Source organism: Congregibacter sp. (assembly GCF_965660375.1).
In the GTDB taxonomy this organism is placed as follows: domain Bacteria; phylum Pseudomonadota; class Gammaproteobacteria; order Pseudomonadales; family Halieaceae; genus Congregibacter.
Genome location: NZ_CBFHZO010000117.1, coordinates 1 through 45,720 on the forward strand (window position 1 = coordinate 1; position 45,720 = coordinate 45,720).

The following is a 45,720-nucleotide window of genomic DNA, read 5'->3' on the forward strand; positions in this document are numbered from 1 at the left end:
ATCAAGAAAGGCGACAAAGTCGTCATGTGGTATGTCTCGGGGAACCGTGACGAACGCTTCTTTGATAACCCCGACGCCTATGACATCCACCGCGAAAACCTGCGCAAGCATCTGTCCTTTGGCTTTGGCATCCACCGCTGCATGGGTAACAAACTTGCCGAGATGCAGTTACACACGCTCTGGGAAGAGATTCTTGAGCGCTTCGATCGCGTAGAAGTTGTTGGTGAAGCTGAGCGCACACTGTCAGTGTTTGTTAAAGGCTATAAGTCTCTCAACGTCATTCTGCATCCTAAAGGTTCCTAAAGGTTCCTAAAGCCTGACTGTAGGAATAGGAGACCGCGGGCCCTGAGGGCTCGCGGTTTTTTTTGCCCCCAATTCACAGGCAAAAAAAAGGGCGGCCCAAAGGCCGCCCAGTTACTCACTTCAGAGTTGCGTTAGAGAGAACCGTCCACGGTCCAGCCAGCCCACCAGGGGTCAGAGCCGTCAGGGTTCACCGCACCGCTGTAGTCCGTGGGATCAAAGAAGTCCGCATCAAAGTCCTGAGGGTCACCACCGGACACGCTGGGCAGCGCGTAGGAACCGCCAATGGCGTCCCAGTCGATGGGCGTCAGGCCAGATGCTGCTGTCGCCTGGGAGGACAGAATGTCATCCAATGCAGCTGCTTCGATCACTACAGAGCTGTTACCAACGCTTGGCTCGTTAGACAGTGTTCCACCGGCACCGGACTCATTTGCACAGTCCTGTACCCAGTTATTGAACACCAACGCGGTGTTGATATTGGTCTCTGCACCGTCTTCGATCTGTGCACAGGTATCGAAGGCGCCCGTTGCATCACTTGCGACAGTGATCACCATGTTGTGGAAAAAGCCACCGGTGCTGTCTTTGAACCGCATGATGAAGGGAGAATCGTCCGCTTGCTTGTCCGCAATCACCGTCGTGTTTACAACCGTGGGCTTGGACAGCCAGGCGAGAGAGCCCTCGGTATCCATCTCAAAGGCTTCGCCACTTCCGTCACCGTGCTGCTTAACAAGGACATACTGCAGGTTGCCCTGGAAACCTTCGTCCCAGTCAACAGAGTCATCGTTCGCGTTAGATACCACGAGGTGCTTCATGTTGGCGGTGCCGCCGTAGAACTCAACACCATCATCCGTCGTCTCGTGGATCTGGATGAAGTCAAACTCGGTAGCAGAACCCACTGCATTCAAGCTCAATGCGTTGATCTCGTCACCGTCAGAGTTAATGGCAACGCCATTTTCTGCAAGGATCACGTAGCGCATAGCGCCACTGTCGTCTGCTGCGTCATCACCACCAATAAAGCCCGCTTCGCCCTCACCGTCAACATTACAGGGGGTAGAATCACAGGCGTTGTGAGGTGCAAATCCGCTGATCTGTACGCCGCCCCATTCGCCAGGACCATCGATACCCTCATCAACCGAAGAGAACACGATGGGCGCCATTGCGGTACCTACAGCGTTGATCTTGCTGCCGCGGGTAATGTGCAGTACGGAAGCCGCCAGGGGATCATCAGAGGGCAGACCCACTACTGATACGCCCGGGGCAATGGTCAACGTCGCATTCACGAGAGAAGCACCGCCCTGACAGGTGGTTGCATCGGTCAGCAGGCAGTTACCGTTACCGATATTCACGCGTCCATCCAGCTGATAAACATTACCCGCCGTCAGGGTCAGGTCATTCAGGTAAGTGCCATTGAGGCGACATACCCCTGATTCCACTTCGTCCGTGCCCTCGGGGCAACCTTCTACCACCGGAGGAATGGCATTACCCGCACCGAAGTCCAGGGTCCAGCCGGCCCACCAGGGATCGGAGCCGTCAGGGTTAACCGCACCCATATACGTAGTCGCTTCAAAGAAGCTGGCATCAAAGTCCTGGGGGTCCCCGTCGGCAACACTCGGCAGATCAAAGGCCGAACCAATGGCATCCCAATCGATGGCAGTGATACCAGACGCAGCAGATGCCTGTGACGCCAGTATGTCATCCAGAGCGGCAGCAGCAATCACCACCGTACCGTTGTCTACGGAAGGCTCGTTGGAGAGCGTGCCGCCGGCACCGGAGACGTTGGAGCAATCCTGAATCCAGTTATTGAACACCAGCGCAGTATTAATATTGGCTTCTGCACCGTCTTCAATTTGCGCGCAGGTATCAAAGGCGCCCGTCGCGTCCCCGGCAACAGTCATCACCATGTTGTGGAAGAAACCACCGGTGCTGTCCTTGAAGCGGGTGATGAAGGGAGCATCATCAGCCTGCTTGTCAGCAATTACCGTTGTGTTTACCACCGTCGGCTTGGACAGCCACGCGAGGGAGCCCTCGGTATCCATCTCAAAGGCCTCACCGCTGCCGTCGCCATGCTGCTTAACAAGGACGTACTGCAGGTTGCCCTGGAAACCTTCGTCCCAGTCCACTGAGTCATCGTTGGCATTGGAGACAACGAGGTGCTTCATGTTGGCGGTGCCGCCGTAAAACTCAACACCATCATCTGAAGTCTCATGGATCTGGATGAAATCAAACTCAGTGCCAGAACCAACGGCATTGAGGCTCAGACCATTGATCTCGTCACCGTCAGAGTTGATGGCAACGCCATTCTCGGCGAGAACGACATAGTGCATCACACCGCTGTTGTCGGCAGGATCATCACCACCAATAAAGCCCGCTTCGCCCTCACCGTCCACATTACAGGGATCCGTGTCACAAGCGTTGTGCGGTGCGAAACCAGAGATCTGCACACCCCCCCACTCACCGGGTGTAGAGAAGTCCGGATCAACGGAGGAGAATATAATCGGAGCAGCTGCTGTACCAACAGCATTAATGCTGCTACCGCGGGTAATGTGCAGCACCGCCGCGTTGAGAGGATCGTCAGAAGGCAAACCGCGTACGCTAACACCGGGCTCGATGGTCAGTGTCGCGTTGACCAGGGCATCGCCGTTGTCGCAGGTTGTGGCGTCGGACAACAGGCAATTACCGTTACCGATATTCACCCGTCCATCCAGCTGATAGACGTTGCCCGCGGCCAGCGTAAGGTCACTGGTATAAGTTCCACTGAGTAAACAGGTTCCCGAAGCAACCTCTTCAGTCCCCGTGGGACAGGCTGTGGGATCTGTGGGATCCGTGGGATCCGTGGGATCCGTGGGACTGCTGCCGCCGTCGCTGCAACTGGCGTCGCCGTTGCAGACGTTACCACCGCCGGTATCGGTCGTTGGCGCATCGATGATAATCGATGCCTCATCGCCCTCAGAGCATCCGGACAGGCCCACCAGGGCCCCGGAGGCTACGAGAGCTAATACAAACTGCTTGTTCATCACTATACTCCCTAGTGGATTTTATTGACCCGAGTGGGTCTTCTGGTACTGCTTAGAATTCCCAGTCGAACCCGAGCTGGAACGTCGTGCCCTTTTCATACAGTTGGAAGATGTCACCGTCCTGGGTGTACTCAACCTCTGCGTCAAAAATATTTTCAACCCGCGCCTTGATGCTTGTTGTCTCCGACATATCCCAGCGATACACCAGGTTCAGCTCGCCACGGGACTCCAACAGCACATTGGGCCGCCCGAGGATGCCCACGTCTGCGATGGACTCGCCGTTGTGGTTGTACAGCAAGGTGAGCTGATGGCCGCCAGGCAGATTGTCGTAGCCGATGACGAAGTTGGCGGTGAATTCCGGCTGGCCCTGCAGTGCTCGCTCTTCACCGCTCAGCAGAGTGACTTCGGACTCTATATAGGATGCGTTAAACGACACAAACAGCGTGTTGTTGTAATCACTGGTGAGGAGGAATTCCTTACGGCCTTCCACCTCGAGGCCATAGAGCTCTGCGGCTTCGGAGTTCTGGAAAGTTCGCGAGTTGCTCGCCGTGCCGGACGCAGCCTGAACCACACGCTCGATGGGGTCGGTCATGTCTTTGTAGAACACGGCAGCGGACACATTGTCGGTCTCGTTATCGCCGAAGTACCACTCCCAGCGCAGATCGGCGTTAAAAATGTCCGAAATCTGGAGGTTCGGGTTACCACGAACACGCACGTTAAACTCGTTATCGAAGAACACCGCATTGGACGCTTCTTTAAAGTCTGGCCGCGCGACGGTCTGACTGATCGCAAGTCGCAGCTGCTGGCTGTCCGAATAGAACCAGTTAACGCCCAGAGCGGGAAGCAAACTGCCCTCGTCTACGATGCCCTGCACGGGGTTGCCTGTGGTCAGATCAAAGGTGTCCGTAACCTGCTCGTACTGTTCGTAACGTGCGCCGGCGATAACTTCCCATACGCCATCGAAAGTATGGTCGTACATGGCGTATACGCTGTTGTAATCAAGTTCCGCTTCGTACTCGTCGGAGACCTGGGTCCGTACCTGAAACAGGAAGCCTGTGGTCGGGCTGTCCTGCACCCCACCCTGAGTGTTGTCATCGCAGCTAACGGTGCCGGGGCCTTCACCACAGACAAAAATGTTGTCGGTGACCAAAACATTGGGCGAAGCATTGAGCGTCGCGTCAGCACCGTTGTTGAAGTAGCCATAGGTTGCACTGTCTGCATCACGCTCCCGATAGATGGCCTGAGCACCAAAGCGAAGCTGTCCGAAGCTTGCGCCATCGTCATAGAGATCCCAGGTGATGTCGAAGGAGCCATCAAAGTTATTGTCGGTCAGATCGTCATAGCGCTTGGAGGAGCTACCCGAGGAGAAAAAGAAGCCATTGAGCAGGTCGCCTTGCTCGTCGTTCGGACTTTCAAAATCGTAGCCCGCACGCAGATCCGCTGGTTCCGTAAGATTTGCCTCAGCGTTAAAACGTACATCGGTTCGTCCGGGTACATACCGCCGGGCCTGACTTCCCGTGAACTGCCACTCACCAAAAATTGATCCATCGTCATTGAGGAAATGGGACCCGACAATCTGGGAGGAGAAAAACTGTCGCTCTTCCCACTGACTGGTGGACTGATACACCGATCGAAACTCGTCTCCCTCCCGACCAACGGATCGCTCTACGAAGCTCTCCGTGGAGCGGGACACAACGTTATTCCACTCGAAGGTGTTGTTACCAATGTTGTAACCGAGGGAGACAAGTCCCGAAATATCGATATTATTGGAATAGGATTCGTAGTTCTGGTCATCAGCAACAATGCCGCTGGCGCTATAGGTTCTGCGAATACCGTTGCCGCGCTGCGTCCAGTCATTGGAATAGTTGACCGCCGCATAAAAACCCAGCTCGCCCTCACCGAGATAAAAGAGATCGCCGTAGTTGAACCCGAGACCTCCGTTGGGCGTGGTCTGTGAGAAATCCAGATCCCAATCTTCAGCAAGGAATATACCGGCTGTCCGCTGCAACTCGCGCAGCACGCTCTGCTGCAGCGTAAAACTGTTGCCTTCGTCGTCTGTGAAGGTGCCGCCGTCCTGAACAATGTCGCCGATGGTCGATACAACAATATTTTCTTTGCGCGCGCCGTCGTCCCAGCCCAGAAAATCAAAGGTACCGCTGGCTGGATCAACAGCCACGGTGTTGCCGGTTAAATCTGTTACGTAGCCCAGGGAGGCTGTGACACTGCCCGCACGCTCGTCAGGGAACGTCTTGGTATTAATAACCAGGTTACCACCGGTGGACTCGCCGGGCATAAATGGGAGAAAGGTCTTCTTGATGTCCAGCTGGTTTACAAAATTGGACGGGAACAGATCAAGGGGAACCGTCCGCTTGGTGGGGTTCGTGGAGGGCATGGTGGCGTTGTTCAAGGTGGAGGTAACGTAGCGACCACCCAGCCCGCGGATAAACACGTATTTGTCGTCCTGCACCGCAACGCCAGGCACACGAATCACGGATGCCGCCACGTCTGAATCGCCAAAGCGAGCCAGCTCCTCCACCCCGAGGGTATCTACAATAAGATTGGTGTCGCGCTCCGACAGCTCAAAACCACTGGCGTCAAAGGTGCCCAGTACAAAGACTTCCTCGATTTGCGGTGCGGCGATGGAAAATCCCGCCTCAGCTTCCGGCAGATTGATTTGCACACCGCGGGTAACACCGCCCACAACGCGGACTTCCCGAGAAACGCCGTCGGAGGAGACACGGTAAATGCCGCGAGGGATCGTCTTGGTAGCCACGCCCTGGGCGTTGGTTGACACACCACCTTGCCCATTGGATATCACCACCAACTGACTGGCGGCTGCCTCGGAGCCTTTGCGCACCGTGATTTGCAACTCGCCCGAGGGGACTTCCCGACGGTCCGCGGTGGACTCCGTGCGGGAATAAATATCCAGAATTGATGCATTGTCCCCGCTGCCAAGATTGACAATGGCATCAACCAGTTGGCCAGAGGCAGAAGAAAAACGATCCCGCAGCTCCACTCCGTCAGAGCCCGTGACTGTCAGCACCCGCTGGCCGCTGCCCGGAAGGTCGACGAACAACGACCCGTCCCGCCGCGTGACACCGGCAGGTTCGCCATTTATGGCTACCGCAGCGCCTGCGACGGCGACGCCCTCATCAAAAACGTAAACGAGAAGCTCGTCCGCAGCCCTGATTGACTGGGTAAAGCAAAGGGTGAAGCACAGAAGGGACTGCAAAACTGGCAGAAAACGCCGGGTGCCAAACACTTGTGTCATTACGACCTCTAAGTCAGGAATTTTGACGTGGCGACACGCAAGTGCGCGCCAGCACTACAGCAATTCGCGCATCCTAGGGATGTAATGTGACGGTAATGTTATCGAGTTATGACATATTTATGACAACGAACGGCCGCCGCGCACATCGACGAGCGGTCACAAAAACTTCAAGAAATTATCTTTTTTCAGCAATCAATGACTTAGACGATACATCGAGATCGTTTTGAGATTGTCTTGAGATGGACTTGGAGATTGCCCCATGGACAAGCAAACGGGAATCAACATCGCCGAAAAACAGCGTCTTCGGGAAAACATTGCGGAACAGGTGCGCAAGTTCCTGGATGCGGGCGGAAACATCGATGTCGTCGACAACACGCCCAGCAGCAACACACCGTATCGTGGCAGCATTTGGGATACCGGCAACCGCACACCGCTGCTGCCGGACTAAGACAGACGACACTCCCTACCCGGCAAGGTGACGATTATTTGCCGGGCAAACTTACATCCCCTCGGGCTACGCGATAGAGCAAAATCGCAGCGCGCTGGGTTTGTCGGGGCAAGGTGCTCAGGTCAGCGACTTCATCTACCGTGTGCCCCCCGTCTCCCATGAGACCCAGGCCATCGAGGGCGGCGTCGACGCGACCTGCCACAAAAGAGATATCCGCCGCGCCTGCGCGCCGGGGATCCACAGCGACCACGGGACCATAGCCCAGCTCTTCGCTGATGGCGCTGTAATGCTTGAGTAACTCGTCATTGCCCTCTGCCGGAGCCATAGGTGGATAGCCGTGGTTGAAACTCAACGTCGCGCTGGTTTGCGCGAGGTTGTCGTCAACGATTCCGCCCATGAGACGTTCAGCGCGCGCGATTTGTTCGGGACTGATGGCACGCAACCCCCCGGTGATAACCGCCGACTGTGCGATGACGTTGTTCTTCCCGAACACACTGCCCCGGGTATTACTTTCATCGTGATCAATATCCGTGCCCGCCATGACCAATCCCGGATTAAAGGTCAGGTTGGGGATCGCCGACAAAGCAACGCGCCAGCCATCCAGTATGCGGGCGGCTTCCAGGGCAGCGCCGAAGCCAATGTCCTCACGAAAGATCTGCGAGGAATGCGCCGGCTTCCCGGTCACCGTCAGCTGCCACTCACTGGAGCTCCTTCGGGCCGTGACCGCAGTGGCGGGGTCTCCATCACCATCCTCAAAGCCCAGAGCAATATCCGCCCAGTCCGCGGCAGCGATAAGCTCGGCGTTTGCCAAATCCAGCGGACGCCCCCGGGACTCCTCATCACCCGTGAGGATCACGCGTAATTGCAGCTCATCCAGGACGCCGGCAGCATCGAGGGCTTTCGCTGCCTGCAGAATGATCACATTCCCGCCTTTCATATCAGTGATACCCGGGCCTGCGGCATGGGTTTCATCAACACGCTCAAAGCGTTGAAAACTGCTGTCTTTGGCAAACACCGTGTCGAGGTGTCCGATAAGCAGAACCTTTGGCCCGCGGGACCCATGCTCTGCAACGAGGTGCCCACCCCGACCAAAAGGCGTTCCATCCACCCAACGGGTCTGAAAGCCCGCGTCGGCAAACGCTGCGGCAAACACTTTGCCCACCTCCCGCACGCCGTCGGTATTCATGGTCCCGCTATTGATGTTCACCGCCCGCTCCAACAAAGCCAGTGCATCCTTTTTCCCGTCATTCACGGCCTCTCGGATTACAGACTCGGTTTCATCAAGGGCAAAGGCACTGGACAGCAGGCTGATGGATAAAACGATGCCGCATAATCCTCGTAAGGGCATGGGTGGGATCCTTGTTGTGAGTGGGTGAAGCGCTTGTCTATGACCGGGGCATGGTGCCCGGAGTTCAAACTGATCACAAATCCGCATCGGGTGCCGTGCAGCGCTCACCCAGCGAATTGTGAATTCTTTATATCATTGCGGCATACGTACGCTTGTATCCGTAACAAAAAAATAGTAGCGAAAACGATTTATCTCTGCTTATATACAGCTAAGCCCCTGTGTAAAACATGAGAGGAATAGCGATGCGCCGACAGAAACGCGATATGACTGCTCGAGCTTACGAGCGTGGTTATCAGGCAGGAGTATCTGGTCGGAGCAGCGAAAGTTGTCCGCACACCACGGAACAACAACGGATCAACTGGATCACAGGCTGGCGCGAAGGCCACGCCGATCAACTAGACGGACTCATCGGTGTCTCGGGAGTACACCGCCTGCGCATGCAATGACCTTGACTCCATAAGTCGTGTCACCGGCGGCGTGGTAACGCTGGCGCGTAGTCCTGCCTGCTGAGTTCGCAAGAAAGTGCCCAGTCAACTTGGTCAGGGCTACACCCTTCGGCTGCTCTGCGCCAGGTCCAGAAGCTCGCGGTTTGCGACGGCAAACATAGCAAAGTCCGGCGACGAGGTCGTATGCAGCTCGCTGAGCATGTCTCTCCAGCGCTTGAGTAACGCACTCTCCTGCTCCTCCCAGGCGGTGATGCAGGCAACAACATCACGATCGTCACGACCATCAGGACGGTCACGACGCAAACGAAGCACCCCCTGAGCCAGCGTACACTGCTGCCACTGGAGATCCTCCATGTAGGCCTCCCGAGCCATAGCCTGCCACTCATTCTCGACCTTGCTGCCGAGTACCTGGGCACCAAACCAGTCCAGCTCCAGGCGCTCTCCCAGATGATAGTAGAGCGTCGCTACCTCTATGAGGTCATTTTCCGTCTGCGCCGAAACATCGACGATGGCAAGGGCTGTAGCCGCATGCATGCAGCCAGCCACACGGGCAGCGGTCTCCTCGCCGACCCCTGCATCCATGTAATGTTGCAGACGGGCCTCGTATTGCTCAGCCGCCCGGCCGCGAAGAAGGTCCGGAAGCGCCACCTGCATTTGAGACACGCCCTGAACAAACTCATCGATCATGCTCGAAGGCGTTACCTGATGGCGCCGATTACGCAGCACCCAGCGCGTTGCGCGCTTCACCAGACGGATGACATCGAGCATCATCTCTATCTGAACATCGGAACCCACCGCAAAATCCAGTGCTTCAATGCCTTCCCACAAAACGGATATGCCAAAAATATCCATCACCGCCGTATAGGCACGGGCCACATCAGCCACCGGCGCGCCAGTGGCCTTTTGCTGTCGCAATACAAAGTTCAGTCCCATGCGATTCACGATGTCATTGGCAATCTGAGTACACATGATTTCCCGGCGAAGGCGGTGCTCAGCCATGTCTTCAGGATAGATTTCCTGCAATTTGGCGGGAAACGCGGTGGCAACCGCCCGGAACAAATGGGTGTCACTGCCCAGATCAGAGGCAATGAGCTCCTCCTTCAAAATCGCCTTGCTGTAGGAAATAAGAACCGAGAGCTCCGGACGGGTCAGACCAATATCCTGAGCGCGCCGGTCAACGAGTGCTTCATCTGTGGGCAAAAACTCCAGCCCCCGGTCCAGGCGACCCGCGTTTTCCAGGGTAGATATCAACCGTCGATACTCGCCGCTGCGCACCCGCGCCTCGCGCTCGGCAATACTGATGGCCTGCACCTGCCGGTAATTATTGGCGAGCACCAGTTCAGACACAGACTCCGTCATGTCTTCCAACAGCTGGTTTCGGTGCTTCTCGGTGAGATCTCCTCTCGCCACAATGGCATCCAGCAAAATTTTGATGTTGACCTCGTGGTCCGAGCAATCGACCCCCCCCGCGTTATCGATAAAGTCCGTGTTGGAGCGACCACCACCAAGGGCAAACTCGGTACGGGCAAGCTGAGTGATGCCAAGATTGCCCCCTTCGCCTACGACCTTGCAGCGCAGATCCCTGGCGTCCACGCGCAAAGCGTCGTTAGCCTTGTCCCCCACGTCCGTATGGCTCTCGAGGCTGGATTTCACGTAGGTGCCGATGCCACCGTTCCAAAGTAGGTCAACCTGGGACCGCAAAATGGCGCTGATAAGCTCCGTGGGGGTCATCTGGTTTACCGTAATGTCAAAGCGCGCCTTCATCGGCCCAGAAATCGGCACGGACTTGGCGTTGCGGCTGAATATGCCACCGCCCTTGGAAATCAGGGATGTATCGTAATCCGACCAACCGGAACGGGGCATTGCGAAAAGACGCTCCCGCTCGAGATAGCTTTGCTGTGCATCGGGATTCGGGTCTACAAAAATGTGCATGTGGTTAAACGCGGCGACCAGACAAATATGCTGAGACAGGAGCATACCGTTGCCGAACACGTCCCCGGACATGTCGCCGATACCGACAACGGTGAAATCGGTAGTGGCAACGTTGACGTCCATCTCCCGGAAGTGACGCTCTACCGACACCCAGGCGCCCCGAGCGGTTATACCCATTTTCTTGTGGTCATAGCCCACGCTGCCACCAGAAGCGAAGGCGTCCCCCAGCCAGAACCCGTACTCCTCGGAGAGCGAGTTGGCAATATCTGAAAAGGTCGCCGTGCCCTTGTCCGCGGCCACAACGAGATAGGGGTCCTCATCATCCTTACACACCGTCAGCGGTGGACGCACGATGCGGTCCTCTTCCCGATTATCGGTAATATCCAGGAGGCCACGGATAAAGGTTTTGTAGCAGGCCACGCCCTCTTCCTGAGCCTCGTCGCGGCTCATCTCGGGACGCAGGCGCTTGGCCACAAACCCTCCTTTGGCACCGACCGGTACGATCACCGCGTTTTTCACCTGCTGGGCTTTCACCAATCCAAGGACTTCGGTTCGGAAGTCCTCCAGACGGTCGGACCAGCGTAAACCACCCCGCGCTACCTTGCCGCCGCGCAGATGCACGCCCTCGACCTGCGGGGAGTACACAAATATTTCGTAGAGCGGCACCGGCCGGGGGATGTCGGGAACGTCCCCCGGACGCAGCTTGAAGGAAAAATAAGATTTACTGTCGCCCAGCTCGCCCTGCTGAAAAAAGTTGGTGCGCACGGTTGCGCTAATCAGCTCCACGTACTGGCGGATAATTCGATCCTGGCCGAGATTCTCTACCTCATCCAGCGCCGAGAGTATGCGTTCGCGGACCGCCGCCTCCCGTTGGTCACGCCATTCGTCATCACCGTCAAAGACCGGCGAAAAGCGGGTAAGGAATAGCTCCACGATACTCGCGGAGATGGACAGATGGGCCGCCATGGTCTCTGCTATATAACTGCGTGAATAGGGGAAATTGATCTGCCCGAAGTAACAGGCGTAGGCGCGCAGCAGCGCAATCTCCCGCCAGCTCAAACGGCTGCCGAGCAAAAGGCGGTTAAAAGAATCACTCTCGGCCTGTCCGTACCAGATCCGGGAAAACGCGTCCTCAAACTCCTCCTTTACCTGTTCCAGATCAATATTTTTAGCCAGGGAGTAGATCAGGCTGAACTCCTGGATCCAATAGCGGCCCTCCGATGCCGAGTGAACGGGATAGGCGCGTTCTGCAACCACACGCAGGCCAAGGTTTTCCAGAATCGGGAGCACATCTGACAGGGGCAGCGGCGACCCCATGCGATATAGACGCAGCTTGAGATGGTCATCTTTTTCTTCCAGCAGGCGGTACAGGTTCATACCCAGACGATCGCTGCCGTTCAGCCCGAGAATATGCTGTATATCCAGCACCGCCACCCGGGGATCAAAGTCATCGCGGTAACCCGGCGCAAAGCCTTCACCCAGCTCTCTCATCAGCTGTTCGCCGCGCTCTTCCCCGAATTCTTCCAGCAACCGGAGCCGCAGTCGATCCTTCCACGCTAACGTTGCCTGCACGATCTGCTCCTCGATTTCGTTGACGTCATACTCATGATTCTGCGACGGATCTACCCGCAATACGAAATAAACCCTGACCAGGACGGACTCGGTGAACTGCGTATTGAACTCGGACTCCTCTGCGGAGAACGCCCGGGAGAGAATACGCTGGATATTGATTCGCCGTTGCGTGGTGTAGCGGTCGCGAGGCATGTAAAGCAGACAGTTCACAAACTTGCCGTGAGCATCCTTACGCACAAACAGTCGCGTGTGGCGACGCTCCTGGATGCGATTCACTGCCGATGTTGTGGCATACAAAACGGCACTTGAAGACTGAAAAAGTTCGTCCCGGGGCATCAGTTCCAGAACACGTTTGAGCTCCCGCCCATCGTGTTCTTCCTCCGCGAGCCCCGAGAGCTCCAGAACCTGGCTTACCTTGCGGCGGAGGATGGGTATTTCCGCAGGGTCCGTGTTGTACACCGCGGCCGTGTAATGCCCCAGGAAGCGATGCTGCCCCGTGACCGCCCCGGCCTCGTCATAGGTTTTCACTTCCACGTAATCAGGATAGGCCTGACGATGCACCCTCGCTCTGCGTCGCGATTTGCCAAAACTTAGCTGGCGACGATGAAACTCCTCGGGCGCCATCCACGCCAAATCGTGCTTGAGGTCCACCGCACCCCGGGTTTCCAAACCGCGAAGGACGCCGAGATTGCAACTGCTGTCGACGTGAACATCGCCATCCTCAACACGGAGATACTCGTAGCCCAGGAACGTCATATGGTCATCGCGCAGCCACTCGATAAATGCTGTGGCCTCATCGCGAAAATCCTCGCTGACGCAAGCGGCATCATTGATGCGCTGGCGGGCCTCTTCCAGGCGCTCGCGCATTGCTTCAAAGTCGTTCACCACCATGGCGACTTCTTCAAGAATCTGCTGAAGACTATCGCGAAGCTCATCCAGGTCACCGAGGTCGCTGTGCCGCGTGATCTCAAAATACAGCAGGCTCTCGGCGGAGCTCCCCGCGCTCTCTTCACCGGACTTCAGAAGCCTCTGCAGCTCGCCGGTTCCGTCCCGCTCCACGAGCAAATTGCAACTCGCCAGGCAGTGAATACCCAGGTTCCGCTGATTGATTTCGCCTCGGACCGAAGCAGTACAAAACGGCATATCGCGGCACAGTATCGCCACGATCGTAGAGGTGCTTTCCCAACCATGACTGCTGATCTGCGGGTTGAGCAGACGCACCTTCGGTGACTCACCGGACCAGCTCTGCATAAATCGCAGAAGACCGTAGAGCAGGCCGTAGAGGTTGTCGGGAGAACGGTCACGCATGTCCTCCGCAGAGAAGCGACTGAAAAACGTGTCGGAAAGACAACTGAGATCATCTTCGTGGTCCGCGTCTGCCCGTCTGGCAACGATCCCCGAAATATCGTCAAGCAAAGCCTGCTTGAGTGTCTCCCACGCCATGGCTCATCTTCCCCTGTATTTACGTGCTCGTTATTGGCGTGAGTGTATCGCAAAGGCAGCAGTCGTGAGCGAGGTAGTCTGGGGAACTTTCCCACATTCCCCCAGTCGATTAGGGTGTCATCGGGTGCCCCCGGAGCACTTACTCGGCTAGAATCGCTCCCTTCGCATACATGGCGTGCCAAGCGGCCCCATGACATTCTTCACGCTGACAGACAAATAACGGGAGAGACCGTGACCTCGAGCGATCTGAGACAACTGGAACAGTGGCTGGACCAACAAATTATTGGGCAGAGCCATCTGGTGGAACGGCTGCTCATCGCCCTCATCGCAGATGGCCACCTCCTCGTCGAGGGCGCACCGGGACTGGCAAAAACCCGGGCCATCAAATCTCTCGGCGATGCCCTCGAAGGGACCTTTCATCGGATTCAGTTTACGCCGGATCTGCTTCCCGGTGACGTCACGGGCACCGAGATCTACCGGCCGCAGCAAAGCAGCTTTCATTTTCAGCAGGGCCCCGTGTTCAGCAACCTGGTGCTTGCCGATGAAATCAACCGTGCGCCGGCGAAGGTGCAGTCGGCACTGCTTGAAGCAATGGCGGAACGTCAGGTCAGCGTAGGAAGCGAGAGCTATCCGCTTCCGCGGCTGTTTTTAGTAATGGCGACGCAGAACCCCATCGAACAGGAGGGAACCTACCCACTGCCGGAGGCCCAGTTGGACCGTTTTCTGTTACACGTGAAGGTCGATTATCCTGACGCAGAAGCGGAGCGGGAAATTCTGCGTCTCACACGCTCCGAAGCCGCCAAGGGCGCCGCCGTCGACGCCCCGCAGCTTGCCCAGGACAATGTGTTTCAGGCACGGGAAGAAGCATTGGCCTTACACATGGCCCCCGCGGTGGAGGAATACATCGTGCAGCTGGTGATGGCCACCCGTGACCCGGCGCCCTACAGCGAAGAGCTGGCCCAATGGCTCGACTACGGTGGCAGCCCCCGGGCAACCATCGCCCTTGACCGCTGCGCCCGGGCACACGCCTGGCTCCACGGCCGGGATTTTGTGTCTCCCGATGACGTGCAGGCCGTCGCAGCCGACGTTTTCCGGCATCGGCTGTTGCTCAGCTTCGAGGCAGAGGCTGCGGGCGTGCGCAGTGACCAGGTCATCGACGAAATCCTTCGTCTGGTACCGGTGGCCTGATAATCCCGTGCTGACACTCGACCCCTCCCAACCCGCCAGTGGCGCTACGGTCGATATTGCCCGTTTACTGGCACTGCGCTTCCCTGCGCGCCAGCTGGATATTCGCCGTCGGCGTCGAGCGCTGGCCCAACTGTCCGGCGGGCAACGTTCAAACTTTCGCGGGCGGGGCATCGAGTTTGAGGAGGTGCGGGGCTATCAGCCGGGCGACGATATCCGGGCCATCGACTGGCGTGTCACGGCGCGCACCGGTGAGGCCCACACGAAGATGTTTCATGAAGAGCGGGAGCGTCCGGTGCTACTGGTCGTGGATCAGCGCTCTTCCATGCAGTTTGGTACGCAGCACTGCTTCAAAATTGTTCTGGCTGCAGAGCTGGCTGCGCTCCTAGCCTGGAGCGCCCTGGGCAGCAATGAGCGCGTGGGCGGTTTTCTTATGCGCGACAGCGACCACTGGGAAATGCGTCCCCGCAACAGTCGGCGCACGGTGCTTGCACTGTTGTCAGCGCTGGCCGAAGCGCCGAAACCGCCAGACGCCGCTGGCGGTGACAATCGCTTCAGCACCCTCCTTCGCAGTGTTCGCCGCGTTGCCCGCCCGGGCTCCAGCGTGTTTCTTGTGAGCGATTTCGACGGCGCTGAGCAGGACGAAGCTCGCCAAGAGTTGTTCCAGCTGGCTCGCCATGTAGAAATCACTGCTATCCACTGCAGTGACCCCCTGGAATCACAACTGCCTCCCGCGGGCCGCTACAGCGTCACAGACGGTCAGGCGCGTGCCGAGCTGGATACGGGCATGACAGGACTATCTCAGCGCTTTTCCCAGCTCTACAGCCAGCGGGTTGATAGCTACCAGGAGCAGCTTCAGCGCCTGGGCATTCCCATGCTTCGCGCCAGCACCACCGAAGCACCGCTGACGCTGTTGAGGAACATCTACGGCAGCACGCAGGCATCAATGGGGCCGGCATGGACCTCCCCGGGAGCAACACCGGTAAACCATGGAGCCTGATGCCATCATCAAAATGCTCGAGCCCCTGCGCGAGCCCGAGGCGGTCTCCTGGTGGCCGCCGGCGCCGGGCTGGTGGGTACTCGCTCTGTTGGCACTTGCGTTAATTGTCTACGGCCTTGTCCGCCTCTGGCGATTTCATCAAAGGGCCGCTCCCCTGCGAGCAGCGCGCCAGGAGTTTCTGGTATTGGAAAAAACACCCTTATCTGATGCAGAACGCGCAGCGGCACTGGGAGTACTGCAACGACGTTTGGCCATCAGTGTCGCGGGGCGCAAAGCCTGTGCGGGCCTGACGGGTCAGGCCTGGGCAGATTTTTTGAATTCTCTGGCAAAAGGTACGGAGCCCTATTTCGACGCCACGCTTGCTGATATTGCCTACCGGCCTCGGGTAAGCAGTCAGGATTGTGAGGGCGCACAGCAGGCGACCCGGCGCTGGCTCCAGGAATTGGAGAGGCCCCGATGATTACCCTCCTTTGGCCCTGGATGTTGCTGCTAATGCCGCTGCCATGGTTAGTGCGCCGCTTTGTGTCGCCGCGAACCGTGGAACGGCCAGCGCTGCGGGCGCCGTTTTTTCGTCATTGGCAGAGTCTCGCCAATGATGATCAGCAGGCGATAGTCAGCAGCACGCGCAGGGTCCCGGCAATCGCTCTGTGGCTAATCTGGCTGGCGCTGCTTTTGGCCGCGGCGCGTCCGCTCTGGGTGGGGGATGCCATCGAACTGCCCAACAGCGGACGAGATCTTATGCTCGCTGTCGATATTTCGGGCAGCATGCGGGTCGAAGACATGCAGGTGGGTAATCGCATGGCCCGCCGTATCGATGCGGTCAAACAACTGGGCAGCGACTTCATGTCCCGGCGCAGCGGCGACCGCCTGGGTCTTATCCTGTTCGGCAGTCGCGCGTATCTGCAATCGCCTCTGAGCTTTGATATTCAGACCGTACAGCGTTTTCTTCTGGAGGCGCAGATAGGCTTTGCGGGCCAGGAAACCGCCATCGGTGATGCCATTGGTCTTGCGGTAAAACGACTGCAGGAGCGACCCGCCACCAGCCGCGTGCTCATACTCCTTACCGACGGCCAGGACACCGCGAGCACCGTGGATCCTTTGGAGGCAGCTAATCTGGCAGCGGACCTGGGTGTACGCATCTACACCATCGGCATCGGCGCCGACTCCCTCACGCTACCGGGCTTACTGGGCTCTCCTCTCGGGGCGCGCACGGTAAACCCTTCGGCGGACCTTGATGAGAGCAGTCTTATTGAAATTGCCCGGAGTACCGGTGGTCAGTATTTCCGTGCTCGGGATCCGGAAGAGCTCGCGACGGTCTACCGGCTTCTAGAGCAGCTCGAACCCCTCGAGGTAGACAAGGCGCTTTATCGGCCGCAACAGTCTCTCAGCGCGGTACCGCTACTGGTCGCTATTGCCCTGAGCTTCGCGTTGGTGATTCGCTACCTCTGGCGCCATGGCGCAGCCCGGTTGCCGCAGGGCGCTGCGGGAAGGGCTGCCCATGACTGAACTCCTGCAAAACTTTCATTTTCTGCGCCCCCACTGGCTGTTGCTGCTGATCCCCTGTTTGTTGCTGGGTGCTCTCCTGTGGCGCAAGCGGGGACAGGAAGCGAGCTGGTCACGCATTGTCGCGCCGGAGCTGCTAGAACACCTCATCAGCCGGGAGACGCTTCGCAAAGGGCGTAGCGGTCTCCCCGCCCTGCTGTTCGCCTGGGCCATCGCCGTACTGGCGGCAGCGGGTCCGAGCTGGCAACAGCTTCCTCAGCCGGTGCTGCAAAAACAGGATGCCCTGGTGCTGGTGCTGGATTTGAGTTACTCCATGCTTGCCACCGATTTACAGCCATCGCGCCAGGATCGTGTGCGCCGCAAACTCCTGGACTTACTGCGGGAGCGCAGAGAGGGCCGCACCGCGCTCATCGCCTATGCGGGTGATGCACACATTGTTGCGCCCCTGACCGACGACAACCCCACCATCGCCAATCTGCTCCCGGCGCTCACCCCGGAAATGATGCCCCTCCCCGGCTCAAACCCTGTGGACGCCGTAGAGCGTGCCATTGCGCTACTGGACTCCGCCGGCGTGCGCCGGGGCCGCATCCTGCTGGTCACCGACGGTATCCGCATCGGCGACCTTACCAGCCTGCAAAACCTCCTTGCGGGCCAAGCCCGGGACCTGGCGGTGTTGGGTGTGGGAACAACGGTGGGCGCCCCCATTGCCCTGCCAGGCGGTGGGTTCCTGAAAGATCAGAGCGGAGAAATCGTGGTGCCGGCGCTCAACGAAGAACTTCTCGAAGAGCTCGCTAAGGAAACTGGTGGCAGCTATCGCACCATGACGGTAGACGACAGTGATCTTCAGACGCTGCTAAGTCAGCCAGACCGGGTCGACGATGACGACACCATCTCTCTGGATCGACGTGCCGATCGCTGGCAGGACATGGCGCATTGGCTGGTGCTGCCGCTGCTACTCATCGCTCTGGGTAGTTTCCGCAAAGGCTGGGTCTATCTGTTTCCTCTTCTGGTGACCGTTTTCCCTGCGCAGAAAAGTGAAGCCTTTGAATGGCAGGATATTTGGTTGCGGGCGGATCAACAGGCTCAGCGCGCGCTGAGCGACGGGGATGCTGAACGGGCAGCAGCACTGTTTGAAGACCCCGCCTGGCGCGGCACCGCGGCCTTCAGCGACGAGGATTACGCCACGGCGGCTGCGGCATTTAGCGCGGAAGATAACGCAGATGCCTGGTATAACCGCGGCAATGCCCTGGCCGCGCAGGGCGAGCTCGAAGGGGCGATCAACGCTTACAAGCAGTCCCTGGAGCGCGACCCCGACCGGGAGGATGCGCAAAAGAACCTGGCGACGCTGGAGCAACTCCTTGAACAACAGCAACAGCAGGAGCAGGAAAGTCAGCAGGGCGACTCCCAGCAACAGCCCCAGGATTCCGACGGCAGCCAGGAACAGCAAAGCGGTGATGGCAGCCAGGAAGACCAGCAGTCTCAACAATCCCAGGACAACTCGGGTGAGCAAAACAGCCAGCAGGAAGGATCCAGTGATCAGTCCCAAAGTGAAAGCGGCGACAGACAAAGCAACGAGGAGTCCGACAGTGAACAGGGTTCCCAGGGCAATAGTGAGCAGTCCGAGGAGGCCACCCGGCGGCCCATGCCCCAACCCGAAATAGACAACAGCGCAATGCAGGAAGATCTCGAAAAGGATCAGGCAATGCAGCAATGGCTGCGCCGAGTCCCTGATGATCCCTCGGGACTGTTGCGGGAGAAGTTCCGCTTTGAAAGCCGCCAGCGACAGCAGCAAGGAAAGAGACGTGACACGAAAGAGATCTGGTAAACACATGGTGTGGCTAGTGCTCAGCCTCCTGGCAGCACTGGCTATGCCAGCACAGGCGGCGCTCAACGCGTCCCTGGATCGCTACAACATCGCCATGGGAGACAGCGTCCGTCTATCGCTGCGAAGCGATGACGGCAGCGATCCCGGCGACGCTGATCTCACGGCGCTGCGGGAGCACTTTGAAATCCTACAAAGCTCCTCCAACATCAGCACCCGCATTATCAATGGAGAACGCAGCCAGACTCGCGAACTGACTCTGGAACTGACGCCCCTTCGGGAGGGCTCTCTGGTCATACCCCCCTTCGAAGTGGACGGCAAACGCAGTGAAGCACTGTCCGTGACCGTCGGACCGGAACCCACGGTGCAGGCCACGGACGAGGCCGTCATTTTTGAAGCAGAGGTGGATCGCTCCGAAGTCTATGTGCAGGGTCAGTTACTGCTGACCCTGCGCGTACAGCAGGCCGTTAACCTGGATTCCCGCAGCATCAGCGAACTTGATATTCCCAACGCCTATGTGGAAACCCTGGGCCAGAACTCCTTTCAGCGCACGATTAATGGCCGGCCCTGGCTGGTGCACGAAATCCGCTACGCGATTTTTCCCGAGTCCAGCGGCGAGCTGGTGATACCCGCGCAGACCTTTTCAGGACGTATTGCTTCGGGACGACGCACACTCTTTGATACGCGTCCGTCCGGAAGACTACTTCGACGGCGGAGCGAAGAGCTGGTTATACCGGTGCTTCCCCGCCCGGACAATTATCCGGCGGCGACCTGGCTCCCCTCTTCCAATCTGCGCATCGAGGAGCAGTGGTCCGGCCCCCTGGATCAGCTGCGTATCGGTGACTCCATCACCCGGACCATTACCATTACCGGCGAGGGTCTCCAGGGCGCCCAGCTGCCCCCCATCGACGGTAACAGTGCGAATGGGCTCCGCGCCTATCCGGATCAACCACTGATCAATAACGTTAACTCTGACAAGGGCGTTACAGGTATTCGCAGTGACAGTCTCGCACTGGTCGCCGTTGAGGATGGAGTCTATGAGTTGCCCGCGCTGGAAATTCCCTGGTGGGATACCGAAACTGACAGCCTGAAAATTGCCAGACTGCCCGCTCAGCGACTCACGGTTCTCCCCGGTCCCGGTGCGACGCCCACTCTTCGCGACAACCCTCGCGAAAACCCCGGCAATAATCCCCTCACAACACCCGATGATGCGTCTACCGTGGCAGCTGCATCAGGCTCCTTAACGCCCGGCAACAATCTCTGGCCCTGGGTCACGGCGTTTTGCGCCGGAGGCTGGCTCATAACCACACTGCTTTGGTGGCGCCGAGGACAAAGACCCGCGCAGGTCAGCGTCAAGACATCCACCATGGAGCCTGATCCACCCAAATTATTAGACGCCTGCAAACGGAACGACGCGCCCCTCGCACGGGAGGCCCTGAGAATCTGGCTGCGAAATCAGGGTCATAGGGGGTCCATGGAGACCTGGCTCCGGGAGCAGGATTCGGCGCCCCTGCGGGCCGCGGTTCAGGAGCTGGAGCGCTGCCTCTATCGCGACACGGCAAAGTCCGGGGGCGAAACTGCGCAGGACGGCGCGGCTTCCCAGTGGAATGGCAGCGACCTGGCGACCGCTATTGGCAGCCTGCCCAAGGAGTCAAAGAGGCGCCGCAACGAGAGCGCCCTTCCCCAGCTCTACTTAAGCCAGTGACTTGCTGACCACCTCATAGACATCGGGCGACAGCGAAGGAAGCTCCGACAACCTTTGCAACTCCGCGCGCATCAGCTCACCGCCCTCTGCGTAGTTTTTCCAGCGCGTCAGAGGGGTGAGAAGCCGGGAGGCAATTTGCGGATTTTGCGCATTTAAGGATTCGACCACTTCGCCCAGCAACCGGTATCCCGCACCGTTGGCGCGATGAAAGTTCACCGAATTGGCGTTAGCGAAACCCCCGATCAGAGCGCGAATCTTGTTGGGATTGCGACTGTCGTAGGCTGGATGTTCCATGAGACCCCGTACCCGGGAAACGGCGTCGCCATGGCTGATCTCGGCCTGCACCATGAGCCAGTGATTCATGGCCAGCGCTTCATGGGAAAAACGCGTATAAAAGTCCTGCAGAAGCTCCGTGCCGAGAGACTCATCGCCCTCCCGGAGCACCGCCCGCAACGCCACAAGACGATTGGTCAGATTGTCCGCGGCGTAGTAATAATCGGCCGCCGCCTTAACACCCTGCTCATCCGCTGTCGCCAGATAATCCAGAGCGACGTTTGCCAGAGCCCGGGCCCCAATCTGCTCTCCCGTCGCGGCATAGGTTTCTGTTACCCGCGACTCCTGAAACAGTGCTGACCAGGTGTCATGGAACGTTCGGGCAAGGGAGCGCCGCAGGCTCTCCCGGGCACGAAAAATGCCGTGCACATCTGCCTTGCCACCGTGACTCGCAAGCTCCGCAAGATAAGTTTCCGAGGGCAAACGCAGCATATCTGCCTGTACGGCAGGATCCAGAGACTGGCTGCCGATGGCGTTCACCGCGGCCTCCAGGAGTGGATCGAGGGATTCATTGTCAGTATCAGCCTGAAGTGCGTTGAGAGCCGACACCATCAGTTGCTGCATGGCGTCCCAGCGCACGAAGTCATCGGCATCGCGGCTCACGAGTTCAAGCAATTGTTCACGGGTGTAAGGATAGTCCACCCGCACCGGCGCAGAGAATCCCCGCAACAACGATGGTGTGGGCCGCTCGGGCAGTCCGGTAAAACGATAGACCTGGGAGGGCTGATCGACGATGAGCACGCGGTGGGTGTTGTCGTCCGTCTCGGGGTTGTCAGGCTCGCCCTCCAGGGAGAGCCGTAAATTACCCGCGTCCCCCAAAAGACCCATCGCCAGGGGTATCACCAGCGGCTCTTTCTTTTCCTGCCCCGGCGTGGGGGGCGTCTCCTGGGAAACATCCAGGGTGTAAACGCCCTGTGCCTCATCCCAGTGGTCACGGATCGTGAGCTCTGGTGTACCCGCCTGGGAATACCAGCGTTTAAAATCAGTAAGATCGGTGCCCGAGGCTTCCTCCATGGCGGCCACGAAGTCGTCGCAGGTGACGGCCTGCCCGTCGTGTCTTTGGAAGTAGAGATCGCTGCCACGACGGAAGCTCTCTTCACCCACGAGCGTTTGAATCATGCGCACCACTTCGGCGCCCTTTTCGTACACCGTGAGCGTGTAGAAGTTGGAGATTTCAATAAACGACGCCGGCCGCACGGGATGCGCCATGGGTCCGGCGTCTTCCGCAAACTGCAGCGTGCGCAGGGTCATGGCGTCTTCCACACGCTTGAGTGATCGGGAGCCCATATCCGCAGAGAACTCCGCATCCCGAAACACCGTAAAGCCCTCCTTCAGACTCAGCTGGAACCAGTCCCTGCAGGTGACACGGTTACCCGACCAGTTATGAAAATACTCGTGGGCAACGATGCTCTCTATGCGCTGATATCCAAGGTCCGTGGTGGTGTCGGGGGCTGCCAGCACGCAGGAAGTGTTAAAGATATTGAGGCTTTTATTTTCCATAGCCCCCATATTGAAGTCGTCCACGGCCACCACGTGAAAAACATCCAGGTCGTACTCCCGACCAAAGCGCTCCTCATCCCAGCGCATGGAGCGTTTCAGCGAATCCATGGCGTGATCGCATTTATCCAGATCCTTCTCTTCCACCAGAATGATCAAGCGCACATCGCGGCCACCCTTTGTGCGAAAGCGGTCCTCAACCCGCGCCAGGTCCCCAGCAACCAGTGCAAAGAGGTAACTGGGTTTGGGATGGGGGTCTTCCCAGACTGCACGATGACGACCATCGGCAAGGGTTTCGCTGTGAACGCGGTTGCCATTGCTCAGGAGCTCAGGGCACGCGTGGGCATCGGCATCGATGGTGACCACATAGGTAGACATCACGTCCGGTCGATCGGGAAACCAGGTAATCTTGCGAAAACCCTCTGCTTCGCACTGGGTGCAAAACAGCCCGCGGGAGCGGTAGAGACCCTCCAGAGAGGTGTTTGACTGGGGGTAGATCCGCGCGGTGGTTTCGAGAATCCCCGAGGCGGGGAGTTCATCGACAAGTAAAAAGTCATCGGTCAATTCGTAACGCCCGGTCTCAAGACCGTTTTCATTAACCGCTAGAAGGCTCTCGCCATTAACCGCTAGAAGGCTCTCGCCATCAACCGCCAGCGAGACCAGTTCCAACTCCTGGCCGTTTAAAGCCAGCTGCGTATCCTCAGGCACATCGGGGGAGCGCTGAAAATGCAGCCGGGCGTGCACAAGGCTGTAGTCGTCGAAAAGCTCAAAGTGCAGCTCTGTGTGACTGATGGTGTATGCCGGCGCCTGGTACTCGCTGAGTAAAATTGTCTTTGGCTGTGCATCACGCATATCAGTTCTCCGTCGATTGAGACAGCGCGACCTCATAGCCCGCATGCCGTCGCATATTTATGACACCGGTATCCAGAATCAGATATTGCCCCTTGATACCCATGAGAGTCCCGGCCACTTCGGGCATCTTGTCAAAAGTCATGGACTTCACCTTGCTGGGATATTCAAGCACCGGATACTCAATGCTAGTTACGGCCTCACTCTCAAGCGCGGTGATCGCATCGATACCCCGCTCTGCGCGGAGCTCTTCGATGGTGGCCGCACAGGCCTGGGACAAACGCGCGGCCTCCGCAGGCAGATCCAGAGGATCATTGGCGCCCTTGAGCATGCGCTGCCAGGCGGTCTTGTCCGCCACGTGAGCGGCAAAGGCCACTTCCACAAGGCCGGAATCCAGACGACTCGCCACGCGGTAGACCGGCATAGCCTGACTGGCACCCTGATCGATCCAACGGGTAGGCACCTGCGTCCCCCGGGTTATGCCCACTTTCAGACCCGAGGTGTTAGCAAGATAAACGAAGTGATCCACCATGCAGTTTGCGTCACCCCATTCCGGCTCCCGGCAGGTGCCCGCGGCATAGTGGCATTTCTGTGGACTCATAATGCAGCTGTCGCACTGGGCCAGGCGTTGAAAACAGGGATAGCAATAACCCTGGTTAAAACTCTTTTTGGTTTTGCGACCGCAGTGCACGCAGTGAATGGCACCCAGAAAACTCAGACTAATGGATTGCCCGAGAAGACCATTGATAGCCACAGTGCAGTCTCCCATGGGGAGCGTATAGTCCACGGAGTTCTCCTTGAGGGCAGTCTTCATTTTTCGAATACCGCCCTCGCCCAGCAGTGTGCTCATTCCTCAGTGTCCTTGCTCTGATCAGCCCATCGCAGCTGTTGTGTGTCTCCATCACCGCTGGCAGCAGCTCCGGCCTTTGCGGCTTTCTTGCCTTTATCGATAAAGCCAACCCGCTGGTCTTCCGGCAAATGCTGCTGCTCCCAGGCGATGACCGCCTGCAGACTGTGCTCTCGCTGCTCCGGGGTAACGGGCTGTCCGTCGGGCCAACGACCGGTTTCAATACCTTGACGCAGGCGCGCAATGATATCGGGGCTCAGCGTATCAATTAGTTTCTGGTAATCCATGCGGCCTCCGGTAGAAAAAAGGCGAGATTATACGCAATATCAGGAGCGGTTCCTGTGGAGCACGGCAAAGGCCCCACCGATGGTCGCACCGCTCAAAAGCCCACCGACATGGGCAGCATTAGCGACGGAAAACCCCAGCACGTCCACAAGGCCGACGAGGCAGAACACCAGCCATCCCACCATGAACAGCATGATGGGCGTCGCCGGTGCCAGATACCGCCAACCGGGGTTTATCTGCCCTGCCACCCAGGAGAATCCCAGAAACGCATAGACCACGCCGGACAGCCCACCAAAGAGCACCGATCCCGAGACTGTGTGCTGTGCAAAGTTGGACAGGGCCGCCGTGGCAAGGAAAAGTCCCAGAAGATTGAGGCTCCCCAAAGCGCCCTCAATGCGTCGACCCAACTCCCAGCACCAGAGACTGTTGAACACGATATGCATGAGCCCAAAGTGCAGAAAAACGGGCGTAATAAGTCGCCAGAGCTGACCGCCGGCCGCCGTAAATACCGGACGTCCACCCTGTAGCGTGAAGGGCTCATAGGTGAGCGTCGCCACCCAACTCACCGGCGCATTGAGATACACCAACAGGAAACCGGCCATGCTCAGGGCAATTAGCCCGAGGGTGACCGGTGCACTCTTTACAAGTGCTGGTAAATTCGTCGCTTTTGCCTGATGAGCGGGGGCGGCCCGCAGCGTCACGCGCACTTCACCATCCTGCCAGCGCTGGAGCAGACCAGCGGCACGCTGCCGCTCTTGGGGTACAGCCAGCATTATCACCTGCTCGCCGTCCTCCTCGACGATACGGTGGACGATCTTCTGCTGCCAAAGCAACGCACTGAGAGGACGCAGATCTTCATCGAGAGCGCCGCGATAGAGAATATCAGACATCTAGTCGACCAGCGCACCGCTCCAGCGCAGCTTGTCGCGACAGCTGGCATAGAAACTGTGGCCCGGGGGATGCAGCAGGGTCAGCACCGCGGGGTTACGGCGCAGGAGTACCGAGTCACCAGGCCGCGCAGTCATGTTCACCTGGCCATCGCAGGTGACCGGCGGGTGGATACGATTGCGCGCCAGGACGTCGATGCGTATCTCACTGTCACCGCGGATAACAATAGGCCGACTGGACAGGGCATGAGGAAACATGGGCAGCACAAGCAGCGCATCAAGCGCGGGATGCATAATTGGCCCACCGCCGGAGAGAGAATAAGCGGTAGATCCGGTCGGCGTGGAAACGATAAGCCCATCGGCCCGCTGCCGGTTCACAAACTCGTCATCGATGTACAGCTCAACTTCTATCATCTGGGCCGAAGTGCCCGAGTTGACCACCACGTCATTGAGGGCATCGCCCTCGGCTACCGTCTCGCCGTTGCGCACCACGCTCACATCGAGAAGAAACCGCTCTTCGCTACTGAAATCACCCCGCATGACCGCGGCGATCTGCTCGGGCACGCGATCAGGGCTGATATCGGTGAGAAAGCCCAGGCGCCCGCGGTTTACCCCCAGCATAGGCTTGCCGTACTGAAGCATTTCCCGGGCCGCACTGAGCATGGAGCCATCGCCACCCAGGACGATGATCAGGTCGGCGTTGGCCCCGATGGCATCCCGGGTGTGAGTCTCTCCCCCGTTGGCCGTGAGTTCGCCAAATCGGTTCTCGAGGAGCAGCTCAGCGCCGGCATCACGCAAGGCCGCTATCAGCTCCTCCAGCACCGTTTCGATGCCTTCCTGGCGACTTCGGCCCACCACCCCAACCTGGGAAAATACTCCGGCCATGCAATACACTCGCGACAAAAACCCAGTATACCCAGCCAGACCTGTGCGGGGTATGGCTGTTCACTACTTGCGCTGGGACCTGACGGTGGCAAACTGGCTTTCCGTTTTTGCCCGCCCGTCGCTGTCCAAAGAAATAGGAACTCGCTCATGTACAACATTAAAAAAATCACCAGGGCAGTCACCCTCGCTATCGCCCCCCTCGCACTGCTGACGGCCTGTGCCGAGCAGCCCACCATCCAGCAGGGTGAAAATGCGGAGACCATCATGGGAGGTCTTGCCAAGGTCGATAACTCCCGCGCCGATCTCGCCTATGTGGACCCCGGTGCAGACTACGGGAGATACACCAAGGTGTTTGTCGCGCCCCTGGATCTGGATAACGTCGAAATTGTGCAGCCAAATGCTACCCGCAGCATGGTTAACCGCTATAACCGCGAGTGGGAACTCACCGATGACGACAAAGCAAAACTCCAGAGCGCCTTCAACGATGCCATGGAGAAAGCATTAAAAGCCGGCGGCGCTTTTGAAATCGCGAACCAGGGCGGCGATGATGTGATCCGCCTGGAGGCCATGGTGACCCGCATCGCACCCTCCGCGCCCAAAGATGATATGCAAACCCGAACGACCACGCGGTCCACGGTTATTAGCCAGGGGGGCGGTAGCATGTCAATCGCCATTATGCTGGCAGACGGCGATAGCGGAGAACCCCTCGCCATCATCAAGGACTCACGCAGCAGCATGAATAGCACCATGTGGTCAGTGAACAACAGCGTGACTAACATGGCCGAAGTGCGGCGCAACTTCAGCAGCTGGGCCAAGCAGATTCATGACGGCCTGCTGGCGATGCGGGCCCGAGCTCAGGCTGCAGGGTAGACCGCAGCGTAGAAGGCAGAACCGGCGTGCTAGGCGGAGCTTAAACCCACATTATTCTTCTCAAGCACCTGCTCTGCCCGGTAGCTTGAGCGCACCAGCACGCCCGAAACCACCTCCAGAAACCCCAGATTGAGACCCCATTCACGGTAGGTCTCGAACTCCTCGGGCGTGACGTAACGCTCGATGGGATAGTGATGGGCCGTGGGTTGGAGGTACTGGCCAAAGGTCACAATATCCACCCTGGCGCGGCGCAAATCCTCCAGCGCTTCACGAATCTCCTCATCCGTTTCTCCCAGGCCTAACATCAGCGAAGTTTTGGTCAGCACGTCGGGACGGTGTTCTTTTGCATGGGCCAACACGTCCAGCGTCTGCTCATACCCTGCGCGGGGGTCGCGTACCGGGTGCGTGAGGCGACGCACGGTTTCCACGTTCTGCGCGAACACCTCGACGCCGCTGTCAACGACCGTTTCAACATCCGCGAGGCTCCCGAGAAAATCCGGGGTCAGTGCCTCCACCGCTGTGCCGGCATTGACTTCCTTCACCCGTCGAACGCAGGCCGCATAGTGCCCCGCCCCGCCATCGGGCAGGTCATCGCGATTCACCGAGGTGAGCACCACGTACTTGAGCCCCATGAGTTGAACCGAGCGTGCCGTGTTATCCGGCTCCTCGCTATCCAGCCAGCCCCTGGGGTTGCCCGTATTCACCGCGCAGAACCGACAGGCCCGGGTGCAAACGTCGCCCATAAGCATGATGGTCGCCGTACCGGCACTCCAGCACTCGCTCATATTCGGGCATTTGGCCTCCTCACACACGGTGGCCAGGCGATGCTCGTGGACAATGCTTTTGACCTGCTCGTAGGTCTCGCCTCCGTGAATTCGAGCCCGGAGCCACTTGGGCTTGGGCAACCTTGCACCGCCACCGGCGCTCGCCTTGATGCCATCCTTGATGACCGACATTCCCCGGTCATTGACGTACTTCTCACCGCTGGACACATCCACTACGGGAATTCTCGAACTACCGCTCATGGTTTCCCTGTTAATTAAAATAAGAAGTGATTATAACGCTATGGTGCCTGTGGCACCGACTGCTTGCCGCCCGGACACCACACCGTAGCGCACAGATATTGACAGCCCTACCCCCTGCGCATCAACTGCGCATCAACTGCGCATCAACTGCGCATCAACTGCGAGGACCGTCACCAAAATAGTAATATTTGACATTATAAATCACCTTCAAGTCATTATAATCAATATATTTTTTAATCAAAACTCCCACTCAAAATAAAGCATATTGGCATTGGAGCCGCCGTAAACATTCTTGTAGTAGTCGGCGTGCGAAAATATGCCTGAGCGGTGGTGAACATAAAAACCCGCAAAGAGGTTTCGCAGGCTATCCACACCCAAAAGATCACCCACGGAAACATCAAGGCTGAACTCCAGGTAGTGCAGCAGATGACTTTCCCGGCGGTTCTTACGGGCCGCTTTCACCTGTTCCAGCGCGGGCACCCTGCCCGCGTAGGAGACACCATTGGAAAAACCCAGGCGGGTCTCCACGGTGTCTGACCAGGGAAATTGCCGAAACAGCGCTTTAAAAGCAAAGACGCCCTCCCAAAAATCATCCTGTAGATTGTTTTGAAAGCGCCGTCCCAGCCCTAGCTGCAACCACCCCTCGATGGGTAGCGTAGCCATGCGCTCCGTCAGCTGTCGGCTGACAAAAACGCTGCCAAGGCCTGTATCCAGGTCAGCACAGTTGATATCTCCCTGTAGGATTTTCACGAACTTGGCCTCCGTGGTGCAACCATAGGCGAGGCGAACCGCTGTCGGTCGCGCATTGTTGGTGACAAAATCGAACTCTCCGTCGCCAGCGGGGCGTTTTTCACCACCGAACTCGTAGCGGTAAGCAAACTGCACACTGGTGCCCGTATCGCGGGCGACAATGGGGCTGGCAGCGATATCACCGCCATAAGCGCGGTACGCCAGATTCACGTTAAATTGATGGTTCTCCCATAGGGAATAGCGGCCCGCGATGCCGATCCCCCAGATGCTGCCTTCATCGAGGGTATAAGTGGGTCTGGTGTCCGTGGACTCATCGTCCCTGACGCCATAGTAATAATCCGCTTTCTCCCCCGATAAAACGTTGTACTCCGCCCAGGGCTCGACCTGCCATTGATTACCCCGAAAGACTTTTGCCCAGCGTGCGCGGGCTTCACTGCCATCGTGAACACCATGGGCATCCTGACGAAGCTGCAGGGAAAACCGTCCGAAGTCTGTCTTACGCGTAAGCTCCACACCGGCCTCCACGGTGTTTTTGCGCACCATGCCTTTGAGTGCATCATCCGGGGGGCGAACCGCACCCGTTTCATAGAAAAAAGAATGGTCGTTGTAGCCCTGAATAAAGTAGCTGGCGAAGAGGTCAAGCTGCCAGTCGGAAGTATCCACCGCGTGCCAACCAAAATCGGTGCTATCCAAAAATAGATGTTTACCACTGTAGGTAAACAACGGGACCAGATCCGTGCCGCTGCGCTCTTCACCCGCGTAAATGACGTCTTCAAGGATATAGGCAAATCCGAAAGACCATTCCTGGCTGCGGTCCTCCGGGTCAAGGCTGCGAAGATCACCCAGCGCCCAGGCTGAGCCCGATACCATCAGGGATATAAAAGCAAACAACACGCTGATTGATGGTTGCCGGGTGCGCTTTGGTGCGGTGTTTTTCAAAAAATAAACTCGAAAGCTAAGAGCCGGGTGATGATGACTACGGTTGTTAACACATACTCGTTAAGGGAATAATCGCAGCCGACTACGCTCCTGTGCCTCGCCCTCGTCGCCGCTAGCGCCACCTCAGGCTGTGCGATTATAGAGGGAAAGCGGAGTAATTAGCGGTATCCTTGACGCACAAATTTGCAGGAGTTCCTTTGTGGCCTACCGTCCGGTTTTTGCGTTTCCTTTGTTTTTCATTGGCCTCCTCGCAGCCCTCACCGCGGCCTGCTCGACGAACTCCACTATCACCCACTCCTACGTCGACCCCCTCCTCAGCAAACTCGAACTCAAGGGAGTGCTGGTGATTGGCGTTGCGCAAAACCGCGAGAACCAGATTGTCTTTGAGAACATGTTTGTCAAAGCCCTGGCCCCCCATGGTGTCAATGCGGTGGCTGCGCACAGCCTGCTGCCCAACGCTGAGCTCACCGCTGACGACGTCATCGAAGCCGCCAAAAACAACGCACTGGATACCGTACTCGTCACCCGCTACATCGGGGCGAGCACCGAAGAGGTCTATCATCCAGGCACTATCTACTACGGCGTCACACCCATGTATGGTGCAGGGTACTACGGCGGATTCCCGGGCTACTACGGACACGCCTACGAAGTCGCCTACCAGCAACCGGTATGGACCTCCAACACCACTCACGAGGTGATCGCCGACCTCTATATTGCCGACACCCATGAGCACATGTGGCAGGCTGTATCTGACACCATCAAAGCGGGCTCCACCGACAAACTTCGCCACGATATCATCGCGTCATTGATCGGAGACCTGAAAGATCAAGACCTTCTGCAGTAAGCGCGATAGCGAGAGGCGCCAGGGAATCCAACTCGGCGTAAAACAAAAAAAGCCCGGGCGTTTAAGCACCCGGGCTCTTTACAGGCTGATCGTGATCAGTTCTGAATCGAGAGATCCATCAACCGCTGAAGACTGCCCATCGCTTTCTGCCTTTCGATGGTGCCATAGCCGATGTTACTCGCGCTAAGTGACCCGCCCGGCTGAAAAGGGAAATCCTCGATGGTGGCAAAGAAGCGCTGTACGAAGCCCTGGGCCGGCACCATGAGCCACATATTGTCGGCGTACCACCTTATGTACATTGCAGACTCTGTGTAAGCGCTCTCAAAGGGGTCTGCACGAAGGTTTGTGATCACGGGCCATGCTGGCGTCTCGCGATAAGCCTCGTTAATAGCGCCACGCTCAATCGCAAAGGCGACCTTCCAGTCGTCTACACGGATAGCATTGAGCATACCGCTGGCCGCGAAATACATGATTTCGCGTCGCGGCCCCTTCTCCGCTTCACCTTCAAAGTACGGCTTGAAATTATAGCCGTCCAGGTGGACGCGGAACTTCTTGCCGTTGGCACGCATGCCACCTTTGGAGGCAAGCTGCTCTTTTACGTCGGGCACGCCGGCCGCAGCCAGCAGCGTCGGCATCCAGTCTTCGTGACTCATGATATCGTTGTAGATAGTTCCCGGCTTAATGGTGCCCGGCCATTTGACCATCTGAGGTACGCGCATGCCCCCTTCCCATGTGGTGCCTTTTTCACCGCGATAGGGTGAGGCGCCGCCATCAGGCCAGGTGAATTTCTCTGCGCCGTTGTCTGTGGAGAAGATGACGATGGTATTGTCGTCAACACCCAGGTTTTCCAGCTCTTCAAGAAAGCTGCCAACCATGTCATCCAATTCAGCCATACCATCGGCGTAAAGGCTGATGCCCGTCTTGCCACGGTATTTTTCCTGCAAATGCGTCCACACATGCATGCGGGTAAAGTTCATCCACACGAAAAAGGGCTTGTCCTCATTGACTGCCGCCGCCATAAATTTCTTGGCAGCCCCGCCGAACTCCTGATCTACCGTTTCCATGCGCTTGCGGGTTAGCGGGCCCGTATCTTCAATCTTGCCGTCCGCATAGGCATGGAGCACACCGCGGGGGCCGAATTTCTCATGGAAGGCGGGATCCTTGGGGTAGTAGTACGTCTCGGGCTCCTCCTCGGCATTGAGGTGATAGAGGTTGCCAAAGAACTCATCAAAACCGTGGTTGGTAGGCAGGTGCTTGTCCTGGTCCCCCAGGTGATTCTTTCCGAACTGTCCTGTCTTGTAGCCCTGGTCTTTCAGCAGATCGGCGATGGTGGGCGCCCAGTCGGGGATTCCCTGGTCGCTGCCGGGCATGCCAATGGTCAGCAAACCCGTGCGGAACGGCTGCTGCCCCAGAATAAAGGATGCGCGACCAGCAGTGCAGGACTGCTGTGCGTACATATCGGTAAACAGCGCTCCCTCATTGGCGATGGAGTCGATATTCGGCGTTTGATACCCCATACCGCCGCGGTTGTAAGCGCTGGTATTCCAGACCCCTACATCATCACCCCACAACACCAGAATATTGGGCTTATCAGCGGCAAGCGATGCCCCACTGACCACCCAGGTCGCCGCGGCAAGAAATGCCATGGCCACACTTTTGAGCTTGAACATAATCGTAATCTCTTCTTGTTTGAATGGATTGGGTCTTGATGAGCAGCGAGCCCTTTTGATGCTCCGGTCGCGGCGCGGTGACAGCCTCCCTGCGATCACCTGTTGAGTATATCGGCGCCCCGGGCAATAACAATGTCAGTCCGCAATGAGCGATCGACCGATAATCAGCTTCATGACCTCACTGGTACCCCCGTAGATGCGCTGCACCCGGGAGTCCGCAAACGCCCGAGCGACCGGGTACTCCCACATATACCCGTAGCCGCCATGGAGCTGAACACATTCATCAACGATGCGGCACTGCAGCTCCGACCCCAGCAACTTTGCTTTTGAGGCAGTCACCGTGTCCAGCTGCCCCGCCACGAGAAGTTCCAGACAGCGATCCATAAATACCTGAGCGCTGGTGAGCTCGGTGTCGAGTTCCGCCAGTTTGAATTGCGTGTTCTGGAGCGCGGCAATGGGCTTGCCGAAGGCATTCCGTTCCTTGACGTAGTCGATGGTCTGGCGCAGGCAAACCTCGGAGGCTGCCATGGCCATAATGCCAATGGACAATCGCTCCTGGGGCAACTCCTGCATAAGATAAACAAAGCCCTTACCCTCCTCGCCCAGCAGGTTTTCTTTGGGCACACGGACATCACTGAAGAACAGCTCCGAAGTGTCCTGCGCTTTCATACCGACCTTGTCGAGATTGCGACCCTTCTCAAAACCCGCCCGGTCCGCTTCCACCAATATCAGGCTGGTGCCGGCCGCTCCTGCGCCGGGATCGGTTTTACACACCACTACGACCAGATCGGCATGCTGACCATTGGTGATAAAAGTTTTGGAACCGTTAATGACATAGTCGTCACCGTCGACAACCGCGCTCGTGCGGATGCCCTGGAGATCGGAGCCCGTGCCCGGTTCCGTCATAGCGATAGCCGTCACGATGTCGCCGCGCACGCAGGCGGCGATGTATTTTTCTTTTTGCGCAACGCTCCCGTAGCGCATGAGATAAGGAACAACGATATCGCTGTGTACCCCCCACCCCAAACCGGTACAGCCTGAGCGGGACACCTCCTCGTCGATTATGGCGTTGTAGCGAAAATCCGCTTCCGCACCGCCGTAGATCTCCGGCGCCTGAGGAACCAGGTAACCCTGTGCCCCGGCTTTACGCCAAAGCTCCCGGTCCACTTGCCCCTCCTTTTCCCACTGCCCGTGAAAGGGCATAACTTCCGTCTCCAAAAATCGCCGAACACTGCTGCGGAACAGCTCGTGCTCTTCATCAAAAACCGTTCTGGGGATCATGCTTTGACACTCCGAATCAAAAATTTTAGAGCTCGCCAACCTGGACCAGCTCTGCCGACGATGCTTCGGGGGGTGATGTTACTGCTGCCGGCTGCGTCAGGGCATTGACCCGAACTCACAGCCACACTGACCGTAGATGACAGGCAGGCGCTAAACCCCTATTGATCCAATGGTCTTTCATGATCGTAATCTTTCGGTAGACAGAATGTGGGCACTTTAGACTTCAGAGCGCTGCCAACATTGAATAACCAAAAAAATAATATCGGTGATTAAGGGGGCAGCGTGCACCAAGACTCAAGCCAATGGGGGCGCCTGGCGTCTGCGTCAGACGAAGGGGCGCAGCGAAAACTGGCTGTGGAGGATCCCGGTCACTACCACGGTAATATCGCCTCGCGAGAACTCCATTGGTACGACGGTAAGGACTGGTTAAGCCGCAGCGAGGAAGGCCATTGGCAGGGGCTGGGCATCACCACCGGTGAAACCGTCGACAACGCCCGATCCGATGACTGGTTTCCCTGGAACAAAGCCTTTGACGACAGCCGCGCACCCTTTTACCGCTGGTACAGCGGAGCGCTCACAAACGCCTGCTTTAATGAAGTTGATCGTCATGTGGTCGCCGGACGCGGCGACGCCACCGCCATTGTCTTCGAAGGTGACCGCTGGGATCCGTCGCGCAATGACGGCAAGGGCGGCCCGGTTCAGGAAATTACCGTCACCTTTCGGCAGCTCCTGGCAGAGACCGTGTTGCGCGCAGACGTATTGTCGTCTCTGGGGCTGAAACGCGGCGATCGAATTGCCTTTAACCTTCCCAACATCCTGGAACAGATTTATTACACCCAGGCTGCCAAACGCCTGGGCATCATCTACACCCCGGTGTTTGGAGGCTTCTCCGCAAAGACCCTGTCGGACCGAATCTATGACGCTGGCGCCACCGTTGTTGTTACCGCCGACGGCGGCTACCGAAACGCGGAGGTAGTCCCCTACAAAGAGACCTACACCGACCAGGCGCTGGACAACTTTGTGCCCCTGCGTTCGGCGCTGGCCTGCCTCGATCGGATCATTGCTGACTTCGATCTCGGCGATGCCTCAGCCCGCATTGTAGACACTGTTAAGGAGGGTCTCCGCGGGGAAATCACCATTGAGCGCAGCGACCTCATGCGTGAGCTGGGTGCAGCACTCGCCGCCGAAGCAGACATCGCCGCCGAGCACTCTGCGGAGCTGCGCACCACCGTGGCCCGGGAACTGGCCGGTGTTGAACATACGGTGAAGCAGGTAGTAGTGGTGCGTTACACGGGCCAGGACATTGTCCGCCAGAGCCGAGACCGCTGGTCCCATGAGTTAGTCAGTGACGCTACGGACCGCGTGCTGGCAAAGGCCGCCGAGGAGGGCTTTATCGCCGCCGGCATCGCGGAGTTGCTCAAGCTCGCAGACCGCGATGTTCACCGGGCACTTTGTGCCTCCCACGCCCCGGCACCCGTTGATGCCGACTGGCCGCTGTTTATCATTTACACCTCAGGCTCCACGGGGAAACCCAAGGGGGTTGTGCATACCCACGGCGGATGGCTCGCCGGTATCGCGCATACCATGCGCATGGTGTTCAACGCCGATGGTGATGATCGCATCTACGTGGTGGGCGACCCGGGATGGATTACCGGTCAGGCCTATCTCATCGCGGCGCCACTGTGCCTGGGTATCGGCACGATCATCGCTGAGGGTTCTCCGCTCTTTCCGCATGCGGGGCGCTTCTCTTCCATTATCGAGCGGCACAAAGTCAGTATCTTTAAGGCGGGGTCCACCTTTTTGAAAGCGGTCATGACGGACCCGGCAAGCGTGGAAGACATGTCGACCTACGACATGAGCGGCGTCAAGATCGCTACCTTCTGTGCCGAGCCCGTCTCACCTTCGGTGCAACAGTTCGGCATGGACCGCATCTGTGACCACTACATCAATTCCTACTGGGCCACGGAACATGGCGGTATGGTCTTCTCCTGCCCCTGGGGTGGTTTTAACAACCTGCAGGCAGATGCTAAAACCTGGCCTCTTCCCTGGATACAGGCGGAAGTGCGCATTGCTGAAGAGGTCGACCCAGACGGCTCTGCATCCAACTGGCGTCCCGCAAAGCCCGGCGAGAAAGGCGAACTGGTTATTACCCAGCCCTACCCCTATCTCGCACGCACTATCTGGGGCGACGCTGACAAACTGGGCACCGACGATTGGCAGGGTGACATCGAACGCTTCGGCGAAGTTTACTTTAATCGTTGGTCCGATGGCCTGGCCTACACCCAGGGCGATTACGCCCGGAGTCACGACGACGGCGCGTTTACGCTCCACGGTCGCTCGGATGACGTAATAAACGTGTCGGGACACCGTATCGGCACCGAAGAAATCGAGGGCGCTGTGCTTCGCGACAAAACCCTGCGTACTGATTCCCCCGTGGGCAACGTGGTCGTTGTCGGTGCACCGCACGACGAGAAAGGGGAAACCCCCGTAGCCTTTCTCATCGCCGCCCCAGGCTCCCGTTTAACTGATGATGACTTCAGCCGTCTCCAGGGACTGGTACGCAGCGAAAAAGGGGCGACGGCGGTACCCTCGGATTTTCTGGTGATCCCCGCCTTCCCGGAGACGCGCTCCGGCAAATACATGCGTCGCACCCTGCGGGCGATTCTCCTGGATGACCCCCTCGGTGATCTTTCTACCCTGCGCAATCCGGAGGTGGTCCCGGAGATTCAGCAAATCGTCGGCAACTGGAAGTCCTTTGGCCAGCTCAGTCAGGCCCGGGAGATTGTTCAGAGCTATCGCTTTTTGCGCCTGGAAACCCACGAAATTGCCCCGGGCCGCTTTGTGGCGCTGCTGATGATTGACTCCCCGCCGGTGAATTCACTGAACGAGCGCTCTCTGGACGAACTCAACACGGTGCTGCAGCACATCTCCCAACAGGATCGCATCGAGGCACTGGTAATCACCGGTGCACGTAATGCCTTTGTCGCCGGTGCCGACGTAAAGGAACTGCTGGAAATCGGCGAAGCCGGTGATCGCGAATCCGCGCAAACACCGCCTAACGCGGCCCACACTGCCTTCTCCGTGCTCGAGAACATGGGCAAACCGGTTATCGCTGCGGTAAACGGTCCCGCTTTGGGCGGCGGCTGCGAGCTTGCCCTGGCTTGCGGTTTTATCGTCGCCGATGCCCAGGCCAAATTTGGACAGCCGGAAATCAATCTCAACCTGCTTCCGGGCTATGGCGGCACCCAGCGTCTGGTACGCCGGCTCCATCAGCTTCATGGCCGCGAGGGGCTCATCGACGCCATTCGTCTCATTGCCTCCGGACGCAATATCGATGCACAGGAAGCGCTGGCATCAGGGCTTGTGGATCACATCGTTGAACAGCCGGGCGTGAGCGCTGTGGAATCCGCCATGGCGATGCTCCGGCAACACTTTAACGGCGAGGGGCCCATCGCGGCGACCATGGAGCGGCAGCGGCAGTATCTGGAAACGCGGGAAGACAGCCTTCCTGTGGATCAGACACTGCTGGATGATGAGGGGCTGGCGAGCACCTTTGCGCAGCTTCGCGCCGGCGGCCGCGGGCACTGTCTCGATCGCGTCATCGACGCCGTTCGCTTTGGCGCCACCGAGGGCCAATCCGCCGGTCTTAAGCACGAAGCAGAGCTGTTTGCCGAGGCGGTCTGCGATCCCGCATCCGGCCCGGTGGGTATCAGCGCCTTTCTTGAGCGCCGCAGCGCTCCCCTCCCCGTTAAATACACCAGCGTGTCCCCCGACGCCCCGGCACAGCGCGCCGCCTTGGAGGCCTCGGGAGAACTCATGGCCCTGGACGCGCCCTTCTTTGCCGGCGTCACCCCCGTGCCCCGTTTTCAATACGGTATGGGCGTCGCGAAGCGCGCAGATACGGGCGCGCCGGATCATGCGGATCCCAAAGACGCGGAAAAACTCCTGGTGTTCCCTACGCCCACGCCGGGGCCCAACGAGGCATTGGTGTTCGTTCTCGCTTCCGAGATGAACTTCAACGATATCTGGGCTATTACCGGTATACCGGTATCCCCTTTCGATGCCCGAGATGCCGATGTCCAGGTTACTGGCTCCGGAGGTGTTGCGATGGTCGCCCAGCTTGGCGCCGAACTCCTGCGCGAAGGGCGACTCTCCGTAGGTCAACTGGTGACCATATACTCCGGACAAAGCGAATTGCTGTCCCCCGATCAGGGACTCGACCCTATGGCGGCGGACTTCCGCATCCAGGGTTATGAGCAGAACGATGGCAGTCATGCACAGTTTCTGGTGGTACAGGGTCCGCAGGTGCATCCCAAGCTGCCGTCCATGACCATTGAGGAGGCAGGCTCCTACGGGCTGACCCTGGGCACCATTCACCGGGCACTGTTCACGACGCTGGACATCAAACCGGGACGGCGACTTTTTGTAGAAGGAGCGTCCACGGGCACGGGGCTTGATTGCCTGCGCACGGCAAAGCAAACGGGGCTCTCTGTTGTGGGCATGGTCTCTTCCGAGGAGCGCGGCGAGCGGGTGCGGGAGTTTGGCGGCGCACCCATCAACCGTAAGGACGATCGCTGGAGCCATATCTTTACGCCAGTACCGGAAGACCCCGCAGCCTGGGAAAGCTGGGAGCGCGCCGGCGATGCCTTTGTGGCTGAAGCCCAGAAACAGGCCGACGGAAACATCGACTACGTAGTCTCCCACGCCGGTGAAAATGCCTTTCCGCGGTCTTTCCAGCTGCTGGGTGAGGACGGTGTTCTCACTTTCTACGGCGCGTCATCGGGTTATCGGTTTTCCTTTGTAGGTAAGAGCGGCAGCTCCAGCCCCGCAATCATGTTTGATCGCGCGGGCCTGCGCGGCGGCGGAACGCTTCTTGTGGTTTACGGTCCCGGCGCCGAGGACGGTGTGGTAGATCCCGTCGCCATTGAGGCCATCGAGGTCGGCTGCAGTCTGGGAGCTCAGGTCGCGGTGCTTGCAGACAACGCCGCGCAGCGGGAATTTGTTACCTCCCTCGGCTTTGGCACGCGCCTCACTGGCGTGGTGAGCATTGAAGCCATCGCCCGGAAACTCGGTGATGATTTTGTGCCGCCGGGGCCCTTTCCGAAGTTGCCCGATGCCTTTAGCGAATCCGAGGCGTTCAAGGAGGCAGTGCGCAAATTCTCCGATGTGACACTCAAGCCTATTGGTTCTGCCATTGCACCCTTTTTGCGCAACACCCTCGACAAGCGAGGGCTGCCCGATGTGGTGTTTGAGCGCCCAGGAAGAGATGGATTGGGGCTGGCCACGTCGCTGGTCAAACCCAACGTTGGCAAGGTTGTTTACACCGAGGACCTCCGTGGTCAGCGGTTCAGTTTTTATGCGCCGCAGGTCTGGATGCGCCAGCGCCGCATACTCATGCCCAGTGCAGAGATCCGGGGCACCCATCTCAACACCGCACGGGAATTCGCAGAAATGCAGGAGCGTATTGCCGGAGGCATGATCGATGTGATGCCACCGGTCAACGTGGACCTGACCGAGATCGCAGAGGCCCACCAGGCCATGTGGGAAAACCGTCATGCCGGCGCCAACTACGTCGCCACCCATGGCCTTCCCCGCTCGGGGCTCAAAACGCGCGATGAACTGTATCGCGCCTGGGCCATCCGCGAAGCCGAGCAGCGAGGGGAAACCCTGGCTCACATTGATACCGGATCTGCAGGAGCACTTCGATGAGTGACGTAGAAAATCAGCAGCCTCCACCAGCAGCGGCGAACGTCTGGCAGACAAGGTCGTGAATGTTTCCACGATTTTTCCCGCACCCACTATTACGGCCGTATCCCCTACGTTGTCCCGAAATCCGGACTCAACGCTTTATCCATTGGTCTTTCCAAGGAGCAGGGGGAAGAGCACGGCATCCGGGTGAACACCCTCTTCCCAGGCCCTTATGATTACCCGTCGGGAAAATCCCGAGGGTGAATTTGAATATCGTTACCCCACGCCCAACGACGTGGCATCCACGGTCACCTGGCGGATGACATCGCCAGTGGCGAAACCCTCCATCCCTCCGGCGGCCTGAAGTTTGATCGCTCTGTGACCGAGGGCGAATTACTGCTGCCACCGGATCGTTAAAGCCTCGCCAAGCTCGGCGGCAAAGGGGTGGTGCTCATCGGTGACTGTATGCGCGAGGAACTCGCCGCCATCGGCGATGACATCGAAGACGCTCTGGATGATCTTTTTTAGAATGACGGCGGCTTTGATGTCGTGGTGAGCGCGCCCTTCTCCCGACTTCCCTATAACGCGCTGGCGGCAGAGCGCGAGGAGTCCTGGGCGCGAGTGCTCTCCAATACGGATTTTGCAAAGTTGATTGAAGAGCGAGCGTGAGGAGGAAATGGAGCGCCTGGTGTTCGCGGTGCCCCAGTGCGCCGTACCGGCACCCAGTCCCGCAGAGAGTCGTTATATGGCGCGGATCTTCCGGGGTAATGCGGTCACGGTGTAGCTCTGCCGCGCAGCATCAGGCATGCCCACCATCGACGGACAGGATCTGACCGGAGATCCACGCGGCACGCTCGGAGCACAGGAACAGTACAGCGTCGGCGATATCGTCGGCGCAGCCCAGGCGGCGCATGTGAATGCCGTGCAGCACCTGTTCCTGCCGAGCCTGCCCAAAGGCCTCCCACTGCCGGGCGGTGGATGGATTTGATAGCACAAAACCGGGTGCGACAGAATTGACCGTAATACCGTCGGGCCCCAACTCCAGAGCAAGCTGTTTGGTGAGTCCCACCAGTGCATGTTTGGCGGCGGCGTAGGACTGGATGCCGGTCAGACTGGGCCGCAGACCAGCCCCTGAGGATAGGGTGACGATGCGACCGCTTCCCGCAGCTTTCATTGCCGGTGCAAAAACCTGGGCGCACCACATGGCCGCATCCACGTTTGCATTAAAAATACTGTGCCAGTCGGCCTCACTCACGCTCTCCAGGGGTTTACCCACTTGCCCTCGCACACCGCCGGCGGCGGTAACAAGACCATGCACTGCCCCCTGCTCATCAAGCACCCGCTTACAAAGTCTGTGCGCGTCCTCTGCTCGGGACAGGTCTCCGGCATAAGTTCTCACACCGGCTAAGGACGCAAGCGCCTGCAGACCCTCAGCGTCGATGTCGAGCGCCGCCACGGTAGCGCCCTCTTCCACCAGACTCTTCACAATCGCCGACCCTATGCCCTGGGCGGCGCCGGTAACGACAAACAGCCTGTCCTTCAGCCCTAATTGCATGACTTCAGCATCTCGTCGAGGAGCGTCATGGACTGTTCGCGCCGGGCATTCTCAATATCATGAATCAACTCACAGAGCCGGCCGATCGCCGGCGTTGGAATACCGTGCCGATGTCCAATGTCAATCATGACGCCCATCTGGGCATCGACTTCCGTCTTGCGCTTACGCACGGCTAGATCCCGATAAATGCCCGAATGCGTTTTGGCAGTCTGGCGGTTGTGTGTGACCATCGCATTCAAAGACTTGCCAATCCCTGCCCGGTCACCCGTCGCGAAAGCTACGGGATCAAAACCATTAAACCCAATGGGCTCCACGCCCTCGACAGCTGCCAGTCGCATTACCTCGCTACCCAGGCTGGCGTAGACGTCACGGTGTTTCGCGGAATCCATAGCATCCGCCATGGACTCGGGCGTTAACGCCGTGGCGAAAAGCAGCGCGCCATAACCCAGCTTGCCCCAGAGATAACCCCAGATGTTGTCCGTCATCACCCCATCGGGTTCCACCAGGCGGAAAAGCGTGTGCATCTCCTTGAGACGCTCACTCCCGGAGCCATCAAGCTCACCCAGTGCCACTGCCGCGCGGTTGCCATAGAGAATTCGTCCGGGACCGAGCCAGTCGGCCCCAAAGTTCACAAAACAACCCAGGGTCCGTTCTTGACCGATGCGCCCGGCAATCAACTTTTCATTCAATCCGTTCTGCGCAGAAACCACAAAACCGTCATCCTGGAGATGGGGAAGTAACTGATCCAGCGCAGACGCTGTGTGGTGAGCTTTGACCGCAAGGACAACGCGACGGAACTGTCCCTGAAGACTGGCGGGCGTGTCAGCAGTCAACCGCTGTTGAAATGCCTCTACGGGACCTTCAATGCTCAATCCCTCGCCGCGCATGGATGCCACGTGGTCTTCCACCACGTCCACCATGTGCACGGACTGTCCCGCCCGCGCGAAATAGGCGCCCAAAATACCGCCGATGGCGCCGGCACCCCAGATAAGAATGGGGTCTTCCGCACTATCGCTCACTGCCACTCGCCTTCCAACAGCTCCCGCGTTTCCGCCACGGCGACGGCCCAGATTTCATCCATAATCTTATCGGACTTTTGATAATCACCGCCGTAGTTGCCATCGCCGATGAGGGTTCGTACCTCCTGGGGGCTGGCATCGCGGAGACGCTCAAAATCCACAAAGGGCTTCTGCTCATCGGGCATACTGCGGCCGGGAAGCCGGGTCCAGGCAAAGTTTTCCATCCAGGAAGCATGGGAGGCAACGGGGTCTTCGGCCTTTACCGCTGCCCAGGTTTTTGGCGCCCGCCACCAGTCATGGAAGCGGAGCGCCGTGCCGGGGTTATCGTTCACCCAAGCTGCACAGGCTGTCTGCACAGGACTATTGCCTCCGTGCCCGTTAACGATAAGTACCCGTCGAAATCCATGGGTGTACAAACTGTCCAGAACATCGCGCACCACCGCTTCATAGGTGGGCATGCTTAAAGACACGGTGCCCGGGAACCCCATAAAGTAAGGCGTGACGCCATAGGGCACTGCAGGAAACACCGGTACCTTTAGCGGCTCCGCCGCATCTGTCGCCATTTTCTCGGACAGGATGGAATCCACGGATAAACTGAGATAGGCATGCTGCTCTGTACTGCCCAGGGGCAACACACAGCGGTCATCGTGCTTCAAGTACTCTTCAATCTCGACCCAGTTGCTGTCACGAATCTTCAAGGCAAACTCCTTACTCTGTGGGGCTGTAATCTGCGTCATACAACGAAGGCGCGTAGCCGTCGACGATAGCGCGCCATTATGGTCAACTGGCCAGTAATAATCATCGTAGAGACAATCGGGAAAGTCCCATGGAAAGTCCCATGAAAGCCATCAGCGTAGCAAAGATCTTAGGATTTCTTCTGTGCATGACCGCCGTGCTGACTCAGGCGCAACCGCAGAACGTCGATTTTCAGGTAGTCCAGGAAGACAAGCTTACCTGGATGCCTGTCCCCGACGGTTTGGGCACGGAATTCGCAGTGGTGCGCGGCAACCCGGGCAAAAACGGCACCTATGTGATTCGCGTGCGGTTTCCCGCTGGTGTCATGGATACGCCGCATTTTCATTCTCAGGACCGCCACGTCACAGTCATCGAGGGGAGTTGGTTTGCAGGGATTGGCACAGGCTTCGACCCTGACGCGGCACAAGAGATCAAAGCCGGTGGATACATGTTTCATCCCGCCGGGGCAGCGCACTGGGACGGCGCGCGCGGTACAGAGGACGCTGTCGTGCAAATTATCGGAGAGGGTCCTGTGAGCACCGAGCAATCCAATCCCGGTGAAAATATGTGGGTACGTGTCCACGACTGAGCGCCGCGCCGAATGTCATTGCTGGCCCGCGTCACGGCTTTTCTCCGGGCTTCTTCGGCGCCGGCCGAGGCACACCCTGGGGAACCGGGCGCCGAAGAGTCACCAGGCGCCTCAGCGCTATTCGCGGGTCGACACTTTGTGCTGGACGGCACCAATATTGCGCTGCTTCATGGTCCCAGGCACCCCGAGTTGCGCTATGTTCTTGCCATCGCGCAGCATCTAGGCAAGAACGGTGGAAGTTTCACCTGCTTCTTCGACGCAAACACGTCCTACCTTTTCCGCGATGGGCGCCCCGAGCAGCTAGCGTGCTTCGAGCAGCTGATTAGTGAGCAACCCTGGGCAGAGCACTTTCGCGTGGTGCCCAGCGGCACGCAGGCGGACCCATGGATCCTGGAGCACGCAAAAGAAGAAGGCGCCGACGTGATCTCCAACGATCGTTTTAAGGACCGCGCGAAGGCACACCGATGGATTTGGAAGCGCCGGCACTCCCTGGAGGTCGTCGACAGGAAGCTTTGTCTCCCAACCCTGGAGACAAGCCTCGAACTGCTAGCGCTGCCCGAGGACTACCTTCACACCGACAACTTGGTCAAGGGACCCTGAAGCCGGTGTGTCGTGGTCAAAGCGAGTTTTTAGCTTTAGCGCTTTGGCTTTAACTGCGGATAATCCACGCCCAGCTGCTCAAGGTAGGTCGTGTACTTTGCGGGATCGTAGTACAGCGGCTCCAGCCGCTCTTTAAACGACCTCATGATCGCCGCGTTCTTCTCGATGGCAGGAGTATCCTCGTCGCTGATAAAGGGCACGTATTCGATATCCTTGAGCTGCTCCTCTTCAAAATAGGTCCAGGCATCTTCCAGTAATTCCGGCTCTGTCAGAAGGTCCACCATGGTGGCCGCAAGTACTTTGGCACCCGCTGCGGCGCCTTTGTGAGCAATGGGCGTTGCCATCGCCATGGCGGAAGACCAGTTGTGACCTATGGTTCCGGGAATGTTTGACGGGAACCGCAGAGTTACGGTCGGCACATTCCAGGATACATCCCCGATATCGTCGGAGCCGCCGCTAATGGGCTTTTCGGGAGGCGCCTGCAGTTCACTCAGCTTTGTTGCCAGTCCCTCTTCCTCGAGATCTTCAGCCTCCATGAGTTCCTGCACCGCGCGAGCAAAGGTCTGATCGTCTTCAGACCATTCGGGAAGACCCACCGCCTGGATGTTGTGATACATACGCTCTGCGATCACCTTGTTGAAGTGTCGGGGCCACGCGGACCCGATAATGCGGCGCTCCACCGTGGTACCGGTCATCATCGCTGCACCTTCGGCAATCTGCTGCAGGGACTCAAAGTTTTCCAGAATGTGTCTGGCAGTAATCTCACGAATGAAATACCAGACGCTTGCTTTTGAGGGCACCACGTTGGGCTGATCGCCGCCGTCCACCACGACGTAGTGAGAACGCTGCAGGGGTCGGAGATGCTCGCGCTTGTAGTTCCAGCCAACGTTCATCAGCTCAACCGCATCGAGAGCACTCTTTCCTCGCCAGGGATCACCGGCACCGTGAGCCGCCACGCCATTGAATTGGTACTGTACAGAGACCAGGCCCGTGCCCCGATCGCCGCCCCAGGATGTTTGCAGATTGCGCCCCACGTGAGTAAAAAGCACGGCATCGACATCCTCAAAACGTCCATCTCGAGCGTAGTAGGACTTAGCACCGACCAGCTCTTCTGCAATCCCGGGCCAGATCACCAAAGTACCCGGCAGCCCCTCACGTTCCATGATCTCTTTGACCGCCAAAGCCGCGGCAACGGTAACACCGTGCCCCGAGTTGTGCCCTTCACCGTGTCCCGGTGCGCCCTCAACCATAGGCTGCCGATAGGCCACCCCGGGCATTTGCGACGCCTTGGGAATACCGTCAACGTCCGAGCCCAGAGCGATTACCGGTTTCCCACTGCCCCAGCTTGCCCACCAGCCCGATGGCATACCGGACACATTCTGCTCGACGGCAAAGCCTTCTTTTTCCAACAGCTCAGTCATATAGGCCTGGGTTTCAAACTCCTGAAAACCCAGCTCAGAAAAGGAGAAAAGACTGTCGATAATCTCCTGAATAAGCTTTTCACGCTTTTCCACGCCCATGGCAGCCTCGGCCTGCAGCCCGGAAAGCATGGGCGTCGGCCGGTTTGATTCCTCCGCAGCGTT

At 58.3% G+C, this 45,720-nt stretch carries 32 protein-coding genes; 15 read left to right on the forward strand and 17 right to left on the reverse strand.

The window, feature by feature from the left end:
* On the forward strand, positions 1–303 hold a 303-nt coding region (locus ACTG3T_RS11475), incomplete at its 5' end, for a cytochrome P450 (protein ID WP_439102413.1).
* A gap of 131 nt (positions 304–434) precedes the next feature.
* On the opposite strand, the gene ACTG3T_RS11480 is transcribed toward ACTG3T_RS11475, so the two are convergent.
* Entirely contained in the window at positions 435–3,314 is a 2,880-nt protein-coding gene (locus ACTG3T_RS11480; protein ID WP_439102414.1) for a hypothetical protein, read from the reverse strand.
* 52 nt (positions 3,315–3,366) lie between these two features.
* The gene (locus tag ACTG3T_RS11485; protein WP_439102415.1) at positions 3,367–6,585 is read right to left on the reverse strand and encodes a TonB-dependent receptor domain-containing protein; all 3,219 of its coding nucleotides are present in this window, start codon (positions 6,583–6,585) and stop codon (positions 3,367–3,369) included.
* A gap of 259 nt (positions 6,586–6,844) precedes the next feature.
* On the opposite strand from ACTG3T_RS11485, the gene ACTG3T_RS11490 reads away from it, so the two are divergent.
* Complete coding sequence (locus ACTG3T_RS11490; protein WP_439102416.1) at positions 6,845–7,033, forward strand: hypothetical protein; 189 nt, start codon at positions 6,845–6,847, stop codon at positions 7,031–7,033.
* A gap of 34 nt (positions 7,034–7,067) precedes the next feature.
* Here ACTG3T_RS11490 and ACTG3T_RS11495 read toward each other — a convergent pair whose 3' ends face one another.
* The gene (locus ACTG3T_RS11495) at positions 7,068–8,381 is read right to left on the reverse strand and encodes a M20/M25/M40 family metallo-hydrolase (RefSeq protein ID WP_439102417.1); all 1,314 of its coding nucleotides are present in this window, start codon (positions 8,379–8,381) and stop codon (positions 7,068–7,070) included.
* A 242-nt stretch (positions 8,382–8,623) separates the two neighbouring features.
* On the opposite strand from ACTG3T_RS11495, the gene rmf reads away from it, so the two are divergent.
* On the forward strand, positions 8,624–8,827 hold the full coding sequence (gene rmf / locus ACTG3T_RS11500; RefSeq protein ID WP_008295319.1) for a ribosome modulation factor: 204 nt from the start codon (positions 8,624–8,626) through the stop codon (positions 8,825–8,827).
* Positions 8,828–8,926: 99 nt separating this feature from the next.
* On the opposite strand, the gene ACTG3T_RS11505 is transcribed toward rmf, so the two are convergent.
* Complete coding sequence (locus ACTG3T_RS11505) at positions 8,927–13,774, reverse strand: NAD-glutamate dehydrogenase (protein ID WP_439102418.1); 4,848 nt, start codon at positions 13,772–13,774, stop codon at positions 8,927–8,929.
* A 231-nt stretch (positions 13,775–14,005) separates the two neighbouring features.
* Here ACTG3T_RS11505 and ACTG3T_RS11510 point away from each other — a divergent pair, with 231 nt between their 5' ends.
* The 6 genes from ACTG3T_RS11510 to ACTG3T_RS11535 are packed head-to-tail and all read left to right on the forward strand — an operon-like array spanning position 14,006 to position 20,989.
* Positions 14,006–14,962: an AAA family ATPase gene (locus tag ACTG3T_RS11510; protein WP_439102419.1), complete on the forward strand. Its 957-nt coding sequence runs from the start codon at positions 14,006–14,008 to the stop codon at positions 14,960–14,962.
* Between the two features lie 7 nt (positions 14,963–14,969).
* Complete coding sequence (locus ACTG3T_RS11515) at positions 14,970–15,959, forward strand: DUF58 domain-containing protein (RefSeq protein WP_439102420.1); 990 nt, start codon at positions 14,970–14,972, stop codon at positions 15,957–15,959.
* Positions 15,949–16,419, forward strand: coding sequence for a DUF4381 domain-containing protein (locus tag ACTG3T_RS11520; protein ID WP_439102421.1), 471 nt, complete (start codon positions 15,949–15,951; stop codon positions 16,417–16,419). Before ACTG3T_RS11515 ends, ACTG3T_RS11520 begins: the two co-directional genes overlap by 11 nt.
* Positions 16,416–17,465, forward strand: coding sequence for a vWA domain-containing protein (locus tag ACTG3T_RS11525; protein WP_439102422.1), 1,050 nt, complete (start codon positions 16,416–16,418; stop codon positions 17,463–17,465). The genes ACTG3T_RS11520 and ACTG3T_RS11525 overlap by 4 nt, the downstream gene beginning before the upstream one ends.
* Positions 17,458–19,287: a VWA domain-containing protein gene (locus ACTG3T_RS11530; RefSeq protein WP_439102423.1), complete on the forward strand. Its 1,830-nt coding sequence runs from the start codon at positions 17,458–17,460 to the stop codon at positions 19,285–19,287. The genes ACTG3T_RS11525 and ACTG3T_RS11530 overlap by 8 nt, the downstream gene beginning before the upstream one ends.
* Positions 19,265–20,989: a BatD family protein gene (locus tag ACTG3T_RS11535; protein WP_439102424.1), complete on the forward strand. Its 1,725-nt coding sequence runs from the start codon at positions 19,265–19,267 to the stop codon at positions 20,987–20,989. The genes ACTG3T_RS11530 and ACTG3T_RS11535 overlap by 23 nt, the downstream gene beginning before the upstream one ends.
* Here ACTG3T_RS11535 and pepN read toward each other — a convergent pair.
* From pepN to ACTG3T_RS11560, 5 genes are read right to left on the reverse strand one after another with little or no spacing between them, the layout of a single operon-like run.
* Positions 20,978–23,671 carry an aminopeptidase N gene (gene pepN / locus ACTG3T_RS11540; protein ID WP_439102425.1) on the reverse strand — a complete coding sequence of 898 codons (2,694 nt, stop codon included), beginning with the start codon at positions 23,669–23,671 and terminating at the stop codon, positions 20,978–20,980. The two genes, ACTG3T_RS11535 and pepN, sit on opposite strands and share 12 nt — an antisense overlap.
* Position 23,672: 1 nt before the next feature.
* Positions 23,673–24,518 carry a DUF2797 domain-containing protein gene (locus ACTG3T_RS11545; protein ID WP_439102426.1) on the reverse strand — a complete coding sequence of 282 codons (846 nt, stop codon included), beginning with the start codon at positions 24,516–24,518 and terminating at the stop codon, positions 23,673–23,675.
* Positions 24,515–24,802 carry a YeaC family protein gene (locus ACTG3T_RS11550; RefSeq protein WP_439102427.1) on the reverse strand — a complete coding sequence of 96 codons (288 nt, stop codon included), beginning with the start codon at positions 24,800–24,802 and terminating at the stop codon, positions 24,515–24,517. Before ACTG3T_RS11550 ends, ACTG3T_RS11545 begins: the two co-directional genes overlap by 4 nt.
* 39 nt (positions 24,803–24,841) lie before the next feature.
* Entirely contained in the window at positions 24,842–25,690 is an 849-nt protein-coding gene (locus ACTG3T_RS11555; RefSeq protein WP_439102428.1) for a rhomboid family intramembrane serine protease, read from the reverse strand.
* Positions 25,691–26,572 (reverse strand): NAD(+) kinase, encoded by an 882-nt coding sequence (locus ACTG3T_RS11560; protein WP_439102429.1) that lies wholly within the window; start codon positions 26,570–26,572, stop codon positions 25,691–25,693. It lies immediately after the preceding gene.
* Between the two features lie 147 nt (positions 26,573–26,719).
* Between ACTG3T_RS11560 and ACTG3T_RS11565 the strand changes: the two genes are divergently transcribed.
* The gene (locus ACTG3T_RS11565; protein WP_439102430.1) at positions 26,720–27,442 is read left to right on the forward strand and encodes a DUF3313 family protein; all 723 of its coding nucleotides are present in this window, start codon (positions 26,720–26,722) and stop codon (positions 27,440–27,442) included.
* Positions 27,443–27,471: 29 nt separating this feature from the next.
* On the opposite strand, the gene lipA is transcribed toward ACTG3T_RS11565, so the two are convergent.
* Positions 27,472–28,467, reverse strand: coding sequence for a lipoyl synthase (lipA, locus tag ACTG3T_RS11570; RefSeq protein WP_439102431.1), 996 nt, complete (start codon positions 28,465–28,467; stop codon positions 27,472–27,474).
* 237 nt (positions 28,468–28,704) lie between these two features.
* Positions 28,705–30,156, reverse strand: a complete 1,452-nt coding sequence (locus tag ACTG3T_RS11575; protein ID WP_439102432.1) for a MipA/OmpV family protein — start codon at positions 30,154–30,156, stop codon at positions 28,705–28,707.
* A gap of 199 nt (positions 30,157–30,355) precedes the next feature.
* Between ACTG3T_RS11575 and ACTG3T_RS11580 the strand changes: the two genes are divergently transcribed.
* Positions 30,356–31,000 carry a hypothetical protein gene (locus ACTG3T_RS11580; RefSeq protein ID WP_439102433.1) on the forward strand — a complete coding sequence of 215 codons (645 nt, stop codon included), beginning with the start codon at positions 30,356–30,358 and terminating at the stop codon, positions 30,998–31,000.
* A 95-nt stretch (positions 31,001–31,095) separates the two neighbouring features.
* On the opposite strand, the gene ACTG3T_RS11585 is transcribed toward ACTG3T_RS11580, so the two are convergent.
* Both ACTG3T_RS11585 and ACTG3T_RS11590 read right to left on the reverse strand, forming a co-directional pair.
* On the reverse strand, positions 31,096–32,670 hold the full coding sequence (locus ACTG3T_RS11585; RefSeq protein ID WP_439102434.1) for an arylsulfatase: 1,575 nt from the start codon (positions 32,668–32,670) through the stop codon (positions 31,096–31,098).
* Between the two features lie 135 nt (positions 32,671–32,805).
* Positions 32,806–33,951 carry an acyl-CoA dehydrogenase family protein gene (locus ACTG3T_RS11590; protein ID WP_439102435.1) on the reverse strand — a complete coding sequence of 382 codons (1,146 nt, stop codon included), beginning with the start codon at positions 33,949–33,951 and terminating at the stop codon, positions 32,806–32,808.
* Positions 33,952–34,233: 282 nt separating this feature from the next.
* On the opposite strand from ACTG3T_RS11590, the gene ACTG3T_RS11595 reads away from it, so the two are divergent.
* Both ACTG3T_RS11595 and ACTG3T_RS11600 read left to right on the forward strand, forming a co-directional pair.
* A complete protein-coding gene (locus ACTG3T_RS11595) occupies positions 34,234–39,660 on the forward strand; it encodes an AMP-binding protein (protein WP_439102436.1) in 5,427 nt (1,808 codons plus the stop codon).
* A gap of 631 nt (positions 39,661–40,291) precedes the next feature.
* On the forward strand, positions 40,292–40,423 hold the full coding sequence (locus ACTG3T_RS11600; RefSeq protein WP_439102437.1) for a hypothetical protein: 132 nt from the start codon (positions 40,292–40,294) through the stop codon (positions 40,421–40,423).
* Between the two features lie 15 nt (positions 40,424–40,438).
* On the opposite strand, the gene ACTG3T_RS11605 is transcribed toward ACTG3T_RS11600, so the two are convergent.
* Genes ACTG3T_RS11605 through ACTG3T_RS11615 form a run of 3 tightly spaced genes read right to left on the reverse strand, consistent with a single transcriptional unit; the run spans position 40,439 to position 42,911 of the window.
* A complete protein-coding gene (locus ACTG3T_RS11605) occupies positions 40,439–41,194 on the reverse strand; it encodes an SDR family NAD(P)-dependent oxidoreductase (protein ID WP_439102438.1) in 756 nt (251 codons plus the stop codon).
* A complete protein-coding gene (locus ACTG3T_RS11610) occupies positions 41,185–42,213 on the reverse strand; it encodes a ketopantoate reductase family protein (protein WP_439102439.1) in 1,029 nt (342 codons plus the stop codon). Before ACTG3T_RS11610 ends, ACTG3T_RS11605 begins: the two co-directional genes overlap by 10 nt.
* Positions 42,210–42,911 carry a creatininase family protein gene (locus ACTG3T_RS11615; protein ID WP_439102440.1) on the reverse strand — a complete coding sequence of 234 codons (702 nt, stop codon included), beginning with the start codon at positions 42,909–42,911 and terminating at the stop codon, positions 42,210–42,212. Before ACTG3T_RS11615 ends, ACTG3T_RS11610 begins: the two co-directional genes overlap by 4 nt.
* A gap of 128 nt (positions 42,912–43,039) precedes the next feature.
* Here ACTG3T_RS11615 and ACTG3T_RS11620 point away from each other — a divergent pair, with 128 nt between their 5' ends.
* Positions 43,040–43,537, forward strand: coding sequence for a cupin domain-containing protein (locus ACTG3T_RS11620; RefSeq protein ID WP_439102441.1), 498 nt, complete (start codon positions 43,040–43,042; stop codon positions 43,535–43,537).
* A 12-nt stretch (positions 43,538–43,549) separates the two neighbouring features.
* Positions 43,550–44,137, forward strand: a complete 588-nt coding sequence (locus ACTG3T_RS11625; RefSeq protein WP_439102442.1) for an NYN domain-containing protein — start codon at positions 43,550–43,552, stop codon at positions 44,135–44,137.
* A 35-nt stretch (positions 44,138–44,172) separates the two neighbouring features.
* Here ACTG3T_RS11625 and ACTG3T_RS11630 read toward each other — a convergent pair.
* Positions 44,173–45,720 (reverse strand): amidohydrolase (locus tag ACTG3T_RS11630; protein WP_439102443.1); only part of this gene is annotated, 1,548 nt, incomplete at its 5' end.

Bases quoted from the DNA above. Each gene is read 5' to 3' on its own strand.
- ACTG3T_RS11480 (WP_439102414.1), bottom strand. From the start codon at position 3,314: ATGAACAAGCAGTTTGTATTAGCTCTCGTAGCCTCCGGGGCCCTGGTG.
- ACTG3T_RS11485 (WP_439102415.1), bottom strand. From the start codon at position 6,585: ATGACACAAGTGTTTGGCACCCGGCGTTTTCTGCCAGTTTTGCAGTCC.
- ACTG3T_RS11490 (WP_439102416.1), top strand. From the start codon at position 6,845: ATGGACAAGCAAACGGGAATCAACATCGCCGAAAAACAGCGTCTTCGG.
- ACTG3T_RS11495 (WP_439102417.1), bottom strand. From the start codon at position 8,381: ATGCCCTTACGAGGATTATGCGGCATCGTTTTATCCATCAGCCTGCTG.
- rmf (WP_008295319.1), top strand. From the start codon at position 8,624: ATGCGCCGACAGAAACGCGATATGACTGCTCGAGCTTACGAGCGTGGT.
- ACTG3T_RS11505 (WP_439102418.1), bottom strand. From the start codon at position 13,774: ATGGCGTGGGAGACACTCAAGCAGGCTTTGCTTGACGATATTTCGGGG.
- ACTG3T_RS11520 (WP_439102421.1), top strand. From the start codon at position 15,949: ATGGAGCCTGATGCCATCATCAAAATGCTCGAGCCCCTGCGCGAGCCC.
- ACTG3T_RS11525 (WP_439102422.1), top strand. From the start codon at position 16,416: ATGATTACCCTCCTTTGGCCCTGGATGTTGCTGCTAATGCCGCTGCCA.
- ACTG3T_RS11530 (WP_439102423.1), top strand. From the start codon at position 17,458: ATGACTGAACTCCTGCAAAACTTTCATTTTCTGCGCCCCCACTGGCTG.
- pepN (WP_439102425.1), bottom strand. From the start codon at position 23,671: ATGCGTGATGCACAGCCAAAGACAATTTTACTCAGCGAGTACCAGGCG.
- ACTG3T_RS11545 (WP_439102426.1), bottom strand. From the start codon at position 24,518: ATGAGCACACTGCTGGGCGAGGGCGGTATTCGAAAAATGAAGACTGCC.
- ACTG3T_RS11550 (WP_439102427.1), bottom strand. From the start codon at position 24,802: ATGGATTACCAGAAACTAATTGATACGCTGAGCCCCGATATCATTGCG.
- ACTG3T_RS11555 (WP_439102428.1), bottom strand. From the start codon at position 25,690: ATGTCTGATATTCTCTATCGCGGCGCTCTCGATGAAGATCTGCGTCCT.
- ACTG3T_RS11560 (WP_439102429.1), bottom strand. From the start codon at position 26,572: ATGGCCGGAGTATTTTCCCAGGTTGGGGTGGTGGGCCGAAGTCGCCAG.
- ACTG3T_RS11565 (WP_439102430.1), top strand. From the start codon at position 26,720: ATGTACAACATTAAAAAAATCACCAGGGCAGTCACCCTCGCTATCGCC.
- lipA (WP_439102431.1), bottom strand. From the start codon at position 28,467: ATGAGCGGTAGTTCGAGAATTCCCGTAGTGGATGTGTCCAGCGGTGAG.
- ACTG3T_RS11585 (WP_439102434.1), bottom strand. From the start codon at position 32,670: ATGTTCAAGCTCAAAAGTGTGGCCATGGCATTTCTTGCCGCGGCGACC.
- ACTG3T_RS11590 (WP_439102435.1), bottom strand. From the start codon at position 33,951: ATGATCCCCAGAACGGTTTTTGATGAAGAGCACGAGCTGTTCCGCAGC.
- ACTG3T_RS11605 (WP_439102438.1), bottom strand. From the start codon at position 41,194: ATGCAATTAGGGCTGAAGGACAGGCTGTTTGTCGTTACCGGCGCCGCC.
- ACTG3T_RS11620 (WP_439102441.1), top strand. From the start codon at position 43,040: ATGGAAAGTCCCATGAAAGCCATCAGCGTAGCAAAGATCTTAGGATTT.
- ACTG3T_RS11625 (WP_439102442.1), top strand. From the start codon at position 43,550: ATGTCATTGCTGGCCCGCGTCACGGCTTTTCTCCGGGCTTCTTCGGCG.